The sequence below is a fragment of the Bordetella sp. 15P40C-2 genome (assembly GCF_009763235.1).
Lineage (GTDB): Bacteria > Pseudomonadota > Gammaproteobacteria > Burkholderiales > Burkholderiaceae_B > Bordetella_A.
In genome coordinates this window covers 56389-114059 of record NZ_WSJA01000025.1, presented here as the reverse complement: position 1 = coordinate 114059, position 57671 = coordinate 56389, and the positions used below count along the sequence as shown (strand labels likewise).

At 59.9% G+C, this 57671-nt stretch carries 39 protein-coding genes and 1 pseudogene (2 of these 40 only partly in view); 20 read left to right on the top strand and 20 right to left on the bottom strand.

The features are described 5' to 3' along the window. Both GOQ25_RS11270 and GOQ25_RS11265 read left to right on the top strand, forming a co-directional pair. Window positions 1-932, top strand: the end of a protein-coding gene (locus GOQ25_RS11270) for a filamentous hemagglutinin N-terminal domain-containing protein (RefSeq protein ID WP_160350560.1). 2716 nt of this gene lie to the left of the window's left edge; only the last 932 of its 3648 coding nucleotides appear in the window; its start codon lies off the left edge, out of view; the stop codon is at window positions 930-932. A gap of 217 nt (window positions 933-1149) precedes the next feature. Further along, entirely contained in the window at window positions 1150-7554 is a 6405-nt protein-coding gene (locus GOQ25_RS11265) for a hemagglutinin repeat-containing protein (protein WP_160350559.1), read from the top strand. Between the two features lie 608 nt (window positions 7555-8162). Here the strand turns inward: GOQ25_RS11265 and GOQ25_RS11260 are convergent. Beyond that, window positions 8163-9002, bottom strand: coding sequence for an SAM-dependent methyltransferase (locus GOQ25_RS11260; RefSeq protein WP_160350558.1), 840 nt, complete (start codon window positions 9000-9002; stop codon window positions 8163-8165). A gap of 925 nt (window positions 9003-9927) precedes the next feature. Here GOQ25_RS11260 and GOQ25_RS11255 point away from each other — a divergent pair. After that, a complete protein-coding gene (locus tag GOQ25_RS11255; RefSeq protein WP_160350557.1) occupies window positions 9928-19320 on the top strand; it encodes an autotransporter-associated beta strand repeat-containing protein in 9393 nt (3130 codons plus the stop codon). Between the two features lie 152 nt (window positions 19321-19472). Here the strand turns inward: GOQ25_RS11255 and GOQ25_RS11250 are convergent, their stop codons facing one another. After that, on the bottom strand, window positions 19473-20102 hold the full coding sequence (locus GOQ25_RS11250; protein WP_160350556.1) for a DUF2239 family protein: 630 nt from the start codon (window positions 20100-20102) through the stop codon (window positions 19473-19475). Between the two features lie 168 nt (window positions 20103-20270). Here GOQ25_RS11250 and guaB point away from each other — a divergent pair, with 168 nt between their 5' ends. From guaB to GOQ25_RS11230, 4 genes are all read left to right on the top strand, one after another. Then, window positions 20271-21731 (top strand): IMP dehydrogenase, encoded by a 1461-nt coding sequence (gene guaB / locus GOQ25_RS11245; protein ID WP_160350555.1) that lies wholly within the window; start codon window positions 20271-20273, stop codon window positions 21729-21731. 89 nt (window positions 21732-21820) lie between these two features. Beyond that, window positions 21821-23413: a glutamine-hydrolyzing GMP synthase gene (guaA, locus tag GOQ25_RS11240; RefSeq protein ID WP_160350554.1), complete on the top strand. Its 1593-nt coding sequence runs from the start codon at window positions 21821-21823 to the stop codon at window positions 23411-23413. A gap of 258 nt (window positions 23414-23671) precedes the next feature. Further along, window positions 23672-23950, top strand: coding sequence for a CopG family ribbon-helix-helix protein (locus GOQ25_RS11235; RefSeq protein WP_160350553.1), 279 nt, complete (start codon window positions 23672-23674; stop codon window positions 23948-23950). Then, the gene (locus GOQ25_RS11230; protein ID WP_160350552.1) at window positions 23938-24228 is read left to right on the top strand and encodes a type II toxin-antitoxin system RelE/ParE family toxin; all 291 of its coding nucleotides are present in this window, start codon (window positions 23938-23940) and stop codon (window positions 24226-24228) included. Before GOQ25_RS11235 ends, GOQ25_RS11230 begins: the two co-directional genes overlap by 13 nt. Window positions 24229-24281: 53 nt before the next feature. On the opposite strand, the pseudogene GOQ25_RS11225 reads toward GOQ25_RS11230, so the two are convergent. The 5 genes and pseudogenes from GOQ25_RS11225 to GOQ25_RS11205 form a co-directional block, all read right to left on the bottom strand. Beyond that, window positions 24282-24903: pseudogene (locus GOQ25_RS11225) on the bottom strand (Bug family tripartite tricarboxylate transporter substrate binding protein). Between the two features lie 149 nt (window positions 24904-25052). Further along, complete coding sequence (locus GOQ25_RS11220; RefSeq protein WP_160350551.1) at window positions 25053-25841, bottom strand: crotonase/enoyl-CoA hydratase family protein; 789 nt, start codon at window positions 25839-25841, stop codon at window positions 25053-25055. Window positions 25842-25887: 46 nt separating this feature from the next. Further along, window positions 25888-26922 (bottom strand): acyl-CoA dehydrogenase family protein, encoded by a 1035-nt coding sequence (locus tag GOQ25_RS11215; protein ID WP_160350550.1) that lies wholly within the window; start codon window positions 26920-26922, stop codon window positions 25888-25890. 17 nt (window positions 26923-26939) lie between these two features. Beyond that, the gene (locus tag GOQ25_RS11210) at window positions 26940-28097 is read right to left on the bottom strand and encodes an acyl-CoA dehydrogenase family protein (protein ID WP_160350549.1); all 1158 of its coding nucleotides are present in this window, start codon (window positions 28095-28097) and stop codon (window positions 26940-26942) included. A gap of 63 nt (window positions 28098-28160) precedes the next feature. Then, window positions 28161-29141, bottom strand: a complete 981-nt coding sequence (locus GOQ25_RS11205) for a tripartite tricarboxylate transporter substrate binding protein (RefSeq protein ID WP_160350548.1) — start codon at window positions 29139-29141, stop codon at window positions 28161-28163. A 126-nt stretch (window positions 29142-29267) separates the two neighbouring features. Between GOQ25_RS11205 and GOQ25_RS11200 the strand changes: the two genes are divergently transcribed. Then, window positions 29268-30215: a LysR family transcriptional regulator gene (locus GOQ25_RS11200; RefSeq protein ID WP_160350547.1), complete on the top strand. Its 948-nt coding sequence runs from the start codon at window positions 29268-29270 to the stop codon at window positions 30213-30215. Between the two features lie 100 nt (window positions 30216-30315). Here the strand turns inward: GOQ25_RS11200 and GOQ25_RS11195 are convergent, their stop codons facing one another. The 3 genes from GOQ25_RS11195 to GOQ25_RS11185 form a co-directional block, all read right to left on the bottom strand. Continuing rightward, the gene (locus GOQ25_RS11195) at window positions 30316-31608 is read right to left on the bottom strand and encodes a M20/M25/M40 family metallo-hydrolase (protein WP_160350546.1); all 1293 of its coding nucleotides are present in this window, start codon (window positions 31606-31608) and stop codon (window positions 30316-30318) included. Between the two features lie 136 nt (window positions 31609-31744). Continuing rightward, a complete protein-coding gene (locus tag GOQ25_RS11190) occupies window positions 31745-33706 on the bottom strand; it encodes an FUSC family protein (RefSeq protein WP_160350545.1) in 1962 nt (653 codons plus the stop codon). 80 nt (window positions 33707-33786) lie between these two features. Further along, window positions 33787-34824, bottom strand: a complete 1038-nt coding sequence (locus tag GOQ25_RS11185; RefSeq protein WP_236844559.1) for a linear amide C-N hydrolase — start codon at window positions 34822-34824, stop codon at window positions 33787-33789. A 198-nt stretch (window positions 34825-35022) separates the two neighbouring features. Between GOQ25_RS11185 and GOQ25_RS11180 the strand changes: the two genes are divergently transcribed. Further along, the gene (locus GOQ25_RS11180; RefSeq protein WP_160350543.1) at window positions 35023-35778 is read left to right on the top strand and encodes an outer membrane protein; all 756 of its coding nucleotides are present in this window, start codon (window positions 35023-35025) and stop codon (window positions 35776-35778) included. 28 nt (window positions 35779-35806) lie between these two features. Here the strand turns inward: GOQ25_RS11180 and GOQ25_RS11175 are convergent, their stop codons facing one another. Beyond that, complete coding sequence (locus tag GOQ25_RS11175; RefSeq protein WP_160350542.1) at window positions 35807-37039, bottom strand: SLC13 family permease; 1233 nt, start codon at window positions 37037-37039, stop codon at window positions 35807-35809. A 258-nt stretch (window positions 37040-37297) separates the two neighbouring features. Between GOQ25_RS11175 and GOQ25_RS11170 the strand changes: the two genes are divergently transcribed. Together GOQ25_RS11170 and GOQ25_RS11165 are read left to right on the top strand one after the other, a co-directional pair. After that, window positions 37298-38512, top strand: coding sequence for a CaiB/BaiF CoA-transferase family protein (locus GOQ25_RS11170; RefSeq protein WP_160350541.1), 1215 nt, complete (start codon window positions 37298-37300; stop codon window positions 38510-38512). Between the two features lie 17 nt (window positions 38513-38529). Further along, window positions 38530-39483 (top strand): hydroxymethylglutaryl-CoA lyase, encoded by a 954-nt coding sequence (locus GOQ25_RS11165; protein ID WP_160350540.1) that lies wholly within the window; start codon window positions 38530-38532, stop codon window positions 39481-39483. A 3-nt stretch (window positions 39484-39486) separates the two neighbouring features. Here GOQ25_RS11165 and GOQ25_RS11160 read toward each other — a convergent pair whose 3' ends face one another. Continuing rightward, window positions 39487-40272 (bottom strand): GntR family transcriptional regulator, encoded by a 786-nt coding sequence (locus GOQ25_RS11160; RefSeq protein WP_160350539.1) that lies wholly within the window; start codon window positions 40270-40272, stop codon window positions 39487-39489. Window positions 40273-40750: 478 nt separating this feature from the next. Between GOQ25_RS11160 and GOQ25_RS11155 the strand changes: the two genes are divergently transcribed. From GOQ25_RS11155 to GOQ25_RS11120, 8 genes are read left to right on the top strand one after another with little or no spacing between them, the layout of a single operon-like run. Next, on the top strand, window positions 40751-41614 hold the full coding sequence (locus tag GOQ25_RS11155) for a branched-chain amino acid ABC transporter permease (protein WP_160350538.1): 864 nt from the start codon (window positions 40751-40753) through the stop codon (window positions 41612-41614). Next, a complete protein-coding gene (locus GOQ25_RS11150; RefSeq protein ID WP_160350537.1) occupies window positions 41611-42573 on the top strand; it encodes a branched-chain amino acid ABC transporter permease in 963 nt (320 codons plus the stop codon). The genes GOQ25_RS11155 and GOQ25_RS11150 overlap by 4 nt, the downstream gene beginning before the upstream one ends. Next, window positions 42570-43283: an ABC transporter ATP-binding protein gene (locus GOQ25_RS11145; protein WP_160350825.1), complete on the top strand. Its 714-nt coding sequence runs from the start codon at window positions 42570-42572 to the stop codon at window positions 43281-43283. The genes GOQ25_RS11150 and GOQ25_RS11145 overlap by 4 nt, the downstream gene beginning before the upstream one ends. Window positions 43284-43338: 55 nt before the next feature. Next, window positions 43339-44520, top strand: coding sequence for an amino acid ABC transporter substrate-binding protein (locus GOQ25_RS11140; protein WP_160350536.1), 1182 nt, complete (start codon window positions 43339-43341; stop codon window positions 44518-44520). 19 nt (window positions 44521-44539) lie between these two features. Further along, window positions 44540-45334 carry an ABC transporter ATP-binding protein gene (locus GOQ25_RS11135; RefSeq protein ID WP_160350535.1) on the top strand — a complete coding sequence of 265 codons (795 nt, stop codon included), beginning with the start codon at window positions 44540-44542 and terminating at the stop codon, window positions 45332-45334. Continuing rightward, window positions 45327-46202, top strand: a complete 876-nt coding sequence (locus GOQ25_RS11130) for a CoA ester lyase (RefSeq protein ID WP_160350534.1) — start codon at window positions 45327-45329, stop codon at window positions 46200-46202. The genes GOQ25_RS11135 and GOQ25_RS11130 overlap by 8 nt, the downstream gene beginning before the upstream one ends. A gap of 38 nt (window positions 46203-46240) precedes the next feature. Beyond that, window positions 46241-47215 (top strand): CoA ester lyase, encoded by a 975-nt coding sequence (locus GOQ25_RS11125; protein WP_160350533.1) that lies wholly within the window; start codon window positions 46241-46243, stop codon window positions 47213-47215. Beyond that, on the top strand, window positions 47215-48081 hold the full coding sequence (locus GOQ25_RS11120) for a hypothetical protein (RefSeq protein ID WP_160350532.1): 867 nt from the start codon (window positions 47215-47217) through the stop codon (window positions 48079-48081). Before GOQ25_RS11125 ends, GOQ25_RS11120 begins: the two co-directional genes overlap by 1 nt. A gap of 23 nt (window positions 48082-48104) precedes the next feature. On the opposite strand, the gene GOQ25_RS11115 is transcribed toward GOQ25_RS11120, so the two are convergent. Continuing rightward, window positions 48105-48497, bottom strand: a complete 393-nt coding sequence (locus GOQ25_RS11115; RefSeq protein WP_160350531.1) for a RidA family protein — start codon at window positions 48495-48497, stop codon at window positions 48105-48107. Window positions 48498-48608: 111 nt separating this feature from the next. Here GOQ25_RS11115 and GOQ25_RS11110 point away from each other — a divergent pair, with 111 nt between their 5' ends. Continuing rightward, window positions 48609-49217 (top strand): TetR/AcrR family transcriptional regulator, encoded by a 609-nt coding sequence (locus GOQ25_RS11110; RefSeq protein ID WP_160350530.1) that lies wholly within the window; start codon window positions 48609-48611, stop codon window positions 49215-49217. Between the two features lie 99 nt (window positions 49218-49316). Here GOQ25_RS11110 and GOQ25_RS11105 read toward each other — a convergent pair whose 3' ends face one another. From GOQ25_RS11105 to GOQ25_RS11075, 7 genes are all read right to left on the bottom strand, one after another. After that, window positions 49317-49637, bottom strand: a complete 321-nt coding sequence (locus GOQ25_RS11105) for a cupin domain-containing protein (protein WP_160350824.1) — start codon at window positions 49635-49637, stop codon at window positions 49317-49319. Between the two features lie 240 nt (window positions 49638-49877). Next, window positions 49878-50963 (bottom strand): nitronate monooxygenase family protein, encoded by a 1086-nt coding sequence (locus GOQ25_RS11100; RefSeq protein WP_160350529.1) that lies wholly within the window; start codon window positions 50961-50963, stop codon window positions 49878-49880. Between the two features lie 110 nt (window positions 50964-51073). Further along, a complete protein-coding gene (locus GOQ25_RS11095) occupies window positions 51074-52069 on the bottom strand; it encodes an NAD(P)H-quinone oxidoreductase (RefSeq protein WP_160350528.1) in 996 nt (331 codons plus the stop codon). Window positions 52070-52130: 61 nt separating this feature from the next. After that, window positions 52131-53615, bottom strand: coding sequence for a SulP family inorganic anion transporter (locus GOQ25_RS11090; protein ID WP_160350527.1), 1485 nt, complete (start codon window positions 53613-53615; stop codon window positions 52131-52133). Window positions 53616-53837: 222 nt separating this feature from the next. Further along, on the bottom strand, window positions 53838-56330 hold the full coding sequence (locus tag GOQ25_RS11085) for a TonB-dependent receptor (protein ID WP_236844552.1): 2493 nt from the start codon (window positions 56328-56330) through the stop codon (window positions 53838-53840). Between the two features lie 148 nt (window positions 56331-56478). After that, window positions 56479-57465 carry a FecR domain-containing protein gene (locus GOQ25_RS11080; protein ID WP_160350526.1) on the bottom strand — a complete coding sequence of 329 codons (987 nt, stop codon included), beginning with the start codon at window positions 57463-57465 and terminating at the stop codon, window positions 56479-56481. Between the two features lie 8 nt (window positions 57466-57473). Further along, window positions 57474-57671, bottom strand: the 3' end of a protein-coding gene (locus tag GOQ25_RS11075) for a sigma-70 family RNA polymerase sigma factor (protein WP_202109413.1). Its footprint extends 327 nt past the window's final position; the window shows 198 of its 525 coding nt (coding positions 328-525); its start codon lies beyond the right edge, outside the window; it ends in the stop codon at window positions 57474-57476.

The window sequence follows — 57671 nt, the reverse complement described above, 5'->3', positions numbered from 1 at the left end:
GCGATGTGATCCAGGCACGCGTGCAGACTGGCGCAAGGCTGTCCGCGTCGGCGTCATCGCACATGACACTGCAGGGCGCTGATGTGACCGCGTGGCATGCGACGGCGAACGTCGGCGGCGATCTCAATATGGAGAGTCTGGGCAGCGGCAGTCAGCTGGTCAGCGAGGCCAAACGCATGAGTGCGGGTGGCGTGATTGGAGTCAGTCTGACCGGCACTATTAGTCTCGCGGACAACGCATTCCATGGTTCATATGCGAGCGTCAAGGAAACGACCGGCGTACACGCCGGGTCCGAAGGCTTCGATATCTCGGTCAGTGGAGGCACCTCGTTAAAAGGTGCCTCCATTACCAGCGCGGCGTCGGACACTGCGCGCAATCGTTTCAAGACGCGAACCTTGCGTGCAGAGAACATCATCGACCATGCAGACCATGAAGCGGTCGCGCGAACCCTGGGTGCCGTCAAGTACACCCTGGCCGGCGGCGGTGTTGCACCTTCGTTCGGTTGGGCGAATCGCGCGGATAAGGTCCAGACCGTGACGCCTAGCATCATCACCGGGTTCGCGTCGACTTTGCCGCAGACGCCATCGCAAACCGTACCGCTCGCAAGCGCGGCTTCCTCGCAGGGCGCGCATGCCGACGATGACTTCAAAACTGGGTTGCCGACCGTTCACTTGATGCGTCCATGGGACGCGGAGCGACTCAGCGCGCAGGTCGACTTCGAAGCAGGCGTCATGTCTACCTTTATGCAGCAAGCGGGGCAGACGTATCGGGTATATACACACGACGCGTTCAAACCAGGCGGCCTCTTTTCAGGGCAGCCCCACGTTGCGCTTGACGATCCGACGCCCCATGAAGCCACCGACATGGCCCCAGCGTGGGTTCCGGTGCGGGTTTCCGATGCCGAAGTCAGCATACTCGCTGGTGCGCGATAACGGGTAGCGGTGGCGATCAGCCACGTTCTCGGGCACTAAGAAGGGTCCGGTTTTCAAAATTGATCGACTGAGGGATCAGCGATGCGAGTTGCGTCGATGCTCCCTGCGCAAAGCGGGGCTGCGGGGCGCGTATCGCGGCTATCTCCGTGGCGGCCGCTGCGTTGCGTGATCGTGGACTATGGGTAGTCTTGCGGCTCGTTCGTTCCTGATCACAACCATGGCCCCGAGCAAGACCTATACCCGTCGAATTGTCGTGGTGCTGCTAGCGTCGCATGGCTGGATATCAGCCGCCGCGCAGCCGTTGCCTATCACCGCAGATCACAGCGTGGAAGCCTCGGCCCCGGTCGTGGGACAGCAGCATGGCGTGCCCGTCATTCAGATCGTGGCGCCTTCGGCGGGCGGCGTTTCGCACAACCGGTACGAGCAGTTCAATGTCGGGCCAGCTGGTGTCATATTGAACAATAGCGGCAGATCGAGCCAGACACAGTTGGCCGGCCAGATCGCGGGCAACCCGATGTTGAAAAAGGCACACGCGAGCGCGATTCTGAACGAAGTGACGGCGGCGAATCCATCACAACTGCGAGGGATGCTCGAAGTCGCAGGACCTCGCGCCCACGTCATTCTCGCCAATCCCGCAGGGATCACTTGCGATCAGTGTGGCTTTCTAAACGCTTCGCGCGCGACGCTCACCACGGGCCGTCCGGAAATCGGCCCACGCGGAGACCTGGCGTTCCGGATGTCCTCGGGTACCTTACGGATAGAGGGTGAAGGACTCAACGGCACGCAAACCGATCAGGTCGATCTGCTGGCGCGCGCCCTGGTGCTTAATGCCGGGGTGTGGGCGGACAAACTGAACGTCGTTGTCGGGCCCGCAAGAGTTCAGGCGTCCTCGGGCAAGGTACAGCCGCTGGAGGCCACGGGCGAGAAACCCGCATTGGCCCTGGATGCCACGGTGCTCGGTGGCATGTACGCCAATAGCATCCGGCTTGTGGGCACCGAGGCCGGGGTGGGGGTGAATATTGGCGGCAATCTCGTGGCGCTCACGGGCGACCTGACGTTGTCGCCGGCGGGTGATGTTCAAGTATCTCCGAAAGTCGCGCTCACCGCGAAGCATAAGCTTGCCGTACATACGCCAGGACAGGTGACCACGCGCGAGGCGACCTTACATGGTGCCCGGGTCGAGCTTTCCGCTGGCCGCTTGGACAATCAGCAAGGCAGCATCACATCTGGCTCGGGTATCACGTTGAAAGTGCAGGGCGACTTGCAAAACCGCGACGGCCTGCTTGCCGCCTCCGGCGTTCATTCGATCCGTGCTGCGAATGTGCTGAACCGTGGGGGCACCATAGCGGGCGGCCAGTTGAACGTCACTGCCCAAAACACAGTAGACAACCGCGGGGGCGCAATGTTGGCCGACATGGCATTAAGCGTGTCCAGCCGGAAGCTGAATAATAGTGGCACCTTATCGACCAGCGAGGCGAAGACGGTCGTGCCGGCCTCGCCACCCGGGACACCCGGCACGATATCCGCCTCGAGCGCAACCGGTCTGTCGGGACACACCGTCAGTCTTCAGATCCCGCAGCTCGACAACAACAAGGGTTCCATACGGGCGATTGCGGATCTGAAGATTGACTCGGATAACCTCCAGAACGCCAACGGATTGATGACAGCGCAAGGCAACGTCCAAATCACGACGCGCCGGCTCGCCAACCGCGATGGCAATGTTACGGCGCAGCAGCGACTGAAGCTGAATGCGCGCGAGTCCCACTATCTGGGATGGTTGCATGCGGGTACCGACATCGACTTTACGTATGCAGGGTCACTGACTCCCGGCAAAAATATCATCGCTGGCAGGGATATCAAGCTGACGCTCGGTGGCGACCTCGTCAATAAGCGGCAATTTGGCGCGGTGCGCGACTTGCGTATCCAGGCGCAGAACGTACGTAATGAAAAATCCGGTGCATTGCTAGGCGGCAATCATGTTCGGATAGACGCTGCGCATTTGTTCGACAATGCCGGGCTGATCGATGGTAAGTCTCCCCGTGTCGAGGCCGCACAGTTGAAAAACACCGGGCGCATCTATGGCGATTGGATCAACATCGTAGCCGGCGAACTCGCCAATGAGAAAAATGGCAAGAGTCCGGCGCATATTGCGTCACGCGGCAATCTGAACATCGCCGTCGGTTCAGCGACCAATCGTAATAACGCGGTGCTCTATGCCAAGAATAAGCTGCGCATTGGCCGCCATTTAGACAAGGCTTTGGGCGTTACGGGCGAGGCCGACAATGTGCTGAACCATGCGGCGACCATTGAGGCAGGTGGCGGGATTCTCATCGCCGCGCGGCAAACACGAAACGAAAATGCCGATTTTGCTTCAGAACCGGTACGGGTGTCATCTCGCCGCAAAGTGTATTTCAGCCCCGCGGGCAGCACGGATATGTACGATGCCGCAACGACCTGGTTGTGCGATAAGGTCACGCGGGCGTGTAGCCATGATCCTCACTGGCTCAATGATGACCCTGAGCGGAGGTTGTTGTTGCCCTCCAAAAAGTATCCGTCCTCGCGCTATGGCCCGCCGTTTGGCTACACCCCCAAACGACACGGTGTGGGCGGCGTTACCAGTCCTATCGCGCTCTCGTACACAGCAGGATCCCCTGGGCGCGATGGAAATCGCGGTAGAGCCGATCAGTTCCTATACCCTCCCGATTCGCCTATCTGGGCCATATTTGGTCTTGAGCCTCCGTCGGCACTGCCCTCGCGCGCCGAGTACGAGCGACGGCCTCGCAAACGGCGGGGCGACATCGCACGCTATGAGGATCTGCCTGAATACATCGCCTTCAAACAGCGACATCAGCAGCTGGATGGACGGATTCGTGCGTTTAACAGGGATTTCCTGACTCGTCTGGTCAAAGATTTCACCTTTTATGAAGTCGAGGAAGTCGTCACGCAGAGCAAGACGATACGCAGCCATCCTGGCCGCATCGTTTCACCGGGGCCTATCACGCTAAAAGGCACCGTGACCAACGATAAGAGCCAGATCGCCTCGGGCGGCAAACTGCGCGTAGAGGGTCCGGCCATTCAAAATATCGGAGCCACGGGCTGGCGCACCGTCACGCGCGAGGGGCAAGCGACGTATACCCAGGCGCGACGCAGTGATCGCAAAGCGCACCGCTACCACTACGCCGTGACGGCGGAGAATACGCCATTCGATATGCCTGTCGGCCCGCTGCGGTCGGCGATGTCGCAGACGGTGAACGTGCCCGCTCGGCTTGATACAAACCAGCTGTTTGGGACCCTGATGGCGGGGCGCAACACGCATCTGATTAGTCAAGGCGACATCCACAATAGCGGCACCATCGGTGCGTCCCAGGACACCGTGATGAACGCACGCAATATCGTGAATCACTCTGGCGGTCTGATTCAAGCGCAGCGGATTGACCTCATCGCGCGGGAGAACCTGAGCAATCTCGCCGCGCGCATCCAAGGCGGCAAGGTATTGCTGACGGCCGGACAAGACGTGAACCTCATTTCCGCCAAGGGTGCGCATGAATCCACCACGACCCGAGGCACGCATCTGGCGGGGGCATCCAGTGTCAGTGCCAACGAACTCACGGTGCGTGCCGGAAACGACATCCATATGTTGGCCGCCAAGGTGGCCGTCGAGCGCGACGCGCAGTTGCAGGCCGGCAGGGATATCCGCCTCGATCCCGCGACACTCGAGCACCACGAAATCATGGCAAACGGCAAACGCCATCGTCACGAACTCAGCATCGAGAAAGCACATGGATCCGCAGCTCAGGCAAAGGGCAACCTCGCCCTCGCGGCAGGCCAAGATGTCGCCACTCAGGCTGCCGAGGTTCATGCGCAAGGCAAACTCAGCATACAGGCTGGCCGTGACGTTGTAATCGGCACCGCGACAGACCGTGGCAGCGCGAAGGATCAGCACCAGGAAAAAAGAAAAGGCCTGATATCGCGAAAGACTCAGGAATCCGTCGCGTCCAGCGACTGGGAGCGCGCGCAAGCTTCGACGCTGACAGGGCACGAGGTCGAAATCACCGCCGGACGCGATGTGACCGTTGCCGGTTCAAACGTGGGTGCCGGCCACGATCTCGCGGTGTCCGCTGGGCGCAATATCACTATCGCTCCCGGTAAGAACCGATATGATGCGCAGCGCATCGAAAAGGTGCGCAAATCGGGCGTCGGCGCGACTGGCGGGCTGAGCATTGGACGTAGCACGCAGACACACACGCTCGAGCGCGCAAACGAGGAACATGTGCCTAGCGTGCTGGGAAGTTTGACGGGTAACGCCAGCTTGCACAGTAATCAAACGATTGACATGACTGCTGGTCGACTCCTGGCGCCTAAGGGGAACCTCACGCTCGATTCGAAATACATCGAGATCGGCACAGCGCGGGACACCCATTTCACCAAGGAGTCCTTCGAACGTAAGCAAAGCGGCGTCTCCATGCAGATCAGCACCCCATTCTTTGATGCGATGCAGAGGGTAGAGCAGCTGTCGGACACCGCGGATCGCGCTGCCCATCCATTGATGCAAGGTTTGGCTGCGGCTACTGCGGGTTTGACGATTGCCGATATGGTGCGCGATATCCGAGATCGGGGCAGCGACCCCAAGGCGAATGCTATTGATAAGATCGGGAACGTCCGGGTCAGCATAGAGGTCGGTAAAAGCAAACAGTCCACGACAACTGTCACTGAAATGAGCCGTGCTGTGGGCTCTGTTCTTGCCGCAGGGGAAAATGTGGTGATACGTGCGGGGGATCCCGATACGGCAGGCAGCGTCCATCTCCATGGCTCCACCGTTTCGGCCGACGGCGATGTGACCATTGTCACTGAAGGCGATATCCGCTTGCAGGGCGAGCGCAACACCTTGGACAGGAAACAGATTAGCCGAGCATCTGGCGCGGGCGTGGGCTTTGGTGCTTCATTAGGCGGTAGTGATACCTCGATGGGTGTACATACGCACGCTCACCGAGCCGCGCATGCGGCGGCTGGCGCTGAAACTGAGGTCGTCGCAACACGGCTGACTGCGGGAGGCACCGTTACATTAAAGTCTGGATCCGACGCAGTCTTGAGCGGCGCCAGGGTCAACGCACACCAGGTCACCGCAGAAGTCGGCGGGAATCTGCTGATTGAGAGTTTGCAGGACACCAGCAATTATGAGGGTGGGGGCACGCAGGTTGGCGTCAATGTCGCGGTAGGTGCGGGCAGCGTTTTCGGCGGTGCAAGCTTGTCGAATACGCACGTGCAGGGCAACTTCGCCAGCGTGCGCGACCAAAGCGGCATAGAGGCGGGCGACGGCGGTTTCGATATAAAGGTCCAGGGCAACACCCACCTCAAGGGCGGAAAAATCGTCAGCAATGCCGCTGCGGCGGACGAAGGACGAAATCAATTCAGCACCGGTTCGCTGACGAGCGAAGACATAGAGAACCACAGCCACGCCAAGGCGGTGGGCGTAGCAATCAATACGGCAGGCCAGTCCGGTACGTTAGGCCTTGCGGTGGCGCCGGGCGCCAGTCAAAAGCACGACAAGGCGACCAGCACCACATACAGCGGTATCAGCCCGGCCACGATCAAAATCCAAGATCAGGAAGCCCAGCGACGCCTGACCGGCGAGACCGCGCAGCGCGTGCTCGACGCTTTGAAGCGGGGTGTCGTGACCGGCGCCGATGCAGCCGCATTGGAGCAGACCTGGGATGCCGAAAAACTTGGCGCACAAGTCGCCGCGCAGGCGGAGATCATCGCAGCGTTCACCGACCAAGCGACTCAATCCGTCAAACTCTATACACAGTCCAAGCGCGCTGCGTTGCGCGAGCGAATCGGGCAGTCCACCGACAAAGCGGAAATCGAGCAACTGCGACGCCAAATCAGCGATTTGAACACGCAAGAGCGCGTGGTGAATGTCGTGATCGGCGCATTAACGGGCTCCACCGGCATCTCTGCCTCCCATGCCGTGCTTTCCGAAGCAGCCGATCGGATGCGTGAATACACCATCGCTGATTCCAAGAAGTTCAAGGGGATAACGGATGGCGAAACGACCCTGGACAACATCAGCGGCAAAAGTGCAGGGATCAGAGGCGATGGATTCAATACCGCAGGTGTGCGGGTCGATCTGGACAATCTTTGCGGCGTGGCAAATGAGCGCTGCAAGGTGCAGTTCGATGTACATGGGCGGCCCATATTGGGCGCCAACGGTTTGCCGGTGCTAGCGTTAAATCCTCAGGGCATGGTCCAGTTCGATACTGAAAAAGCGAAATTAAGCTTGGCCGAATATTTACAAACAGATCACGGCAAGAAAATGTCTGGGTTTACCGGTGGAATCCAGGGTGCGGAAAGTACGCTCGGAGGTATGCCGTATAGCCCAGGTAGTATCTTGGACATCCTACATGAAGGCTTTGGTGGTACGCACGATTTCATCGGCGGAACGTTGAGTGGCCTTTACGATGCGCAGGGCAACGCCCGGCGCGGACGGAGCGTCACGGAGAAGGTGGTCCATGAGGTATGGAGCGGGGCCGCACTCGTTCCGGCGGCACCTTTTGCGCTGGCAGAAGTCTTACCCCCCGAAGCATGGCGGCTGCTCGATCTCATGATGGAACTAAAGAAGTGACCGCGCGACCTATACAGGTCCGCTCCGGCAGTGACAGCGCTGCGTTCCAGCATTGCGACTTCCACTACGCCGTCATCGGCCTCTTCTGTTGCACGTCAGAGCAATCTTCAAAATGAGCCGATTGTCATACTGCTTCATTGCTGCTTTTTTCACCCTCGCAGTGTCGGGTTGCTATATGAGCACCAACGGCTACCTTTGTGCTCTAAACGAGCCGGAGATTTATTGCGATAAAAAAATTCGCGCCGTGCTACTTACACCTGTCAAACTCATCGACGACTGGGCCTTTAGCGGAAGGAGCGAACAGAGCCGCTTGGAAGACTGGGTGCAATGCGGGGGAATGTGGAACGGCGAATACGGAGGGATACGCGAGCTACCCAACGGAGAGAAACGCACTACACAGCAAGTGCGAGCTGAGTCTCGTACGCTGTTCTACGCGATACAGCGCTGCATGCTCAAGAAAGGGTACGAGTATGTCGGCCTTTGCTACGACAGTGAAATTTCGCGTGCTCACCCAGCGTGTCGACACCGAGCCGGCGAGCCGTGGGAATAAGCTGCGCCGGTGGGGGCACGAATAATTGGTGTGCGTTCCCAGCACCAAACGCGGCGCGCTACTGAGTCAAAGCTTCTTCCGTAAAAAACCTCTCCCGTAGCGCCGGCAGCCCCACACGATCCAAAATCTCGTGCAGGCGTTCCGCTGGCTTACGACGAGGCAGATCCTTGTACTGCGCGATGATGAGTTCGTTCTTCATCGAATGCTCCCATCCGACCAGCTCTGTAACGTTGACTTGATATCCATGCGCCTCGAGCTGCAAGCAGCGCAGCACGTTCGTCAACTGGCTGCCGAACTCGCGCGTATGCAGCGGCCGACGCCACAGCTCAGACATCGGGTCTGCCAAGGCGCGGCTCTTGTTTTGCCGTAATGCGGCCGCTACCTCTGCCTGGCAGCAAGGCACCAGGACAATAAATTTCGCTTGCTTGGCCAAAGCGAAACGGATCGCATCGTCTGTCGCCGTATTGCACGCGTGCAGTGCCGTGACCACATCCACCCGCGCCGGCAAGGCGTCCGAAGTGATCGAATCCGCCACCGACAAATTCAAAAATGACATTCCGCTAAAGCCAAGTCGGCTAGCCAGCGCTTGAGACGACGTCACTAAATCGGCGCGCGTCTCGATTCCATAGACATGCGATTGGTCATGCAGCGCCTTGAAGAACAAGTCGTACAGAATGAATCCCAAATACGACTTACCGGCGCCATGATCCACCAGCGTCACCGCATCCCGCTCCTGCTTGACCTCCTGTAGCAATGGCTCGATGAACTGGAACAGGTGATAGACCTGTTTGAGCTTGCGTCGGCTGTCTTGGTTCAGTTTGCCGTCGCGCGTGAGGATATGGAGTTCCTTGAGCAGTTCGATCGACTGATCGGGACGGATTTCGGGCGTGGGGGACATCGAAGAATACAAACGAAAGAGGCGCGTGAAGTGTCCAGTGTACTGAATTTGACTCTGTCGAGGAGGCGGCGGGGGGCGTGCCCTCCTGGTTGGGTGTCCCATGTACGGCCCCGCGGCACACGGCCATCGAAGGACTGGTGCGGCCAAGCGGTGAGGCCGATTCGCCGCCATGCGTCAAAACGGCAGTATCTCCAGGGCAACCATGTTTCGGGAGAACCGGCGGACTTTGTGGGGTCCATGGCGGCCGCTGTGGCAGTTCCAAGATCTCCGCGCTCGGTCAGCGCGCTCACCAGGGTATACCCTATTGACACTAGAAATATACACCTTCAAACTGAAATTCAATGAAATAATTGGACATCGAAACATTCTATGTGTCGATGTTTGCCGTGATTGGAAGGGGGCTGGATTGCTCGGCCATACGGGTTCCAGTCAATGTCACTTCGACGTAGCACACCCGCACGGTCAGTTCTCCTATTCGGACCTACAAATGACGAACGTGAAGCAATCCAAAGCATTTCGCCTCAATACGTTGAGTGCGATGATCGGCTTAGCAGTAGTGAGCGGGGCCTACGTTCGAACGGCGGCCGCCGAATGTATTTCCGATGAATGGCAGATCGGTTGTGAAGGAAATACGGTGCTGTCCGAGACTCTGGGCGACGGACCCGAGACACCGTCTGAAATGACGATGCTTCTCGGGGATGCGACAGTGTCGATCGGGAATGATACGGCGGTCAGCTTGGGGTCAAAGGCCACAATTCTGATGTGGGCCAGCGCAATACAAAACGACGCGAACGAGACCAGCGGTGGCGGCTATGGGCAAGGCCGTAACACAGTTGAAGTGGGAGAGGGCAGCACGATAAGTCTTTCTTTCGAATCATCTATCAAAGCTCTCGGCTCTGCGCGCGATGCAAGCGCCATCGGCATAATGGGCAACAGCGTCGCGGTCCGCGTGACGGACTCCATCGTCTCGGCCGCTAACGCTGCCGCAATCAAAGTATTGGGAGGTGGGACGACCATTAACTCCGAGGGGGTGATCAGCACCGGTAAAACGGTGGACACCCACGGAGACGATATCGTGATCGACGCCAGCGCGGCGTCTGGGGCGTTGACCCTCGTTAACGCGGGAAGGATAGAAGGGAGTCTGAAGCTCAGCGCGTACAACGACACCATCTCGATGGAGGCCGGCGCGATCACAGGCAATATTGACGGCGGCGGCGGGACTAACCTACTCGAATTAAAGGGGTTTGGGGAGCACACACTAACTAGCAACATCGAAAACATCCAACGGATCGTCAAGGACGAAACGGCCGCATGGACGCTATCAGGCGACATCACCGGTCCTAGTGATACTCCACTCAGTATCGACGCTGAGCAAGGAACGATTGCGTTTTCAGGCACCGTGCACGGAGACGTCTCGATATCAGGCGCAGGTACGGTGCAGATCGGTGCCGGCGGAGATACCGGTACGATCACCGGAAACGTGGACAATAGCGGTACGCTGGCGTTCAATCGCGGAGATACCGCCACGTACGCTGGCACGATAGACGGCACAGGCAAAGTCCGGCAGACGGGAGCGGGCACGACGGTTCTGACCGGAACGAATACTTATGCCGGCGGGACGACCATTACGCGGGGAACGTTGCAGATAGGCGATGGCGGCACTACAGGCAGCATTACAAATGACGTCACCAACAACGGAACGCTCGCAATCAACCGCAGCGACTATATTTCCATCGGCGGCAAAATCGATGGTAGTGGCAGTGTTGAACAGCTCGGTACCGGCACGCTCGAACTAGCCGATGGCAATACCTACCGGGGCGGAACGGTCATCAAGGCGGGCGTGATCGCCGTCAACGCCGACAGTGCTTTGGGGGAGAGAACTGGAAGCGTTACCCTCGCCGGCGGTGCCCTGCAGTTGACCAATGACGTGACGTCGGAACGTGACGTCGTTATCACCGCGGCATCCGGCACTATTACTGCCGATCGCCGCATGACCACCACGCTCAATGGAACGATTTCCGGCGATGGTGCCTTGATCAGTGACGGCTGGGGCACACTGGTGCTCAACGGCGATAACTCCTATAAGGGAGGAACTACGATTCGTAACGGCACGGTCTCTATCAATGCTGATAGTGCGCTGGGCGACGCCACCGGTGCGTTGACCTTCGATGGCGGCACGCTCGCCTTAAGGGACGCTGTGACCTCGAAAAGAGCGATCGAGTTGTCGATCAACACCGGCACAATCGCCGCGACCACGGATGCTACAAGCGTATTCCATGGAAGGATTTCCGGCGTTGGCCAGTTGGAGATAGAGGGCCCCGGCACGGTGGTGCTCACCGCTGACAACGAGTACCAAGGCAACACGTTGATCGAGACCGGCAGTACGTTGCAGCTGGGCGATGGCGGGGTTACCGGCAACATTGTAGGTAACGTGGACAATGATGGACGGCTGATCGTTAATCGCCAGGGAAACATTGGATTGAATGGCGACATCATAGGCACTGGCAGCCTGATTAAAACCGGCAGTGGCACGCTGACTTTGGGCGGCGCGAATGAGTATGCTGGCGGAACGCGGATCAACGAGGGAACGATTGCCATTAGTGACGGTGAAGCCCTGGGGGATGTCTCAGGGGCGCTCACGCTGGCCGGAGGGGCACTGCAGTTGACCGATAACGTGACGGTGGGTCATCAAATCGTTATCACGGCGGCATCAGGGACTCTCATTGCCGATGCCGGCACGACCAGCACAATCAATGGGACGATCTCCGGCAGTGGCGGCCTGACTAGCAGCGGCCAAGGCACACTAGTGCTCACCAGCGATAACGTCTATACGGGAGGCACTACGATTGGCAGCGGTACCACCGTGCGGGTCGGCAATGGCGGCACGACCGGCAGTATCCAGGGCAACGTGAAAAACGACGGACAGCTGATCTTTGATCGCCAGGATGACATAGCGCAGCCCGGGACGATAAGTGGTGCGGGCAATGTGGTCCAGATGGGCAGCGGCACACTTACATTGAGCAGCGGCAACAGCTATGTCGGCGGCACCGTCATCAGCTTGGGCACAATCGCCATTGATAACGACGATGCGCTAGGGGATGTCAGTGGGGCACTCACGTTCCAAGGTGGCACGCTGCGATTGACCGATGACGTGACGTCGAACCGGGAGATCAAGGTCACCCAGGGCTACGGCACCATCACCACCGATGCCGGCAAGAATAGCGAGCTGAATGGGACGATATCCGGTGAAGGCGGCTTGACTTTCAGTGGCCGGGGTACGCTGGCGCTAAATGGCGTTAACTCGTATAGCGGAGGAACGACCTTCGACTCAGGCACGGTGGCTATCCGGGATGATCGTGCGCTGGGCGGTCTCGACGGCAATTTAACTTTTAATGGCGGCACTCTGGCGTTGATGGAGGCGGTGACTTCGGCGAGAGAGATCCAGCTTGGGGAGTTCGGGGGCGCAGTCTCATCGAGTACGGAAGCGACGAGCGTGTTCAGTGGGGTGATTTCCGGCGAGGGCGGGTTGTCAATCGAAGGCCCCGGCACGATCGTGTTCACCGCGGACAATAGCTATCAAGGCAGCACGCGGATCGACACCGATGCCAAACTACAGCTTGGCGATGGCGGCAATACGGGCAGCATCAAGGGCGCCGTGAGCAATGATGGGCAGCTGATTGTTAATCGCGCGAATGCGATAACGCTGGACGGCAAGATTGACGGCTCGGGCAGCCTGCTCAAGACCGGCGGCGGCACACTCAACTTAAGCGGTGCGAATGACTATGGCGGCGGAACGCGAATCAGCGGGGGAACGATCGCCATCAGCAACGATCAAGCCTTAGGCACGGTCTCTGGTGCACTAACACTTGACGGCGGCGTTCTGCAGTTAACCGCGAACGTGACGTCGGACCGCTCGGTCATCATCACGAACGAGTCAGGCGAGATTCGTTCCGACGCAGGGACCACCAATCAATTCAATAGCCAGATCACCGGCAATGGCGGTCTGACCGTGAGCGGCGGGGGCACGCTCGTGCTCACGGCAGATAACGATTACGGGGGCGTCACGCACATTCGCGATGGCAGGCTGCAACTGGGCAATGGCTCGGACACTGGCAGCGTGAAGGGGGACGTGATTAGCGACGGAACGCTGGTCTTCGGTCGCGGCGGTAATTTTTCCTTTGACAAAGAAATCAGCGGCTCCGGAAATGTCGAGCACGTCGGTGGCGGCACGCTGACCCTGACCGGCGAGAACTCCTACACCGGCGGCACGTTGATCCAATCCGGTACGGTTGCTATTAGTCAGGACGGCGCATTGGGGAAAGACGGCGATCTCACGCTCGATGGCGGAAGTGTTGAACTTTTGGCCGGCCTGACATCGACGCGCGACATCATTCTGACGCAAGAGTCGGGCTCGATCGCCGCCGCCGCAGGGACGACCAGCACGATGAGCGGTGAAATCTCAGGGCAGGGCGAGCTCACTAGCAGTGGCCCAGGCACATTAATACTAACGGGCAATAATTCCTATCAGGGCGGCACGACAATACAAGACGGGACAGTTTCCATCAGCAACGATTCCGCGTTGGGAGCAGGAGGAAGGGTTGCCTTGAACGGCGGCACTCTTGCACTCGCGGGAGATGTCACATTAGATCGAGCGTTCACGTTAAGTGATCGGTCTGGGACCATCACGACCGGCGCTGCCACCACCAGCACGATTAACGGTGTAATCGGAGGTTCGGGAGGACTGAGCGTTCGTGGCCCGGGTACGCTGGTACTGACGGGCACTAACCTTTATCAGGGCGGGACGAGCGTTCGCGAGGGAACGCTCTCTATCGACAATGACCAGGCGCTCGGCAATGCCAACGGTGCTGTGACCCTCGATGGAGGAAAGCTGGCGTTATCTGGCAACGTGGCATCGGCGCGCGACATAGCGATAACCTCGGCGCACGGAACCATCTCTACCAGTGCAGGCGTGACGAGCTCCTGGCAAGGCACCATCACGGGCACCGGCGCGCTAATCAGCGAGGGCGCTGGCACGCTGGTACTTGCAGGCAACAATGCGTATCGCGGCGGCACCATCATTCGTCAGGGCTCGACCGTTTCGATTGACCGGGACAGCGCGCTTGGCGACGAGGGCGCAGGCGTGACTATCGAGGGCGGTACATTGGCGCTGACGGACGATGTCGATTCCCGCCGGGCGATCACCCTGATTGATGCGCCCAGCAGGTTGTCGACGATCAGCATGCAGGCGGGCACGGAAAGCACCTGGAGGGGGCAGATTTCCGGTGAAGGAGGGTTGATCGCGAGTGGCCCCGGGAAACTGGTCCTGACTGCGGAGAATAACTACACGGGCGGCACCTGGATCGATGAGGGCACGCTGCAACTCGGCAATGGGACAGGCTCGGGCAGCATCACGGGCGATGTTCGTAACGATGGCAGCCTGATTTTTAACATCGGGGAGAACACGCAGTTTGCCGGCAACATCACTGGTACCGGGTCTGTCGTGCAGACGGGGCCGGGCATCACGAGGCTAACGGGTGATAACGCCTATTTCGGCGGCACAAGAATCGAAAGCGGCACCTTGCAAGTCGGTGATGGAGGAACCCAGGGCAGCATCACCGGTAATGTCGCCAATGAAGGTACGCTGGCCTTCAACCGCAATGACCTCCTTGCTTTCGATGGCAAGATCAGCGGGGCCGGCAAGGTGGAGCTTACAGGTCCTGGCAAGGTGGTGATGCTCGGAGACAATGACTACGCAGGCGGAACCGACATCAAGGCGGGTACGTTGCGGTTGGGCAATAACGATGAGCGGGGAAGCATCACAGGCAATGTCAACAACGAGGGCACCTTGGAATTTGCCCGCAGCGACGATATCTCCTTCGGCGGTGAGATCCGTGGCTCCGGCAGCGTCATTCAAGCTGGTGATGGCAAGCTGACGCTGACGGGCGAGAATAGTTATAAAGGCGGCACGCGGCTGGCGTTTGGCACGGTGGCGATCGGTAACGACCGCGCGCTGGGCGATGCCGAGGGCGGCGTGGTGTTTGAAGGCGGCGCACTGCAGCTGACGGGGGATGTGAACTCGGCCCGCGCGATGGTGCTGAATAGCGCAGTCGGAAAAATCATCACCAATGCTGACACGACCAGCACGTTTGGCGGTGTGATCTCAGGTCAAGGGATCTTGCGCACGGAAGGTCCCGGCACCTTGATATTGACCGCCAATAACGCCTACACGGGCGGCACTTTGATCGCAGGCGGCACCTTGCAATTGGGCGATGGCGGGGACTCGGGCAGCATCTTGGGGGATGTGTCTAACGCCGGCAGGCTGGTGTTCAATCGCAACGATCAAATGACGTTCGCGGGGCGCATCGACGGCAGCGGGTCTGTCGTGCAGGCGGGTCCGGGCATCACGACGCTGACGGGTGCTAGCACCTATACGGGCGGCACAAGAATCGAAGGCGGCACCTTGCAAGTCGGTGATGGAGGAAACCAAGGAAGCATCACCGGTAATGTCGCCAACGAAGGTACGCTGGACTTCAACCGCAATGACCTCCTTGCATTCGATGGCAAGATCAGTGGGACCGGCAAGGTGGAGCTTACAGGTCCTGGCAAGGTGGTGATGCTTGGAGACAATGACTACGCAGGCGGAACCGACATCAAGGCGGGTACGTTGCGGTTGGGCAATAACGATGCGCGGGGAAGCATCACAGGCAATGTCAACAATGAGGGCACCTTGGAATTTGCCCGCAGCGACGATATCTCCTTCGGCGGTGAGATCCGTGGCACCGGTAGCGTCATTCAGGCTGGTGGCGGCAAGCTGACGCTGACTGCAGCCAATAGTTATAAGGGCGGCACGCGGCTGGCATTTGGCACGGTGGCGATCGGTACTGACCGCGCGCTGGGCGATGCCGAGGGCGGCGTGGTGTTTGACGGCGGCGCACTGCAGTTGACGGGGGATGTGACCTCGGCCCGCGCGATGGTGCTGAATAGCGCAGTCGGAAAAATCATCACCAATGCCGACACGACCAGCACGTTTGGCGGTGTGATCTCAGGTCAAGGGATCTTGCGCATGGAAGGTCCCGGCACCTTGATATTGACCGCCAATAACGCCTACACGGGCGGCACTTTGATCGCAGGCGGCACCTTGCAATTGGGCGATGGCGGGGACTCTGGCAGCATCTTGGGTGATGTTTCGAATCAAGGCAGACTCCTCATCAATCGTTCTAACGATATGGAGTTCGGCGGACAAATCTTCGGTAGCGGCTCCTTAGCCCACACCGGCCCGGGCACCCTCACCCTGACGGCGACCAACGTCTATACCGGTGGCACGACGATTGAACAAGGCACGTTGGAACTTGGTAACGGCGCCACGTCAGGCAGTATCCAAGGCAACGTGACGAACGATGGGACTCTTTCCTTTAATCGCCGCGACGACATGATCTTGGCCGGTGACATCAGCGGGTCGGGTTCGGTCGTGCAGAAAGGTAGCGGTACTACGATTCTGACCGGGGCGAACAGCCATCGCGGCGGCACGGTGATTCAAGCGGGGACATTGACCATCCTCAGAGACGGCGCCTTGGGCGACAGCACCGCTGGCGTTGAACTCGCCGGCGGCACTCTGGAGCTGGCGGGTAACGTGGAATCGAATCGGCGAATCGACATCACCGCCGAATCAGGAAAGATCGTCGCAAGTGCGGGCACCACTAGCGTTTTACGTGGGGTCATCAGCGGCACTGGCGGTTTGATCAGCGCCGGCCCAGGTACATTGGTGTTGACCGGCAATAACACCTATCTCGGAGGTACCACGATTACCGCCGGCCGGGTACAGCCGGGCGCCGTAGATATTCCTCTGGCCACCGGCACGCTGCAGCTCGGCGACGGCGGCACCTCGGGAAGTATCCAAGGCGACGTGGTCAACGATGGTGCGCTTGCGTTTAATCGCAGCGATAACGTGACCTTCGATGGGCATATCAATGGCTCGGGTTTTGTCGTTCATCAGGGCACGGGCACGACGACCTTTACCCAAGACCACTCATACACGGGCGGTACGCTGATTCAACGCGGTACGTTGCGCTTGGGCGACGGCGGCGATACCGGCAGTATTCGCGGCACCGTTGTGAACTTCGGTTCGTTGGTGGTCGACCGCAGCGATACCTTCGAGCTCGATGGAGTGGTCGCGGGCACCGGCTCATTCGTCCAGCAGGGCAGCGGCACCACCGTGCTCACCCGCGACAACGCTTTTGAAGGCGGCACCTCTATCGCAGGTGGCACATTGCAATTAGGCAATGGCGGCACCACCGGCAGTATCCGAGGTGACGTCGCGAATAACGGGGTATTGGCCTTCAATCGCAGCGATGCCCTCATGTTTACCGGCAAGGTGAGCGGCAGTGGCGCTCTGGTTCAACAGGGCCCGGGTACCACCGTACTGACCGCCGATCACTCCTATACCGGGGGCACACGCATCACGAACGGCACGTTGCAACTCGGCGATGGAGGCAAGACGGGTAGCATCGTCGGCGACGTGGCCAACGACGGCAAGTTTGTCTTCAACCGCAGTGACATGTTGAACTTTGGTGGCCAGATCAGTGGCACGGGGCAGGTGGTACAGGCCGGCGATGGCACAACGTTCTTGAACGCCGTCAATACTTATCAAGGTTTGACGACAGTCGCCGCAGGCACGCTGATTGTGGGCGATTCCCCTCAAAGCAGCGCCGCGCTATCGGGCGGCGGAGGCGTGCAGGTCAATCCGGGCGCCACACTCGGCGGTTACGGGGCGGTGAGCGGCAACGTGATCAATGGTGGGACTATTGCCGTTGCCGATGCCTTACCGGGATTCAGCAACAGTGGCGCCTTTACCGTGGTTGGCAAGCTCGACAACAGTGGGCTGATTCAGCTGGGCGGGCATGCCGTTGGCAACCGCTTGAACATCGTCGGCGACTACAACGGCAACAACGGCATGATCGCGCTGAATAGCGTGCTCAACGGCGACAGCGGAACTTCGGATCAAATCGTGATCCAACAGGGATCGGCGGGTGGCTCCACTGCCTTGCGCGTAAGCAATATGGGCGGGGAAGGCGGTTATACCCAGGGCAACGGAATCGCTGTGATTCGGGCCGAAGACGGCGCGCGGACTTCTGGTGGAAGTTTCGCGCTGGCAGGCCCCGTCGTGGCCGGGCCTTATGAGTACACGCTGTACCGTGGCAGCGTCGATGCCAGTGCGCCGGATGACTGGTATCTGCGTTCCAGCCAACCTGGCTCGGGCGGCGACCCGGATTCTGGAGGCCAGCCTGGTTCTGGTGGCCAACCGGGGTCTGGTGGCGAACCTGCTTCCGGCGGCCAACCCGATTACCGGCGCGAAGTCTCTGTCTACGGCACGCTTGCACCGACTGTGCTGATGTATGGTCGTTCTCTGCTAGACAGTCTGTCCGAGCGTTCGGGGTCATTGGAACAGGCTCAACGCGGCCCGGCACTTAGTGGCAACCGCGTCTGGGGCCGCTATATCGGTTCGCAGGGCACCCGAGCGGGATCCGATGACGGTATCTACGGCAACGAGGGCGCGCGGCATGATTACCGGTTTAACGGCATGCAACTGGGCGCCGACCTCTTGCGGCGGCAGCGTAGCGATGGCAGTCGCGATATGGTGGGGATCACCGCAGCGATGGGTGAAGCGACCACCACGGTGGAGCACTACAACGGTGACGATGCGGGCAATGGCCAGGTCAAGGCGTACTCGCTCGGGGCTTACTGGACCCACTACGGTCCGCAGGACTGGTATCTCGATACGGGCCTGATGGTCAGCAAATACCGCTTGGAGGGCGATTCGCACCGCGGCCTGCCCAAAATGCGCACCGATGGCTGGGGCGTGACAGCCAATGTGGAAGGCGGCTATCCCTTTAATTTGAACAATCAATGGGTGCTCGAGCCGCAGGCGCAACTGACCTATCAATGGGTCGATATCGACAGCGCCCATGACGGTGCCGCCAACATCCGTTTCAAGAACGTCGAGTCGCTGGTTGGCCGGGTAGGTGTCGAGATGGGCCGCCATTGGAAAGGCAGTGCCAAGGACGAGGCCTACTCCATCTTCGCGCGGCTCAGCGTGTTGCATGAGGCCCTGGGCAAGCCGAAGACCGAGTTTTCGTCGGAGACGGGCTATGTGCCATTCAATAGCGATATTGGTGGCAGCTGGATGCAAGTCATGCTGGGCGTGTCAGCCACGGCGACGGAGAAAATGAGTATCTACGCTTCCGGCGCCTATCAGGAAACCTTCGCGGGCGCCAAAGCCGATGGTTGGAATGGCAAAGTGGGCGTGAATTGGCGGTGGTAATCGCAGTGGCCACGAGCCCGGGCAGCGGCCAGACAAGCCGCCATCCGGCTCACTGCTCCATACCGCTATACGTTTTGCGTTGCGTGCCGGGTAAAGATCCCGCCGCGACGCGGCTGGGCCTGGCATAGGGGACGTACGTTGCCCCAGTGAACTTATGCCGGCTCGTCGAACGTTATCCGTAGTGCATGCTCGCGGATATCGCTCGGCCATGTCGAGGTATGGCCCAGAAACTGTGCGCGATCAAGCGACAGCACCGCCCGCAACGCTTCGGTAAAGCCAGGCAGGTCGCTGGCGAGCGCGCTGAGGAACCGATGGCCTGCCTCTTTGCGACGTCGTCCATGCGCGGCGGCGCTTTCGGTCACCAGTACACGGTCGATGATGGTCCGCAGCGTTACCGATGTCCCGCCAGGCTGTTGCGCCAGCCATTCCCAGTGCTTGGGCAGCAGGGTAACTTCCCGCGAAACCACGCCCAGCTTGGGCCGCCCACGGCCGCGTGGCGGCTGCGGCGTTTGTTGGGAAACGGGCTCGGCGTCCTGCACCAGTTTGCCGCCGTGGGTAGTGTTCAGTCGGCGCCGGATTTCCTCGTCCGTGCCGCGCCAGTCCAGCAAGACTTCGCCCGTTACATCGCTAAAGACAACGATCCGGTCCGCGCCGGGGGAGTTTCGCGCCCCGCGCACCGCCAACGCGACTTCCGCCAGCGGCCCGCTCGCCAAGCGGCGCGTGCCAGCAAAAGCCGTGCAAGCCGTGGTTGCATCCCGCCCTTGTCCCGTGCTGCTGTTCATCGATCACACCCCTCCGTGAACTGAACTTACTATCCCGCCCGGTGAGCTTGCCGTCAACGCGACGGCGGTGAAACATTGCAACGAGAAGTTGGATCACGCCGATAAGGGAAACCCCCTAGTAAAAATTGCCAGTGCGCGTATAATTTTGCTTTGCGCCCGGAGTCCCACATGCGTCTCGTTCAAAAAGCGCTCACCTTCGACGATGTGTTGTTGGTGCCAGCGTATTCCGAGGTGTTGCCGCGCGATACGTCGCTCGCCACCCGTCTCACCCGCAATATCACCCTGAATATCCCGCTCGTGTCCGCTGCCATGGACACCGTGACCGAATCGCGCCTGGCGATCGCCATGGCCCAGGAGGGCGGCATCGGGATCATTCACAAAAACCTCACCGCTGACCAGCAGGCCAAGGAAGTCGCCCGCGTCAAACGCCACGAGTTCGGGATCGTGATCGATCCTGTTACCGTGACGCCCGACATGAAGGTTCGCGACGCCATTACGCTACAGCGTCAGCACGGTATCTCCGGCCTGCCGGTGGTGGAGGGCAAAAAACTCGTCGGTATCGTCACCAACCGTGACCTGCGCTTCGAGGATCGTCTGGACCAGCCGCTGCGTAACATCATGACGCCTCAAGAGCGTCTGGTTACGATGCAAGAAGGCGCGACGCTGGACGAAGCCCAGGCCTTGATGCACAAGCACCGCCTGGAGCGCGTTCTGATCGTCAACGACGCATTCGAGCTGCGCGGCCTGGCGACCGTCAAGGACATCGTCAAGAATACCGAGCACCCGGTTGCCAACAAGGACGCTCAAGGCCAGCTGCGCGTGGGCGCTGCCGTGGGCGTGGGCGATGGCACGGAAGAGCGTGTCGCCAAGCTCGTTGCCGCGGGTGTTGACGTCATCATCGTCGATACCGCGCACGGCCATTCGCGTGGCGTGCTGGAACGCGTGCGTTGGGTCAAACAGAATTTCCCCAAAGTCGACGTGATCGGCGGCAATATCGCGACGGCGGATGCCGCGCGTGCGTTGGTCGAACACGGCGCGGATGGCGTCAAGGTCGGTATCGGCCCGGGTTCGATCTGCACGACCCGTATCGTGGCGGGTGTGGGCGTGCCTCAGATCACCGCGATTGCCGATGTGGCCAAGGCCCTGGAAGGCACCGGTGTTCCGCTCATCGCTGACGGTGGTATTCGCTACTCCGGCGACATCGCCAAGGCCCTGTCCGCCGGCGCGTTTGCCTGCATGATGGGCGGCATGTTCGCCGGCACCGAAGAAGCCCCCGGCGAAGTCGTGCTGTTCCAAGGCCGTTCGTACAAGTCGTACCGCGGCATGGGTAGCCTGGGCGCCATGTCCGACGGCTCGGCCGACCGCTATTTCCAAGACCCGGCCAACAACGCCGACAAGCTGGTTCCCGAAGGCATCGAAGGCCGCGTCCCCTACAAGGGCAGTGTCCTGGCCATCATTTACCAGTTGGTGGGCGGCATCCGGGCCTCGATGGGTTACTGCGGTTGCGCGACCATCGACGACATGCGTACCAAGACGCAGTTCGTCGAGATCACCTCGGCTGGTGTGCGTGAATCCCACGTCCATGACGTGCAGATCACCAAAGAGGCGCCTAACTACCGCGCCGACTGATCCAGTCAGTACAATGCAATGTATCGCGCACCGGCAGAACTCACGCGGTTCTGGCCGGTGCGCTTTTATTTCCAACCGGCAGAGTCTCCATGCATCAGCGCATTCTCATTCTTGACTACGGTTCGCAAGTCACCCAGTTAATCGCCCGCCGCGTACGCGAAGCCGGCGTGTATTCCGAAATCCATCCTGGCGATGTCGATGACGCGTTCGTGCGCGAGCAGGCAAGCCAGGGCCTCAAAGGCATCATCCTGTCGGGCAGCCACGCCTCGGCCTACGCCGAAGGCGCGCTGCGTGTACCGGCCGCCGTGTTTGAACTCGGGGTGCCCGTGCTGGGCATCTGCTACGGCATGCAGTCGATGGCGATGCAGCTGGGCGGCACGGTGAGCTTTTCCGATCACCGCGAGTTTGGCTACGCCGAAGTACGCGCCCACGGCCACACGAAGTTGCTGAACGGCTTAGCCGATTTCACCACGGCCGAAGGCCATGGCATGCTCAAGGTCTGGATGAGCCACGGTGACAAAGTCACCGCGCTGCCGCCGGGCTTCAAGCTCATGGCGTCCACGCCTTCGTGCCCGATCGCCGGCATGGCCGACGAAGAGCGCAAGTTCTACGCCGTGCAGTTCCATCCCGAAGTCACGCACACCTTGCAGGGCAAGGCCATGATCGCGCGCTTCGTCAACGAGATCTGCGGCTGCCAGGGCGATTGGAACATGCCCGACTACGTCGCCGAAGCCGTGCAACGCATCCGCGAACAGGTCGGTGACGATGAAGTCATTCTCGGTCTGTCGGGTGGCGTGGATTCGTCGGTGGCCGCCGCGTTGATTCATAAGGCGATTGGCGATCAGCTGACCTGCGTGTTCGTGGATCACGGTCTGTTGCGTCTGGACGAAGGCAAACAGGTCATGCAGACCTTTGCCGAGAACATGGGCGTGAAGATCATCCATATCGACGCGACTGAGCAGTTCATGGGCAAGCTCGCGGGCGTGGCTGATCCCGAAGCCAAACGCAAGATCATCGGCCGCGAGTTCGTGGAAGTCTTCCAGACCGAAGCAGGGAAGCTCAAGAATGCGAAGTGGCTCGCCCAGGGCACGATCTATCCCGACGTGATCGAGTCGGCCGGCGCCAAGACCGGCAAGGCGACTTCGATCAAGTCGCACCACAACGTAGGCGGCTTACCGGATACGTTGAACCTCAAGCTGCTCGAACCGTTGCGCGAACTGTTCAAGGACGAAGTCCGCGAACTCGGTGTGGCCCTGGGCCTGCCGCCGCAGATGGTTTACCGCCATCCTTTCCCGGGTCCGGGTCTGGGCGTGCGTATTCTGGGTGAGGTAAAGAAAGAGTACGCCGACCTGCTGCGTCGCGCGGATGCGATCTTTATTCAGGAATTGCGCAACACCATCGATGAAGCGACAGGCAAGAGCTGGTACGACCTGACCTCGCAAGCGTTCGCGGTATTCCTGCCGGTGAAATCAGTGGGCGTGATGGGCGATGGCCGTACGTATGAATACGTGGTCGCACTGCGCGCGGTTCAGACCTTCGACTTCATGACCGCCGACTGGGCGCCGCTGCCGCATGCGTTGCTCGCGAAGGTGTCGTCGCGGATCATTAATGAGGTCCGCGGATTGAATCGGGTGGTGTACGACGTGTCGAGCAAGCCGCCTGCGACGATTGAGTGGGAATGAAGGCTGTTTAAGTTGCTGATTTAAGCGATAAGTAATAATGCCGTTGAGGGTGTGAAACAACATCGTCAGCGGCATTTTTCATGCTCGATGCCAGGCATATCTGGCCACCCCACGTGGCATTGGACGATGCTAGCGATCCCGTTCTGTCACTTCCGAGGCGTTTGGAAGGAAGTTACAGTGCGGCCTTCGCGGGCTGGACGGAAAGGGTAAGAGGGCACTATAGTAGCTAGAGGTATTACTTGTCGCTACGGAGGCCACATGGCAACGCCAACATCCATCAAGCTCGATGACGAGTTGAAAGGACGCGTCCAGCACTTGGCGGAAGCCCGTCGACGCACATCCCACTGGATTATGCGAGAAGCGATTGCGCAGTACGTCGAGCGCGAGGAAAAACGCGAGGCGTTCAAACAGGATGCGCTCCGCGCCTGGGCAGAGTATCAACGCGACGACCTGCATCTGACCCTCGAGGAAGCCGACGCTTGGCTGGCGAAACTCGAAGCTGGCGAGGATGCGGAGCCGCCTAAGTGCCACGTCTGATCTGGACGCCGCCGGCGCTGGCCGATGTACAGCGACTCTATCGCTTCCTCGCGGCCCAGGATGCCGAGGCGGCGCAACGCGCGGTGAGGGCGATCCGGGCCGGCGTCAAGATTCTGGCTCATCAGCCACGCATCGGCCGCCCTCTCGATGACCTGGAACCCGAGTTTCGGGAATGGCTGATTGACTTCGGCAACAGTGGCTACGTCGCCCTCTATCGCTTCGATAGCGAGAACATCGTCGTTCTTGCCGTTCGACACCAGATAGAAGCGGGGTATTGAGGGCACGCCTTTCGGTGACGGGGGATGACGACTTGAAGCGAGAACCTTCAGTATCAATCCAAGGTCAACCCCGTGGCGGCAACCACTTCCTGCCAACGCTTCAGCTCCTTTCGCAGGTAAGCACCATATTCCTCTGGCGTGGATCCTAGGGCTTCAGTTCCTTGCTGCGCCAGTTTTTCCAACACCTGTGGATCTTGAAGAGCTGTATTCACAGCAGCGTTAAGTTTGAGCACGATTTCAGTTGGAGTGCCTGCTGGGAGCATCATTCCCTGCCACGCACCCGCTTCAAAACCAGGAATACCTGATTTCGCCAATGTACTCGTGCGTCACCAGTGCCAATGGCACGACGGCCGTGAGGGCGACTGGTGTCAAATCCTTGATTGGGTCATAAGAAAGCTTTTTATAAAGTGCTGGACTGAGTGCAATGGATGAGGTGTTGTAGAGCACCGTGTAGCCATCTGCCGGGGCTCTGGCAACTAGAGCATTGCCGATATTTCCGTTCGCACCTGGCCTGTTGTCGATCACGATGCTCTGATCCAGCTGCTGAGATATGTGCTGGGCTAGCAGGCGCGCAACGGTGTCAGTGGCTCCGCCAGGAGGGAAGGGCACGACGAAGGTAATCGGTTTAGCAGTGGGCCATTCCTGGGCCGTCGCATGTGGATCATTAATGAGTATGTTCGCGGAGGCGAGGGAGACAGTCGGTCTGGAGCATCACCATGTCCATAAAGGTGTTCTGTTGCGTATGGGCGGTGATAGGCAGCCATAACTTGCAAATAGCCAGTCGGGGAGCGTGCCGGCGGATCTAGGCACTAACGTCTTGTGCGTCAGGCGAAGTCAGGCTTACGTTTTTCTACAAAGGCCATGACGGCCTCTCGGTGGTCGGCGGTCTTGTGCGCGATTGCCTGGTAGCCCGCCGATAATTCCAACAGCGAAGAGAGCGAACTGTTTTGCCCTTCACGCAGCAGGCGTTTGGTCATGCGCATCACGGCTCCGGGATTCGCGGCAATTTTTTGCGCTAGTGCCTTGGCTGTAGGCAAAAGTTCATCTGCGGTGACGACGCGGCTGACCAGGCCCCAGGCCAGTGCTTCTTGCGCGTCGATAGCCTCACCCGTGAAGGCCATTTCCGATGCCTTGGCCATGCCTACGGCACGAGGTAACAGCCATGCACCTCCATCTCCTGGCACGATGCCCACGCGCACAAAGCTCTCGGCAAAGGTGGCGTTTTCGCTCGCAATGCGGATGTCGCACATGCACGTCAGATCCAAGCCGGCACCGATAGCAGGACCATTGACGGCGCAGATCACGGGCACATCCAATTGGTACAAGGCATTGGGAATACGCTGAATGCCATTGCGGTACTCCTCCCTGATCAACTCGGGCGTGAGCGCGTCATCGAAAAATCGCTGCATGTCCTTGACGTTGCCGCCCGAGCTGAAGATGGGGCCCGCGCCAGTAAGGATAAGCACCTTAATCCGGGTGTCCTTGCGGACCTCGTCACACAGCTGCACGAACTCGCTCACAGCGGTGTTGCCGGTCAGGGCATTACGTGTTTCAGGCTGGTTCATCGTGACGGTCAGAATACCGCCGTCCCTCTCAATGTTCAGAAATGCCATGCGGTAAGTCTCCAAAATCGGATCGTTGTTCAGATCGGTATCTGGCTCAATGGACTGCGGCTACATCGGTAATGCGGCGCACCATGTCCAGCGTCATACCTTCATGCGCCAGCAGCGCTTCGCCGGCCACTGCATGCCAATAAGCCTCGCTGCCTGCGGTTTGTCGCCATGCATGCAGACGCCGCGTGAACAGCTGGAGGTCGTATTCCTCGGTAAAGCCGATAGCGCCATGGATGGCATGTGCCAGTTCTGCGACTATCAGGGCTGCCTCGCTGCAGCGCGCCTTGGCTGTCGCCACACGCAGGCGGTCAGGCTTGACGCCGTCGCCACTGCATCCCAACTGTGCTGCCATGCGTGCCGCAACTACGTGTTCACTCATCACCGCCAGCTGGTGCTGGATGGCCTGGAACTTGCCAATGGAACGACCAAACTGCTGGCGCTCATTGGCGTACTGCAGCGTGCGCTGGAACACCTGGAGCAGGGCACCTGCCATCTGCGCAGCCGTCACTGCCGCCTGTAGGGTACGCACCTGCAAGTCTGCATCGACGACAATCACAGGCACGGCATGCACCTGTGCGGATGACCATGTCAGCGCCGCATCGCCTGCGTCGGCGTGATCTGCGCGGTGCGCCTGATCGACCTTCAGCAAGCGCCAGGCGATTGGCGTCTGCACCAACACGGCCTCGGCAAGCGCACCTTGGCGCACCAGTGGACAATGCCAGCCGCCATCGGGCAGCTCCTGTCCCTGAGCCAAAGCGATGCTACCGGCCCCGCATGCTGTACCGCTTTTGGCCAGCAAGGCTCGGGCGACCATGGTGTCGGCCAGTGGCAGCGGCAGAGCGTGAGCCCCGCACTGCTCCAGAATGCCAAACACTTGCCCCAAACCCAGGCCCGAACCGCCTTCGTTTTCGTTGAGCAAGGCCTTGGGCAATCCCATGGCTTCCAGTTGCTCCCACAGGGACTGCGTAGCAGAGGCATCACGCCCACCTGCCTCAATGGCTCGCACCACGGCTGGGGTGCATTGCCCCTTCAGGACCTCGCGGGTGGCATCGGCAAAGAGATCGTTTTCATTCGTGTTCATTGCTCAGCTCCCCGTGTTCAACGCAAGCCCAGTCCGCGCGCGATCATTCCGCGCAGGATGTCGCGCGTACCACCTCGCAGCGAAAACGAAGGGGAAGCTTGGGTTATGTACTTGAGCGTCATCAGCAGTTCAACCGGTATCTCCTCGGTGTCCCGCGCGAACAGGTCTTCGGCGATGGCTGCGGGAATCATCTGTTCAAGCGTGGTGCCGAGCTCCTTGACCAGAGCGGCTTCCACGATGGGGCTGGCGCCTTGCACAAGCTTTTGCTGCACCGCCACCGACATCGCGCGTAAAGGTGCAAGCTGTGTGAGCACCTTGCCCGCCAGGCGTTGGGCCGACTCCGTGCGCCCCTGTGGGGTGCGAACGTACTGCAGCCATTGTTCAAACAACACAATGGAAGAAAACAGACGCTCCGGCCCACTGCGCTCGAAGGCCAGCTCGGCAGTCACTTGTTCCCAGCCCTGGCCCTCCACACCTATCAGAGCGTCATGGCCCAGTTGCACATTGTCGAAAAAGACTTCGCAGAAATGGCTGTCGCCCGACAGGTCGCGGATAGGGCGCACCGTCACACCGGGTAGCGACAGATCCACGATCACCTGCGACAGGCCCTTGTGGCGATCCTCCGAAGTGCCTGAAGTGCGGACCAATGCAATCATGTACTGGCAGTGGTGAGCATAGGTGGTCCAGATCTTCTGCCCATTGAGAAGCCAGCCCTGTGCGTTCGGTATGGCACGGCTCTTGACGCTGGCCAGGTCCGAACCGGAGTTGGGCTCGCTCATGCCGATGCAAAAAAAGGCCTCACCGCGGCAGACCTTGGGGATATAAAACTGCTTCTGGTCCTCGGTCCCGTACTTGAGAATGAGTGGGGCACTCTGGCGGTCGGCGATCCAATGTGCGCCCACGGGCGCGCCAAAATTCAGAAACTCCTCGACCAGCACATAACGGGTAAAGGCACTGCGGCCGGCTCCGCCATACGCCGTGGGCAAGGTCACACCAATCCAGCCCTTGGCGCCCAGCTGACGACTGAACTCGGCGTTGTAGCCCATCCATGAACGGGCACGAATGTGCGCGGGCATGGCTCGCGTAGCTTCTATCAGGAATGCACGCACTTCGGCGCGCAAGGCCTCGTCTTCAGCGGGAATACCGGTAAGTGCCAGTGACTCCAACGTGCTCATTGCACTACTCCGTGTGTTGCAAAGCGCGCGACAGCGCACCAAAGACTGAAACGGCTGCTGTGTTCATCGCTGAGGCACCTTGGCCTGGGCAACGATGCGCTTCCACAGGGCAATTTCATTCTCCTGAAACGTACGCATCTGTGAGGGGCCCCCGGTCATTGGAATGGCTCCGATGCGCTCATAAAACTGGCGGGTTTCGTCAGTTTTGGAGATCTCCGTCAATAGCGCCGCCAGCTTCTCGGTTTCAGCAGCGGGTGTCTTGGCGCTGACCATGGCCCCGACCCACGTGTAGGCTTCGAAACCTTTCAAGCCCGCCTCATCGGCCGTAGGCACGTCTGGCAAGTTAGGTACTCGCCGATCCGAGGCCACTGCTAGCACCTTCACCCGGCCCGCCTTGGCGAGCTCTTGTACGGCCGTCACTTCGGCAAATGCGTAATCGACTACGCCTCCCGCGACGGCGGTCATGGTTTCCCCGGCGCCCTTGAAGGGGACATGAACGGTGCGTACCTTCGCTGCATCGTTGAGCAGTTCTCCCATCAATTGATAGCCCGCCGATCCCGCACCAAAATTCACTTTCCCAGGATTTGCAGCAGCATGATCTAACAGGCCTTGTAGATCGTTGTACGACACAGTGGGAGCCGCAGCGATCATGGCAGGCGATCGCATCATCATGGTCAAGGGCGCAAAATCGGCGACCGGGTCATAGGGCAGGTCTTTGAAGAGCGCTGCATTGACCGCCAGGGTGGAATTGCTGCCGATAAACACGGTATAGCCGTCCGCGGGTGCAGTCAGCACCTGATTGACGGCGATGAACCCGTTTGCGCCGGGCTTGTTTTCTACGACGACAGGCTGTCCCGTCAGGTCCTGCAGCTTTTTAGCGAAGTAGCGTGCAGAGGTGTCGGTACCGCTTCCAGGACCAAACGGCACAACGAATTTGATGGGTTTGGATGGGAAATCCTGGGCCGAGGACGTGCCCCCTGCAACGAAAAACAGGCAAGCGCTGGCCGCTAGCCAAGTCAACAACGGTCGGCGGTTGAAGATCATTTTTTGTCTCCTATCTTTTGTGCACCCCGTTCTCTAGGAGCCGGGGTTAGAAGACAAATGTAGAAGTGACGTTTACGATGGGTCCAATATTAAAAAATGTGCTTTTGATACCTATTCGATATCGCCATGGATCTGCGCCAGCTACAGCGATTTGTGACTCTGATGGAAACGCGTAACTTCCACCGTGCTGCCGCGTTGTTGCACATGGCACAGCCGCCGTTGTCGGTGTCTATCCGACGCTTGGAAGATACATTGGGGGGCAAACTATTCGAACGTCACCCTAGCGGGTTAATCCCTACTCCGATGGCTCATGCCATTCTGCGCGATGCTCGTATCGCGCTGTTCCATGCCGAGCAATGCAGGCTCAAAGCACAAGAGACCTTGCACGGCTTGCAAGGACAGCTGCGGATGGGCTTCATCGGCAGCGCCACATACAAGCTGCTGCCGCAGCTGATTCCTGCTCTGCGGCATACCTTTCCCAAATTGGAGCTGGATCTGCTGGAGATGACATCGCTGGAGATTCTGGAAGGTATTCGGTCCCAGCATGTCGACATGGGTTTTCTACGCTTTCCGGTGGGGGATGTACCTGAAGTCGAGGTAATTCCGCTGGAACGGGACGACTTTGTGTTGGCGGTACCCAGCAAAAGTCCTTTAACGGAGGGTGGACGTACCCAGCTGGCATTGTCAGAGGTTGCCCAGCAGCCTTTCATCCTGTATCCCAAGTCCCGAGTGCCCGGCTTAGCGGCGTTGGCCGCTACACGCTGCCAGCTATCGGGCTTTGCTCCAAGAGTCGTACAGGAGGCCATGCAGGTGCATACCATCCTCAGTCTGGTGGCATCAGGCGTGGGCGTAGCCTTGGTAGCCGGCGTGGCTCAGCACGTGCAGTTTCCTGGTGTCACGTATCTGACGCTCACGGACACACCGGCAGAGTTCTGTGTCGGTATGGCGCTGGCGGTACCTCACTCCCGCCGTAGTGCGATCGTGAACAATGTGCTGGAGTACGTCCAGCTGCATCACCAGGTGCCGGAAATGCAGCAATATGCGCTTAGAACGGCGAACAGCTCCTCTGTGTGAATGCTTCGGATATCAGTTGGGACTGTGGAAAATCACCCGATCTGTGACGCCCGCAGAAGTTGGGACGCTCGCTAAACAACAGTTCAGCGAGCTCCAAGTCTTACTTCAAAGGCGCCTTTCCTTCTGAGACGTCCATAATCATGCGAGCCGCGAGGTATAGCCTGGGTACGATGCTGTCGATGATGATGTATTCCGCATCGTTGGAGTGAGCGCCAAAGCCGGACAACCCCATTCCTTCGATGACCGGCCCGCGGGCTTTCAGTGCCGCAAAGGCGGCATCGGTGCCGCCGCCAGTCGGGCGATCCACTACCGCCAAGGGCAGGTCCAGCTCTTCATAGATCTGCACGCCATGGCGAGCCAGGGCGCGAGAGGCGTCCGTGGCCTCAAGCGGGGGGCGGCGTACTTCGAATTTCACACTGACTTTTGAATCGGGCAGAAGTTTGTTCTGTACGCGTTCGTCGATGGTCTTGGCCAGTGCATCGAAATCCGAGACGCGTAGCGCGCGCGCATCCGCCTGTGCGGAGGCATTGCCGGGGATGACGTTGCGGTTGGTGCCGGCTTGCGCCACAGTCCAATTGAGTTTCAGACCGTCTTCGGGTTTGGACAGGTCGTCCATTTGCAGGATCTGGTGGGCGAGTTCGTAGAGCGCGTTGACGCCGCCTTCTGGCCGTGCGCCCGCGTGGGAGGTCTTTCCTTGCACGTTCAGGTAAACCGCTCCAATGCCGCTGGTGGCCAGGGTCAGTCTGGGCTTCATGCCGCCGCCTTCGAATGAGAAGACCGCATCCTGGTCGGCACCCAGTCGCGTGATGGTGCTGCGCGAGCCCGGCGAACTGATTTCCTCGTCACCATTGATCAGAACGGTAAGCGTGCCGTAGTCCTTAAATCCCAGCTTTTGCAGTAGGTCTATGGTGTGGATCACGCTAGCTACGCCGTGTTTATCATCGGCGATACCCAGGCCATAGGCACGCTCGCCATCGATGCGAAACGGCTGGTCTTTCAGCATGCCTCGACGGTAAACCGTGTCCATATGCGCAATCAGCATGATTTTGCTGTCGCCCGTCCCTTTGAATTCGGCGTGAACCATGGGGCCGACTTTCTCCGGGGTATCGTCAAGACGCGTCACGTCGGTAGCCGGTACGATTTTGACCGTGCCACCTAAATCGCTGAGCCGCTTGCTGACCAGCTCGGCAATGCGCTCGACGTCTTCGACGTCCTTGCTTCCCGACTCGATCTCCACGAGCGCTTTCATGGTGTCGAGCATGCCCTGTTTTTGCGCTGTCGCGGCCTCGTACACGGCAGTCACCGGCGCTGCCGCCGCCAGTTGTCCGCTACAGATAAAAACCAGTGCAAGGCCAGCGCGATAAATCGAAGAGCGAAATGGAAGCCGTGACATAGGAATATCCTCGGAGTTTAGATGGGAGGCGTGCGAAACCTCCCAAGGGTTGGCGCCATTTTTGTAGAGTAATAGTATTGGCGCGCGATGGATGTAACGAAGCGCACCGCACGAGGTATAGATGGCTGCGGGGTCACTAGGCCGGAGCCAGCTGTTTTTCCGGCATTTGCCCGACCCTTTCGTACAGCTGTTCCCGCACACCGGTTTCCTTATAGATACTGGCAATCAGGCGAGCCTCGGGCGTATCTCGGTCCAGTACATCGTCGGGCAGTGCCGGTAGGTCTTTCACCCCTTCGATCGCATCAGGCATCTGTTCGAGCCATGCCGCTTCCTGGGGATCAGGGTTGTGGCTTGCACTCGCGGAATAAACGGTGATGGCATCGCACAGCCGCGCAGCGCAGGCAACCAAGGGGAACCAAGCCGCGGCCTCGTAACCGGCGGGCGGCGGCTCGGCCAGCGAGCGTTGTAGCGCGGCTCGCATGTCGACCAGCTTGCTATAGGCCGCGCGACGCGCGTCGCTTAGCTCGGCGACCTCAGGCTGCGAGCGGTTAGCGAGCGCCTGGCTCAGATATTGCGCGATGGCTTTACGTGCGTCCGTCAGGGCTTGGTCGAGTTCGCTGAAATGTCTGCGCGGCCAGAGCAAGTAGCCAAAGACCAACACAATGGCGCACCCCGCAAGGGTATCGATAAGCCGCAGCATGGCGTAGTCTATGCCCTGACGTTCAGGGGCTAGGAAATCGATCAGCACCAACACCAATGGCGTTACGGCGAACGAGGTCAGCGCATAGCTGCGTTGCGTGAGCCATGGCAAGGTGAAGGTGATCGCGCCAATGAGCAGAATGAACAGGGGACCGACCGGCACATAGGCCAGCAGCAGCCCGCCGGCCACCACGCCGACCGCCGTGCCGAGCATACGCTGCACGGCGCGTACAAAGATCGAACCCAATTCCGGCTTCATCACGATCGCCACGGTCATGGGCACCCAGTACCAATGCGAGATATTGTCGAAATAGTGAACCGAATATCCCAGCGCCGTGCATAGCATTAACTTTATCGCCGCCTGTACGGTGCTGCGCCCTGGGGTGAGCTTTTGCAGCAGCAAGCGCAGTTGCAGCGACTGTTGTGAGGTCGCGCGCGCTCTTGCGCCCGTCGCGTCGGGCACGGCTTTAGCGTCCCATAGGGCCTCGATCAGGTCATCAAGTTCACGCGCGAATTCGCAGCCTTCCGTATGATGGCCGGTGTAGCGCCGCTCATGCAGCACTGCGTCGGTGATGTCGTGGAGGATGGGTTGCAGCCGCTCGAGATGATCGACACTCTGACGCGCCATCAAGGCGGCGAAAAGCCGGTCCAGGCTTTGGACGATCGCGGCGGTTTGATCCACGACCTGGTTGCGGCCCACGGCGCGATAGCGCGCTTGCAGCATGAAGGTATAGAGCGCTTCGTACTTGATGTTGTATTGCAAGCGCGCGGCTTCGATATCCCCATGGGCGAGCTTTTGCTTGCAGATAGCGCTTAACGCCTGCAGCACCTGCACAATGGCATCGCGGCGCGGATGATGCGGCCGAAACCATTTCTCCAGCAGCAGCAAGAACATCGCAAATAGCGCACCGCTTATGACCAGCAAGCTCGACATCCAGAAGTGCTGGATCTCCGGATTGCCCAGTGCCACCGCTGCCATGATCATGAACTGCAGCGAGCCAATCGAAATGGCGGCGCTATAACTGCTGGCGATGGACAGTAGAAAGCCGATCACGCTCATGATCAGCACGATCCCGGTCCACGGCAACCCCATCGTCTGCAAATAGCCGGCCATGAAGCCCGCCGCGCCAATGGGTGCGGCGGTAAGGATCTTGCGAAAGGTCGCGCTATACGGCGCGTCGCGCTCGCCTATCGCAGGAAAAAGAGAGCCGAGCGAGATCCACAGCGTATACATCAGCGTGTCGGTGTAATGACCCACTGCCATGGGAAGGCAGACGGCCAGCGCGGCCCGGCTGCAACGACTGATGTTCCAGCTCGCCGGATTCAATCGTGCGACCTCTCTAAGCCATGAACTCGGGCTTAGGGAAACTTCGTCTTTCTGGGTGTCGGGCTTATCCATGCTAGTCCAAGCGGTCCCGCGACCGCGCTTTGCAACGTATAAAGGTACTATCGGCGAGCGATGGCTCGCCGCGTCTATATTCAGACAGGGCTCGCACTATTGACGCCTAAGAACTGAAACGGCTTGGACGGTTGGAAGTCGCGCGTCGCGTTGCCGGAGTAGGTATGCGTCTGATCGTCACCCAGGTCCAGTTTCATGACCTTGCCGGTTTTGTCGCTGAAGTCGATCGCCTTCAGATCGACCCAGAACGTGTTGGGCGTGAGCGCCGATTCAAAGAAGTACAGCTTGCGTTGATGATCGAACACCGTGCGCCAGCGGGTGGAGGAAATGTTGGGTTGGTCTGGCGTGCTGATGCCATACGGGACGGATACGTTGCGGATCACGCTGAACACGCTGGCCAGCGATTTATTGGGGTCCTGATCTTTTGGGATCGTGTTCACATAGAACGAGGCGCGGGCGAATCGATCCGACGCGCGATTGGTGCCGGGCAGCATGACCGTGCCGTTGATCTGTTGCCAATAGGTGTTTAGCGCCAGTTGCTCTTCGAAGATCGGCGAATTGGTCATCACCTGATATTCGCGGCTGTGGTGGATGATTTGTTTGCCGCCGATATATTCGACGATGGCGCTGTCGCCGCTGGCGTCCGACATGGAAAGATGCAGCGTCGCGAGGCGGCTTTCGCCGGGGATGTTATCGGTGACGATGGTGAATGGCTCGTCTTTTAGTGCGTCCACCGCTTCTTTAACGGTGGCGAAATTGTCCAGCACATATTGCGCCCAGGCCGCGATCGACAGGCCCGGCTTGCTGCTGGGCTCAAAAGGTGGATACTCCGATTCCACCAGCCAAAGCAAGTTGGCGTTCAATCCCGCCTCGTTCACGCCATCGGTGGTGGAAATGTCGTAGCCGGAGGTGATGACGCTGCCATACTTGGAGGTCCAGTGCACGGTGTTCTCGCCCGTCTGTCCATCGCGTTCCATACCGCGCGGCAAAATCCAAAGATTGCTGACGATATTGCTTTTCCAATCCATTGAGCGCGCCGTCATGACCTGACCGTTATCACCCAGGAACACCAAACGGGTGCAGGCCCATGCGCTTGGCGCGGTAGCGAGCGTCGTCATGCTCAGGACGAGCGCTGCCAGTTTCGAGATAGTGCTGCGCTGATTCATGTTGATCAAGGTTCTTATCGATAGAGAGACAATGGCGACACCGGCTACCGCCCGAATCGGTCGATGGCGATAAAGCAGCTTGGCAGGGAGGGCCGGTTCATCAATAATAGGGCCGCAACATCATACCTTCTCTGGACGCTGGCCATACCCATGCAGACCCCTTTATATAAGCTATCGAGTTTCCTCGTGTGTGGCGCAATTTTTAGCACACCCGGGGTCGCGGCCCAACCTCAATCGCCTGATGACGACGCCTGGAGATTTCAGGTCACGCCATACGTATGGATGACCGGCCTGGATGGCACCGTGCGCCCGTTCCAGGGCGCGCCCACGGCGCACGTGGATAAGTCGTTCTCAGAAATTCTGGATAGCCTGGATGCAGCGTTTTTCCTGGCCGGAACGGCGCGTAAAGACCGTTGGGTGGTGCAGGGCGATCTGACCTACGCGGCGACTTCTGATTCCGCCGCCTTGCCATATGGGCTATCGGCGCGGGCGAAGGTGCGACAAACCTCGGCGACCTTGCTCGGCGGCTACAGCTGGGAAGTCGGGCATCAATCAAATCTGGACGTGATGGCGGGGGCCCGGTATTGGGATATCAATGCGAAGGTAAAGGTCGGCAATCTGCTATCGGCAACGTCCGACACCTCTTTTATTGACCCGATCGTCGCGCTGCGCTGGCGCAATGACTTCGCGCCGCGGTGGTCATCTCTGGTCTATGTGGATACGGGCGGCTTTGGAGCGGGGTCGGACTATACCTGGCAGGTGATGGGATCTATCAACTACCAGGTGCATGACCATGTCCATTTGTCGGTGGGCTACCGTCACCTGGATGTGAACTATCGTGATGGCGGCAAGCGTCTGGATTTCTCGCAAAGCGGGCCGCTCGTGGGGCTCACGTTCAGGTTTTAGGCTCGAACATCACCATGCCCGCCTGCGATCAAAGCCAATAAATCCAGAAGGCCGACAGCACGATGCATAGCGTGGCCACGGGCAGGCCTGCCTTGGCGAAGTCCATGAACGAGATGTTCACGCCGCAGGCCTTGGATTGTTCCACCACGACGATGCCGGCGAGACTGCCAAATATCACCATATTGCTGGAAAAGCCCGTGCCCAACGCCAGCGCGGCGCACAATGCATCGGAATTCGCACCCGGCTGCAGGTAGGGCGCCAGCAGCATCACTGTGGGGTTATTGCCCACGATATTGCTCAAGGCCGCGCTCGTCAGATAGAGGGCGAGTGGCTCATTGAGGTCGACACCCAGATGTTTCAAATCGGCAAGCAGCGTCTGGGGCAGCCCGGTCGCGGCCATCGCCGCATTCACGATAAACAAGCCCATGACGAGCAGAAGCAAGTTGCCATCGACTTCCTTGAGCACATCGTTCGAGGCAATGCTGCGGTTGATCAGGAGTATGCTGGCGGCGGTCAGGGCGACAATTTCCTGTGGCCAGATGTCCATGACGAACACCACCACCGTTGCCAGCATCACCACCGATGCCTTGATCGTATCCATCAAATCCAGGCGAGCCGGCGCGGTGTGCGCTGCTGGCGTGGGGCTGGTTTGTTGCCCCAGCGTCCATTTGCCGCGAAACATATAAGCAATGACGCCCCACACAATGGGCAATGACAGCAGGGCGGGCAGACCGGCGACCTTTAACAGCTCGAGAAACGACACATCCAACGCCTGCGCCGCGATCATATTTTGCGGACTACCGATCAGCGTACCGACCGAGCCCGCATTCGCCGCGAAGCAAAAGGCGAGCAGGAAAGGAATGGGATTCAACCCTCTGGCCAGCGTGATGGACACCAACAAGGGCGTCATGGCCACCACCACGACGTCGTTGGTCAGCAGGGAAGACAGCACGCCACTGACTGCGATAAAGACCGCTAGCAGCACAGTGGGACTCGCCCGTAGCGTGGCGACCTTCTGTGCCGCCCACGCATAAAAGCCCGACACCGCGAACGCGCCCGAAATCACCATCAGGCCGAATAGCAGACCGACCGTTTTGTAGTCGATTGCGTTCCACGCCGCCTGTGCACTGAGGCTGCCTACGGCCAGCATGGCGACCGCGCCGATCAACGCGGCGCCCGTGCGATCGACTTTAAACCCTGGGATTTTGCCGAATCCCATGGCGATGTAGACCACGAGGAAGATTAGCAATGTGAGATGCATAAGCGGTGTTCGTTCGATCTGCGAAATAGGAATCGCGTCAGGTCATTGATACGCCTGTAACGCGAGCGGGCGCCATTGTAGTAGTTGAATTAAGGCCTGCCCGCAGCGTGGCCGCGAAAGGAACATCCAAGGTCCGTAGGGCGACGTGCCCCAACCGGCCAGAGTCCGCAGACGCTTTAAACATTCCAAACTCTGTTCTTGACGGGCGGATATTGCTCGCTTAATGTACGTACAAACGTACATAACAGAGGAGACAACATGACCGCTGCAAATTCGGTTGGGCAGGACGCCTTGGCTGGCGTCAAGGTGCTGGATCTGTCGAATTTTCTGGCCGCGCCCATGAGCGCGATGTTTCTCGCCGATTTCGGCGCCGACGTGATCAAGGTCGAACGTCCAGGCAGCGGCGACGAGGTGCGCTATTGGGGCGAGAACAAGGATGGCGTGGGTCTCTACTACAAGGTGCTGAACCGCGGCAAGCGCGCCATAACCTTGGATCTGCGTACGCCGTTCGGGCAAGAGGCTGTAAAACGACTCGTGGCCGACATGGACATCGTGGTCGAAAACTATCGTAGTGGCACGCTCGAAAAATGGGGACTGGGTTACGAGGCCTTAAAGGAGATCAACCCTGGGCTGATCATGATGCGCGTGACTGGCTTTGGCCAAACCGGCCCCTATCGGGAGCGTCCTGGCTTTGGCACCCTGGCCGAAGCCTACGCCGGCTACGCACAGATTTCGGGCTATCCGGATCAGCCGCCGCTACTTCCCGGATTTGGCTTGGCCGACTCCTCGACCGGCCTGATGGCGGCATTTCTGGCCATGGTGGCGCTACGCCACAAAGAACGCACGGGGCAGGGGCAGTATGTGGACCTTGCCATCTATGAAACGCTACTGACCTTGATTGGCCCGCACGTCATCAACTACGACCAGCTGGGGCTCATACAAGAGCGCAGCGGCAGCCGGCTTCCCTTTACCGCGCCGCGCAACACGTTTCAAACCCGCGATGGCAAGTGGCTGGCGATCGCGGGCAGTGCCCAGTCGACCTTTGTACGGATATGTCAGGTGCTGGAAATTCCCGAGCTCGTGGATGACCCGCGTTTTGCCGACAACCGCCAACGTCTCAAGCATGTCAAAGAACTGGACGAGGCCTTGCAGCGCGCCGTGTCCCGCTTTGATCTGGACGATCTGCTTGCGCGTTCCGCCGATTTGCAGTCGACCATGGCGCCCGTCAATAACGTGGCGCAAATCATGGCGGATCCTCAGATTCAGGCTCGGGAGAACATCGCCACGTTGCAAGACGATGAGCTGGGCGCGCCGCTACGCATGCAGAATGTCGTGGGCAAACTGTCCGCCTCGCCCGGGCGTATCCGCACGCCCGGACCAGCTTTGGGTCAGCACAATAGAGAGATTCTCATCGATCGGTTGGGCTATACCGAAGCACAGCTGCAACAGGCCGGCATTACGTTGGCGGATTGAGGGAGGATGCCATGGCGATGAGTTTTCCATCCAGCGTCGAGGTAGTCGAAGTCGGCCCGCGCGACGGTCTGCAAAGCTTTCCCTCCTGGGTCGATACCGATACGAAGGTCCGCATCATTGACCGATTATCGGCAGCGGGCTTGCCCGTGATCGAGGTGACGGGATTTGCGCATCCACGAGTCATTCCCAATCTAAAAGATGCCGAGGAAGTTTGCGCGCGCATCCATCGACGGCCAGGAACGATATATCGTGGTCTGGCGCCGAATGCCCGCGGTGCGCAGCGCGCGGTGGACGCAAAGGTCGACGAAATCGTGGGCCTGACCATCGGCAGTGCATCGTATCTGAAGAAAAATCAGAACATGGACCCGGAACGCGCCAACGCGCAGGCGATCGAGGCGTTTCGCATTGCCGATGCGGCTGGCCTGCGCTATGTGCTGGCTTTGGGAATGTCGTTCTGGTGCCCCTATGAGGGCGTCATTCCCGAAGAGCGCATCACGTCCATGGTGGGCGAGTTTCGCAATGCGGGGATTCGCCGCCTGTACTTGGCGGGGTCGGTGGGGATGGAGGATCCCCGGCATGTGAACAGACTGTTTGGTCGATTGCGTGACCGTTATCCTGATGTCGAGCTGGGCTTTCATATCCACAACTTGTCTGGCATGGCGACGGCGAACATCGCGGCGGCATTAGACGGCGGGGCGGCCTGGTTGGAAGGCGCCATCTGCGGCATCGGCGGTGGCATCGCCATGCCGCAGACGCTGGGCGCGGTGGGTAATTTCCCAACCGAAGATCTGGTGCGGATGCTGGGGTTGATGGACATAGACACCGGCCTGGACGCGGACGAAGTTCTGGCGGCGGCCCGCGAGGTGGGGCAGTGGTTGAATATCGAACCGCGCAGCCACGCCACGCACGGCGCGACCCGCGAGGCCGTGACCCAATGGGGTCGCGACCATCCGCACGAGTACCCCGGATGATGCTTATTCGTCGTCAGCGGCGTGCGCGCGAAAGCGTGAGCTTTGCGTGTAGGTGCCGCTGGGATAGTGTCCTAGCCCCACCTGCACCAGCTGACCCGCTCGGTCCAGATAGTAGCGAGTGATTCTCAGAGCAGCTTGGCCCTCTTTGGCGTGCAATGCGCGCGCCATGGGCTCATCAAGATTAGCGGCGGTGATTTCTTGCTGAACCTCGACAATGCGTATGCCGTAGCGGGCTTCAACCAAGGTATAGATCGGCTTTCTGAGCACCTTGATGCCATGCAGTACATCAGCGAACTCAGGACGCAGGTAAACCTGCAGGTAGCTCATCGGCGTGCGGCTGTCGACGAAGGTACGGACGATATTGGCTTCAGTCCATGCCTGGCCGGGCTGGCAGTGCAGCTGGGCGGCCCAGGCCTCGTCGGCCACGATTTCGCGTTGCGATTGCACGTGCATCTCCGTCGCGTCGACGAATTGCAAGAGCTCGGAAACGGAGTTGATGCCGCTGAAAAATCGCAGCGATTGTGGGCGTGCGCGAACCCGGGTGCCGACACCGGGGCGGGCAGAAATAATGCCTTCATCTTTCAGTTCACGCAGTGCCTGTCTGACCGTATGGCGGCTCACGCTGTAGCGCAGCGCCAATTCCCCTTCGGTGGGCAGGGTGCTGCCTACCGGGTAACGGTCGGTTTCGATGTCGTGCTTCAACGTGCGCGCCAGCGTTGCATAAAGCGGTTGGCGTCCACCCGAGTACGCATCAAAGGCAACAGGCGAAGACGGTGGGGTAGTTGCCATGCGAAGACCAACGATTGGAGGTGGAGCGATTGTAATAGACGTGTCTGGCGCCGAGTCCGGAAAGCCATGTATGCGTGATTGCGACTATTGACATCCGCAGAATCACTCCATATTGTACGTACATACGAACAAATGAAGAAATAGAAACCCGAGACAGCTTGTTGGCACCGCAAACGTGACACTAGTGGGCGCCATCGAATCTGGCAGCAGTAGACGACAAGCATCACCGAGGAGACAAGCATGCAGCACTTTGCAGCAAAGGTGAGACCGTTAGACCGACCGAAGCCTGGGTCGCCCAACCGATGTGGAATATCCGAAGGCGTTCACCCAGTACCAATAAGACCTAAGCCGCGGCAACGCCACAACGAGTGTTTCTGATCGCGCCCAGACGCGGCCGAGAACCGCGTCGTCACGCTCACTCTTGCCGGCGTCATCTGATTCCGGAACCTTTATTGCCACTCACGGAGGCAATTTCATCGTGCCTGTGTTCGAACTTTTAGTCGCCGGGATTCTGCTGGGCGGGCTCTATGCCTTGATGGCATGCGGGCTTAATCTGATCTTCGGTGTGATGCGCGTGATCAACTTCGCCCACGGCGATTTGCTTGCCGTGGGCGCATTGACCGCGGTGTCCTTGGTGGCGGGGTTGCACCTGCCGTATTTCGCCGCGCTGATTCTGGTGCCGTTGCTGACCGCGGCGATCGGGCTCGCCATGCAGTATCTGGTGATTCGCCACATCATCGATGGCCCGCCCATTATGTCGCTGCTGGCGACGTTCGCAATATCCACGATCTTGATCAATATATCGCTCATGATCTGGGGCGGCGGCTTTCACGGTCTGCCTACCGTTTTGAGCGGCTCCATTCCCTTGCTGGGCATGGATATTCCTTTGGCCCGCTTGGTGTCGTTCCTGGTCGCGATGACAGCCACGCTGGGCGTATGGTGGTTCTTGCAATCGACACGCTTCGGCAAGGCAATCCGATCGGTCTCGCAGGCGTCGGAACTGGCGGTGATCTCAGGCATATCGATCAATCAGGTGCGTAACGTGACTTTTGCGTTGGGCGCCGCCATGGCCGGGTTGGCGGGCGTGTTGCTGGCGCCGACTTTCGCGGCCGACGCGCAGTTAGGCGCGCGCTTTGGCATCAAAGCGTTTGCGGTGATTATCGTCGGTGGGATGGGGAGCTATCCCGGCGCGATGGCGGCCGCGTTATTGATGGGCGTGCTCGAAGTGTTCGCCGGGTATCTCTACGGGCAGGTGCTGGGTAGCGCCACCGTGTTCCTCGCGATGTTGATCGTCTTGGTTGTCCGGCCGCGAGGCTTGTTCGGGATAGGAGCACGCGCATGAAATCCCTGTTTGTTTCTGTCGTGATTGTCGCGGCGCTGGCGGCGTTGCCGTGGGTGGCTGGATCGTACGGTATGTCGTTCATGATCCAGACTTTTATCTTCATCGCGTTGGCGTATTCGTGGAATCTCATCGGCGGCTATGCGGGTTATACCCATTTCGGCCAGGTGGCATTCTTCGGCCTTGGGGCGTATGTGGGATCGCTGGCGATTCTGGATGGCACGCATTGGATCGTGGCGTCGCTGTATGCGGGCGTAGCGGCCTGCTTGCTGGCCACGGTGTTGGGCAGCGTGATGCTGCGCTTGAAGGGGCCATATTTCGCCATCGGTATGTTTGGGATCGCGCGCGTATGCGAGTCTCTCGCGCTGGGCATGGACGACATCACGCAAGGCGGCACGGGCCTTTATCTGGTTGTTGTTGAGCAGTCGCACTTGTATTACGCAGTGGGTGCTATTGCGTTGTTCATGGTGATGGCCACGTGGCGGCTGGATAGTTCTCGGCTGGGTTTGCAGCTGCTGTCGATCCGCGAGGACGAGACTGCCGCCAACGCGCTAGGCGTACGCACGACGCGCCTGAAAATTGGGACCTTCGTCGCATCGGCATTCATGCCTGGTGTTTGCGGGTGCTTGTATGCCTGCTATTTGGGCTACATCGACCCCGCGACCGCGTTTGCGCCCATGACGGAGCTGACGGTGATCGCCATGGTGCTGCTGGGAGGCATGGGCACGGTCTTCGGCCCATTGGTGGGCGCGGCCCTGATGTCCGTGGTCAACGAAGTTTTGTGGGCCCGTCTACCCGAGATTTATCTCGCCTTGGTGGGCTTCATTATTCTGATCGCCGTGCTCTATATGCCGCGCGGTATCGTCAATCACGCACAGCGGCGTGCCTGGTTTTGGGTGCCTTTGGCACGTGGACACCTGCGCCGCATGGCCTCACGTCGCAAGGAGCCCGTCCAATCATGAGCGCAACCTCGCAACCCATGCTGTCGGTCGAAAACGTCAGTAAACGCTTTGCAGGCCGGGTGGCGCTCGAAGGCGCCAGCCTGGAGATTGCGTCCGGGTCCATCACCGGCGTGATCGGGCCAAATGGTTCGGGTAAATCGACACTGTTCAACATCATTGCCGGCGCGCTGGCTGCCGATGGTGGGCGCATTGTGTTGCAAGGCCAGGACGTGACGCGCGCGACGCCCGCGGACATTTGTCGGCGCGGCGTTGGGCGCACGTTCCAGATATCACGGCTATTCAACGAACTGACTGTGCTGGAAAACCTGGTTGCCATCGCGCACGGCATGACAGATAGCGCGGCGGTCGAGCGGGCGCTGGCGTTATTGGACTTTCTGGAAATAACCTCCCTACGGGACAAGTGGGGCGCCGAACTGTCGTACGGCCAGCGCAAACTGGTCGAGATCGCCCGGGCGCTGATGCTACAGCCGACGATGCTGTTATTGGACGAGCCCTTTGCCGGCATCAATCCGCGCTTGCAGAATCGCATCGTCGAGCATTTGCAGGCGTTGCGTGCGCAAGGCATGACGCTGTTTTTCATCGACCATGAAATGCGCATCGTGCTGGAGATCTGCGATGACTTATACGTACTGGCCGAGGGCCGCGTGATTGCGCATGGCGATGCCGATACGATCCGCCATGACCAGCGTGTCAAGGATGCGTACTTTTAGGGTTCCAAATCATACGTCCCGAGGGGGACACATAACCGGAGACAAGGAGCAGCCCATGAAGCGACATTTTGCGAAGGTGCTTTTTAGCATCGCCACCGTGGCGGCTGCCCTGGGCACCGCCCAGGCCGCCGACGAGAAACCCATCCGTGTCGGGGTCGCGCTATCGCAATCCGGCAACCTGGCCGATAGCGCCAAACATTATTACCAAGGGGTCGAGCTGTGGCGTGACGAGGTCAACGCGAGTGGCGGCCTGTTGGGGCGCAAGGTGGAACTGGTGGTTTACGACGACCGCAGTGACCCTGCGACGGCTGCCCGTCTTTACGAGAAACTGATCAGCGACGACAACGTTGACTTGTTGTTCGGGCCGTGGGGTTCTGCTTCGGCAGCGACGGCAGCGGCGGTTGCCAATAAGCACAAGCGGGTGTTTCTGAACTCGGGCGGTGCATCGGAGCAGATCCAGGAGCGTGGGTTCAAGTATGTGTTCCAGACGGCCGCGCCGATTAGCGCCTATGTAGCAAGCATTGGCCCGCTGGCAGACCAGCATGGTTTGAAGAGCATCGCTTTCTTCGGCCGTGATTATGCGGCGGCACGCGATATGGCCAAGGGGATCAAGAAAATCGCCGAGGATCGCAAACTGGACTTAAAGACCTCGGAGTTCTTCCCCGCGGGCACCACCGATTTCTCCTCCATGATCGCGCAGGCGCGCCAGATGCAGCCGGACATCTGGGTCTCTGTCGGTTATCCGAACGAAGCCATCGAGATGGTGCGTCAGATGAAAGCGTCTAACTATCTGCCCAAAGTGTTCATCCACAACGGCGCATCGATCGAGGACTTTTTAAAGAGCGCGGGCAAGGACGCGGAGTATGTGTTTGCCATGTCCTTGTATGAGCCGTCGCTCAAGACGAAAGGCAACCCGGAGTTCGTCAAGGCGTATACGGACCGCTACAAGACGGAGCCCGGCTACTACTCGGCGTTTTCCTACGCTGGCGCGACGGTATTAGAGGAGGCAGTCAAAAAGGCCGGTTCGGTCGATCAGGACAAGCTGCGCGACACATTGACCACGCTTGAACTGGATACCGTGATGGGCCATCACAAGGTGGATCCCAACACCGGCAAACAGATCGGTGTGACGGGATTGCTCGCACAAGTGCGCGATGGCAAGCGCGAGATCGTGATGCCGTTGGATGTGAAGACCACCGACGCCGTGATCCCCATGCCGGCCTGGAACAAGCGCTAAGTCGCGCGAGGAGAACGCCATGCAACAGCAATCGGACGACGCGCGCTTTCTGGAGCTGCGGTCGGTGACTACCGGCTACGGTGACGTGCCCGTTGTGCGCAATGCCAACATGGCGTTCGCCCGTGGCGCGATCACGGCGGTGATCGGCTCTAATGGGGCGGGGAAATCCACGGCCATCAAGGCGGCCGCGGGCTTGTTGCCTATCTGGAAAGGGCAGGTGAAGGTCAATGGGGTGGACGTGACACACGAGGCTCCACACAAGCGTTTGGCGCGCGGCGTGGCCTTTGTCCCGCAAGGCCGCATTGTGCTGCCGGAGATGACGGTACGCGAGAATCTCGATGTGGGCGCCTATATATTGGGAAATGACCGCGCCCGTTTCGATGCCGCCCTCGCACGCATGGTCCGCATCTTTCCGGTGATAGGCAAGCGCATGAATCAACTGGCCGGCACCATGAGCGGTGGCGAGCAGCAAATGCTGGCGATCGCGCGTGCATTGATGACCGATCCCACTGCCATCATTTTGGACGAGCCCTCGCTCGGTTTGTCGCCAAAGTTGGTGGATCAGGTATTCGAGAAACTGACCATGCTGGCCGCCGAGGGGCTGACCGTCATCATGGTCGAACAAAAGGCGTCGCGCGCCTTGGCGATCGCCCATAGTGGTTATGTGATGCACACGGGGCAAGTGGTGTATTCGGGGCCGGCGCAAGAACTGCTCGACAATCCTAACGTGCAGCGCTTGTTCCTGGGTGAGGTCCCCGAAGAGATCGACCGCCTGCTCGCGACCCTGGAGAACGAGGAGCCCGCCCATGCCTGAGCTGCGCTTGCGGCGCACACTGTTGATGACGCCAGGCAATCGCCCCGATCGTTTGGCCAAAGCGCCAAGCTATGGCGCCGACGCGGTGGTGTTCGATCTGGAAGACAGCGTGCCTGCGGATCGTAAAGCGCAGGCGCGCGATGACGTCGCCTCGGCCCTTAGAGAGTTACCGCGCGGGCACACGGAGCGCTGCGTGCGCATCAATGGTTTGGACACGCCAGAATCCCGCCTCGATCTGCAGGCATTGCCGCTGGCGCAGGTGGATTCCATTATGGTGCCCAAGGTGGAATCAGCCGACGCGCTGCGCGCATTGGACGCACAGTTGCGAGAGCTGGAGGCCAAGCAAGGCCAGCAGGCAGCCATCGAACTGATCGTCATGCTCGAGACGCCACGCGGTATTTTGCAGGCTTTGCCCATCGCGGATGCCTGCGCGCGCAGCACAGCATTATTCTTTGGCTCCGGCGACTACACCTCTGCGTTGGGGGCCGCCGTCGATGACCTTGTCCTGCACTATCCGCGCTCGGTGGTCACGGCCGCGGCGGCCGCGGCCGGGCTGGCGGCGATTGATGCAGCCTACTTTCAGGACGTAAAAAATGCCGAGGCCACGCGTCGCGATGCGGAAACCGCGCGACGCATGGGATTCGATGGCAAAGTGGTCTTCCATCCAAGCCAGGTCGAGCCGGTGAATGCCGTATTCACGCCAACGGAAGATGAACTCGAACGTGCCCGACGCATTGTCGGCGCATACGAAGCCGGCTTACGCCAAGGGCACGGCACGGGGGTGATCGACGGTGTTTTCGTGGCCGTGGATCTGGTTCTCCCCGCCCAGCGCCTGATAGCGCGTGCCGCGGCCATCGCGGCGCGTTAGCGCGCGACCTTATCACTGTCTTGCTACGGAGCCAGTACATGACTCGTTCTCTCCCTGCTCGCTTGCATCGATCCGAATTGGCCGTGCCCGCGAGTCGTCCCGCTTTCTTCGCCAAAGCGGCCGCCAGCGCGGCGGATGTGGTGTTCTTGGACCTGGAAGACGCCGTCGCCCCTCAGATGAAGGATCAGGCGCGCGCCGAGGCGATTACCGCGCTTAACCAGATAGATTGGGGAGCCAAGACTCTCGCGGTGCGCGTGAACGGATTGGACACCCCATGGGCATTGCAGGACATCGTCGATGTGGTGCGCCAAGCCCCTCGGCTGGATCTGGTGTTGTTACCCAAGGCCGGATCGGCCTTTGATGTGCAGTTCGTGGAACAGATCCTGAACCTGATCGAACGCGAGACGGGTCGAACCAAGCGTGCGGGTATCGAGGTGCTGATCGAAACCGCGCGCGGCGTGGCCAATGTCGAAGAGATCGCGGCCAGCTCGGACCGGCTGGAGGCGATGATTTTTGGCGTAGGCGATTACACCGTCGAGATGCGTACGTTTGATCCCGTCTTCGGCACACCGAGTCCGCGATACGCGGTGCTGACTCATGGAGAGGGCACGGTGCGTGAGCGTCATTGGAATGATCAATGGCATTTTGCCATGGCCCGCATTGCCAACGCTTGCCGCGCGAACGGCTTGCGCCCGATCGATGGGCCATTCACGGATTATGGCGATGCGGACGGCTATAGAGCATGCGCCCAGCGCGCCGCGGCCCTGGGTTTCGAAGGCAAGTGGGCCATTCATCCGACTCAGATCTCGTTGGCCAACGAGGTGTTCTCGCCCACGCCCGAACAGTTGTCATGGGCATTGCGTATCCGCGAGATGATCGATGCCTCGAATCGTCAGGGCAACGGGGCGGTCGGCGACGGTGGCGTGCTGGTGGATATGGCGCATCTAAAGCAAGCGAATGCCATCGCGGATCGGCAGGCGTTGATCGAGCAACAATCGCAAGGAGCCGCATAATGCGCGCCGCCGATCCCGTACCTGCCATTGCCGAAGCCGATGCGACGGGCGAACTGGCCGATCTGTACGAAGACATTCGCCAGACTCTGAATGTGCCTTTCGTGAATCTGGTATGGCGTCATCTGGCCACGATTCCGGGCGTATTGCCCTGGACGTGGGCCGCGGTCAAACCCCTGTATGCGATGCTTGCATTCGACCGGGCGGCAGATGCCCTCGCACGGGTGCCTGCATTGGATACTTTGATTGAGCCATGCTTGCCCGAGGCGCTGACGTTGATTAATTTGGGGGAAAGTGAGCGTCAGGCCATCACGGCCATGCTGGCCGATTACGGGCATGCTAACGCGCGCGCGCTGCTAGCGTTGCTGGCTGCCGGCGCGCGGCTGGATGGCGGTGATATCGATGACGCCGCCTATGCCGCTGAAACGGCTGGGTCGGAAGCGGGCGCGGCTGGGGAAACCACGCCAGCAACCGCAAGGACCCCCGGCGCAGCGCTGCCACTGCCGGGCCTGGATACCTTGTCGCCAGCCACGTTGAAAGTCATCGACGTGCTCAACAGCTACGGGCAGATTGCCGATACCGCGATTGTGGCAAGTCTGTATCGGCATCTCGCGCACTGGCCGGGGTTTCTCGCGCTGGCTTGTACGGTGCTAGCCCGACCGCAGCGTGACGGCGTGCTGGCGGCCGAAGTGCGAAGCACCTTGGAGCAAGCGCGCTCGATTGCCGCTCGTTTGCCCCGGTTTGGCGAAGCGCCAGACCGCTTGGCGGCCGAGGCACGCGAGGCCGCGGCCGCTTCGCTAAACGCGTTCACCGGCCAAGCCATCAGCCGTATGGTGGTGATGGGCGCGGCGATGCAGCGTTTGCTATAGCTCTTAGCGACGGACACGCGCGTTCAAGAGGGAATTCGCGCGACCACCTTGATCTCGAAATCAAAGCCCGCCAGCCAGTTCACCCCCACCGCTGTCCAGTTGGGGTAGGGCGCGGCGGGAAAGATCTCGTCCTTTACCTTCAATACCGTTTCGAACTGATGCTCCGGGTCGGTGTGATACGTCGTCAGATCGACGATATCGGCCAATGTGCACTCCGCCGCCGCGAGCGTGGCCTGCAAATTATCAAATGCGAGTCGGATTTGGGCCTCCAGGTCCGGCTCGGGCTCGCCGTCGGCGCGCGAGCCTACCTGACCCGAGACGAACAACAAATCACCAGAACGAGTCGCGGCCGAGTATCTGTATTTCTCATAGAGCGCTTGGCGTCGAGCGGGGAAGATGGGGGAATTTGTAGACATTGAAAGGCTCCTGGATTTGCGCATGTGCACAATTTCACATACGCTATGTATGTCAATTTAGTTGAGATACACTGCGTATGTCAAATTCAAATACGCAGCGTATGCGAAATCATGGCTACGAATAAGCGCTTAGAGAAAATGGCTGAAACCCGGGCCAAGCTGATCGCCGCTGCAAGGCACGCGTTCGCCCAAAACGGGTTCGCAGCGACCTCCATGGACGAGCTAACGGCCGAGGTCGGCTTGACGCGCGGCGCGCTCTATCACAACTTTGTCGATAAAAAGGGTCTGCTGGCGGCCGTGGTCGCGCAGGTCGACAGCGAGATGGCGGCGCGAGCGCAGATGGCGGTGGCAAAGCTCAAGCTGGGAAGCGCTTGGGACAAGTTAGTCGCCGAAGGCGTCTGCTATATGGAACTGGCGCTCGATCCGGAGATACAGCGGATTGTGTTGCTGGACGGGCCAGCGTTTCTGGGAGACCCCAGTCAATGGCCAAGTCAGAACAGCTGTCTTCAAGCCACGGTGGCAACGCTCGTTGACTTGAGAGAGCAGGGCGTGATCAAGGACGTGGATGTCGAAGCGGCCGCGCGGCTGATGAACGGCGCCGCCTTGAACGCGGCATTGTGGGTCGCGGCCAGCGACGACCCGGCAGCTGTACTGCCCAAGGCAATTACGGCGTTCAAACATTTGATGAGCGGGTTTCTTCGCGAGAAGGACACCGCCTGATGCGAATCGCGCGTTGCGGCTTTCATCCCACAACGCGCGCCTGCCGATAGGCTTCCCGAAGGAAAGAGCGCGCGAGCCCGGCGACCCGCGCTGCGATCCTTAGTTGGTCTCGGAGATAAACCAGACTTTCTTCGCATACTCGTCGACTTCCCAGTGACCTTTAAAGCCTTCGGGCATGACGAACGCGTCACCGACATTCAGATTGTGCACGGTGCCATCGGGATCGACGATGCGGCAGGATCCTTCGAGGATGTAGCCGAACTCGATATAGCCCGTGGTGTCCGAGCGGAACTTGCCGGCAGTGCTTTCCCAGATGCCGGAGGAGGCGCGCCCCTGGTTGCCTTCGAAAGCGGTCACGGTGCGATGAACCGTGTCGCCTTCCATGGGGCGACGAGGCTTGCCCACCGTAGGGTTGACCATGGCGCCGGTGCTAATGCGTACGAGTTTGGGTTGCTTGTCAGTCACTTGGTATGTCAACTAAGGGAGTCAATAAAGGGTGATGTTGCCGTGGCAACGATCTGTGGAATCAGAGGTAGTAAACCGCCACCGGACATTAAATGAAAGTGCTGATGGGGCGCGCCGCTCGATCCGGGCGCCAATTCTCAGCGTGGTCATTATCCCAGGGTATTAGAGCTTTCACCTAGTTACGAGGGTTAGCCATTACGGGCGCGCGAGGTTGCTGCCCTCGGTGCCGAGTTCTTGCACGAGCGTGGACACCAGCTCGGCGGCCGGCATTTCGCGCGCCAATGGTGCGCCTTGGCCCGCCCATTCCGCAGCGAACTCCATATTCTTTAGCCGACTGGCGGCCGCGTGGAGTTGTTTGGCGGCGTCGTAAGCGTACGGGTATGCCGAGGGGGGCGGGCTACCCGCGGATTCCCCATGTTCGATCAGCCGGTTCACCATCCCTCTGGCGGGTCGTCCCGAAATGGTGGCGGTTAAACGCGTATGGGCAGCACGCGGACTCTTGAGGTGCGCGCGATAGCTGGCGCTGGCGGCAGATTCGGGACATAAGATGAACGCCGTCCCCAGTTGCGCCGCTGCGGCGCCTGCGCTCAGCGCTGCCCGGATACTGTGGCCGTCCATGATGCCACCCGCAGCGATCACGGGCAGACGGGTGTGACCGACAAGAAGGCGTACCAGCACCAAGGTGCTCAGCCGTTCATCGGTGGCCTTGGGATCGAACATGCCACGGTGACCGCCGGCTTCGATGCCTTGCGCCACGATGGCATCCACACCGCGTTCTTCGATGATCGTTGCCTCTTGCAGATTAGTGGCGCTCGCCATCGTATAAATGCCGGCACGCCGCAGCGCCTCGACGCGCTCGGCAGCCGGCACGCCGAAATGAAAGCTCACGACGGCGGGTCGTTGTTCCAGCAACATGTCGAATACGGCATCATCCTGCAAAAAGCTTTTATAGATCTCATGAAGCTCCCCGGGCGGCGTGCTATTGAACTCCGTAAAGAGCGGCTCCAGATGCCGTAGCCACGCCGCGTCGCGCTCTGCGTCATAGGCCGCAGGTTGATGGCAAAACACATTGACGTTGAACGGGCCCGCCGTCAGCGCGCGGGTGGCTTCTATGCTTTTGCGCGCTTGCTCGGCCGTGTTCGCCCCGATTCCCAGCGAGCCTAGGCCGCCCGCGTTCGTGACGGCGGCGGCAAGCTCCGGCGTTGACGTCCCCGCCATGGGCGCCTGGATAATCGGATACCGGATGCCAAGAGTCTGTACGAAGGTCTGCGACGTGGACATGCTCGTTCCTTGCGAAGACGCGGCGCGCGGAAACCTTTGCGGGGCTGCGCTTGCGTTACCGCCCACCATGTCCGGCGCCGCGATCAAGCTGCGTGGCAGGCGGGGTAGATTCAGCCTTTGACCTTCAGCATGATCTTGCCGATATGCTTGCTGCTTTCCATCAGCGCATGCGCCGCGGCCGCATCCTTCAGATCGAAAACCTCGTGGATCAAGGGCAGGCACTGGCCTTTTTCCATCAAGGGGATGACCTGCGACACGAGCGCCTGCGCAATCTTGCCCTTGTCCTCGTCCGAGCGCGGACGCAGGGTCGATCCCGTAAAAGACAGGCGCTTGATCATGATGGGCAAGGCATCGATCTGCGACTTGCTGCCTTCCAGGAAAGCGATTTGCACCAAGCGGCCGTTGACCGCCAGGCTGCGCAGATTCTTGTTGATATAGTCGCCGCCCACCATATCGAGTATGACGTCGACGCCCTGGCGCTTGGTCGCCTCGCTGACGATCTGCTCGAAATCCTGCTCGCGATACAAAATCGTGTGGTCGGCGCCAGCTTGCTTGCAGGCCTGGGCCTTGTCGGTGTTACCCACGGTCGTCCACACGGTCGAGCCGAAGGCGTGCGCGAGCTGGATCGCGGTCAGACCAATGCCGCTCGATCCGCCGTGCACGAGAAAACGCTCGCCCGGTTTCAGGGCGGCGCGCTCGAACACATTGGTCCAGACGGTGAAATAGTTCTCGGGAATGGCCGCGGCTTGCAGCAGGTCCAGACCCTTGGGAATCGGCAGGCAATGGCGTTCATCGGCCAGGCAGTACTGCGCGTAGCCGCCACCGGGCGTCAGGGCGCATACGGTGTCACCCACCTTGCGGTCCTGCACTTCGGGACCGACGGCGATGATGTGTCCGGAAACCTCCAGCCCCAGATAGGGCGACGCGCCCGGAGGAGGCGGATAGGAGCCCGCGCGTTGCAATACATCCGGGCGGTTTACGCCGGCGTAAGCGACTTCGATCAACACCTGACGGCCTTGTGGGCTTTCCATGGGACGGGTCGCAATTTTCATGCAATCGGGCGAGCCGCCCTGGCCGTGGTCAATAAACGTGCAGTTCAGCGTCATGGCGCAATCCTTTGTTATCCAGCAGAAATATCAACGGCCGCGGCTATCGTGCCCGACCGAATCAATGAGAACCCGATGATGCGACATTAGCACCCGGTTTGTCATGCGTGGCGTATTTCTCGATCAGGGTCGCGCTGGCGCGGTTCAGGCCGGTGACCTCGACGGCAATCCCATTGCGGCGGAATTTATGAATGATGCGGTCCAGCGCCTCGATCGCGGTGATGTCCCAGAAATGCGCGTGCGACAGATCCAGCAGAACGGACGAGATGGCTTCCTTGAAGTCGAATTCCGATACCAGTGCCTCGGACGAGGCAAAAAAGACCTGGCCGCGCACCACGTAGTGACGCTGACCCGTCGCGGTGTCCAGCGTCGAGGATACGGCCAGTACGCGGCGGGCTTTCTCGGTGAAGAAGATCGCGCTCAGCAATACCCCGATGCCCACGCCTATGGCGAGGTTGCCAGTGGCCACCACCGCGGCGACCGTGGCCAGCATGACGGTCGAGGAGCTTTTCGGATTGGTTTTCAAGCGCGCCATTGAGCGCCAGTCGAACGTGCTGATCGACACCATGACCATCACGGCGACCAGCGCCGCCATCGGGATCTGACGCACCCACGGTGCGAGAAAGACCACCAGAATCAGCAACAGTACGCCAGCAACGAACGTAGACAGCCGCCCGCGTCCGCCAGACTTCAGGTTGATCACGGTCTGGCCGATCATGGCGCAACCCGGCATGCCGCCCAGCAGCCCAGCCACGATATTGGCGCAGCCCTGGCCGCGGCATTCGCGGTTCTTATTGCTAGGGGTGTCGGTGTAGTCGTCGACGATGCTTGCCGTCATCAGCGATTCAAGCAGACCGACCAGCGCGATACTCACGGAATACGGAAAAATGATGCTCAGCGTTTCCCACGAGAATGGCACCGCGGGCAGCGCGAAGAAGGGGAGTTCATCGGGGAACGCGCCCATATCGCCCACGTTGGGCAGATCCCATTGCATGCCCATCGTGATGGCCGTCAGCACGACGATACAGACGAGCGGCGACGGTACGGCGCGGGTAAACCTCGGCAGGATATAGATAATCGCCAAGCCACCCGCCACCATCGCATACACCGCCGGCTGCGCATCGACCAGGTGAGGCAACTGGGCCAGAAAGATCAATATCGCCAGCGCATTGACAAAGCCCGTGATCACCGAGCGCGAGACGAACCGCATCAGCGAACCCAGCTTGAGATAGCCCGCGCCGATCTGCAGCAACCCGGCCAGGATGCCGGCGGCCAGCACATATTCCACGCCGTGATTCTTGACGAGCGAACCAATCAGAAGCGCCACGGCGCCAGTAGCCGCGGAGATCATCCCCGGCCGTCCGCCCGCAATCGCGGCGACGACCGCGATGCTGAAGGCCGCGTACAAGCCGACTTTCGGTTCAACCCCGGCAATGATGGAAAACGCCAGCGCCTCGGGGATAAGCGCGAGCGCGACTACGATACCCGCGAGGATATCGCCGCGAATATTGGAAAACCATTCTTCGCGTAAAGAGCGTGTGAGCATGAAACGGCCTAATGATTAGTGTGGAAACAGGCCAGCGCAGCACACAAGCAGGCACCCATTGAGGCAGTCGAAAGATTGTCTTAATGTCGCGGGGAGTCGGCGCGGGCCTGGAAACAGAAGCGTTTTAAAGCGCGCGCCATTTTAGTAGACCAGGGAAAAGGCGTCCAACGCGTGGCTGGGGCGGGATGCCGCCCCAGCTCGGAATCGGGCGCCGGCCAACCCTTACATCCGCGCGCTCAAGGTCAGCATAAAGTTGCGCGGATCGCCGTAGTAGTTACTAATGCCGGTCGCATCGACCTGGCGGTAGTACTTCTTGTCGAACACATTGTTGACGTTCAGCTGCAGGCGCAAGTTTTCGTTGAAGTCATAGCTGGCCATCAGGTTATAGATCGCGTGACCGCCTTGACGCGCCTCGATGCCACGGCTCGAGGCATAGGTGCTGCTCTGCGCTTGCACGCCGCCACCAATCGTCAGCCCGCGCCACTCGCCGGGCAGGCGATAGGTGGTGAACAAGCGGAACAATTGACGCGGATCCAGCGTGCGGATAGGTTGCCCGACATTCGCGTCTGACGCATCACGGATATATTTGGTCTGCGTATTCGTGTAGCCCGCCATGATGTGCCAGTTCGGCGTGATCTCGCCGGTCAGCTCCAGTTCCCAGCCTTGGCTGCGCGTCTTGCCACCAGCGACCTTGCAATAGCCGTTGGGATAATTGGGCAGGCAAGGAAAGGGGCCGCTCGAATCGTCCATCGCGCGGCCCGTGTTATTGATGCGAAATACCGAGGCGCTGAAATTCAAGCGGCCTTGAAAGAATTCGCCCTTTAAACCGGCCTCGTAGTCTTCGCCCCGGATCGGGTCCAGCAGCGCACCGCTTGCGCTATAGGCGTTTTGCGGAACGAAGATCTTGCTGTAGCTGCTGTAGAGGCTCCACGTGTCGTTCAAGTCGTAGATCAGGCCAACATAAGGCGTGATTTCGTTATCGACGCTGTAGTTGCTGGCCGAGTTGCCCGGCACCTTGTAATCCCACCACGTTGCGCGTCCGCCCAGCAGGAAAGTCAGAGGATCGGCCAGCGAGAATCGGCCGATGGCGTAGGCGGCCTGTTGCTTCGTGATGTTGTTGGTCGCCTCGTAGTAGGTGCCCGCGCTGTTATTCGATGGCTCCGGATAGGTCGTATAGGGATCCCAGTTCCGGATGTCGATATTCCGGACGACATCGACGTTGTAGTAGCCGCTGGAGCCCGTCGTGCGGTTGTAGTTGCTCTCCAGGCCCACGGTCAGGTAGTGCTCCCGTCCAAATGCACTGAATGGTCCATCGGCCACCAGGGCGAACGCATTTTGATCGCTCGCGGAGTCCGGATAGATGGAGGTCGATACGTCGAACAGATACGGGTTTGTGCGGCTCGAGCGCGAGATATAGCTTTGTTTAAAACCGCCGTCCATGTAGCGAAAGCGCGTGTTCGCCGCACTGGCCTTGACCTTCCATTCGTTATCGAAACGGTGTTCGAGTTCCAGCATGGCTTGCTGGTTGTAGCGGTTCCAATGATTCCAGTCCGTGCCCAGATACGTGTCGCGGGAGAAATGCAGCGAGCCGCCATCAAAGTCGCGTGGCAGCCCGCCCCAAGCACCAGTGGCCTTCAATTCTGTGTGCTGAAAACTTGCCGTCAAAGTGGTGTTGTCGGTGACATCCGCCTCAAGCACGCCATAGAAAACGCGCCGTTTTTCCTCGCGCGCTTCTTGGAAAAAGTCCTTGTTGTCCATCACCGCGACCAAGCGTCCGCGCACGGTGCCCGCCTCATTCAACGGGCTCGAGATATCGGCCTCGGCGCGGTAACGATCCCAAGAACCGGTGGTGAGTCTGGCGCTGGCCTGGAAATCCGCCGTCGGACGTTTTCGCACAAGATTCACCGTGGCCGACGGATTGCCCGCGCCGCGCAGAATACCCGCCGCGCCGCGCAGGATTTCGACTCGATCCAACACGGCCGTATCGGGCTGAATAAAAGTCGAGCCCGCTTGATAGACGTTCAGGCCATCGATCTGCAAAGAATCGATCTGAAAGCCGCGCGAATAGTAATTGACCCGTTCGCTATCGGTATATCCAACCGTCACCCCCGGCGTGTTCTGCATGACGTCGGTCAAGTCGGGCATCTCGCGGTCGTCAATGAATTGACGCGAGATGATGGTGACCGGCTGCGGGGTTTCGCGCACGGACATGTCGCCCTTGAACACCGAGGTGCCGCGCCCGCCATAGGTGCCGGAGTTCTCCGTGCGCGTCATGCCGCTGGCCGTCACGGTCACCGGCGCCAGCGTCACGCTGGAAGCGGTGGACGCGACCGGTTTCGCTTCAAGGACATAAGCGCCGTTGGCGCTGCGTCTAGCCTGCCAGTTCGAAGTTGCGAGCACCTGACGCAGGCCCGCGTCGACCGAGTATGACCCTTGCACGCCGGGCGAAGTCTCGCCTTTCAGCGCGTCGGCATTGAAGGTCAAGGCGATGCCCGCCTGCGCGGCAAACTGTTGCAGCGCAGGCAGCAGCGGGCCGGCCGCGATGTTGTACGTGCGTGCCGCCGCGCTTACGGCAGGCGGCGAGGTCTGTGCGGCAACGGGTAAAGCGCTGAACATCAACGCCGCTTGCAGCGCGAGCACCAACCGGTTACGCGCCAGGACGCGCGGCGAGGAAAACGAAGCAAAGGGCAACGATGGCGGGGTCTGTGTCGACATAGTGGTCAGAGAGTCGTAGCAACAAAGTGACTAATTCCTGTATGCCGAACGACAACGGAAAAACCGGAAACAAGAATCGTTTCTAAATGTAATCTCAGCCGGGACAACTGGCCGAGCCTGGCGCCCGCATGTCCGCCATGCGCGCCAGTCATGCCTCTCGCGGTTCGATCCACGTGAAGAACCGCGTCGCGTGCCGAATCCGAACCGGATAGATGTTCTCCAAGGCAGCGAGCGCGAGATCGGTGTTGCCTAAAGGGAAAACCCCCGACACCGGCAGATGCGCCAAGCTGCCGTCCAAAAATAAATAGCCGCGGTGATACGCGCGAAACCGTTCGACAAGGTGCGAGAGCGGCATATTGGTCGCGATCAACGAACCGTTGCGCCAAGAAGCGAATTCGCCCATTGCGAGGGTTTCGTCCGCCGCCCGCGCCTCGCTGTCGAAGCCGCCGGCGGCAAACGATACCCGCTGACCGGCGTTCAGGATCAGCGGCGTTGCCGACGGATTGCGTGGCGTAATGCGCACGGCGTCTTCATTGACCCAGACCTTGCTGTGCGCGTCCGTGACACGCACCATGAACTCGGTGCCGAGCGCCTCCACGTCGCCGTGCCGCGTGCGGACGATAAAGGGACGCGCGCGGGCCATCGTATCGGTGTGAGTCTTGGCATACAGCCTGCCGGCGCGCAGCACGATGCGCCTGACGGTAGGGCTGTACTCGACATCGGCGGCGCTGCGCGTGTCCAGGATCGCGACGGTGCCATCCGGCAGGGGCAGGGGGGTGATCTCGCCGACGGCGTTACGGTAGTCGGCCGTCCAGTGGGCGCGATTGGCATCCTTGGCAAACCAGCTGCCGATCGCAACCGCAGCCACCCCGGTTATCGCGCCGCCCATCAGTCTCCTGCGCGCGCGGTCCACCCCTTGCAAAGCTGGTACCGCGATCTGGGCCGGCACCGCGCCGAATTGCTGCTGCACCGCTTCGACTTTGGCCCACGCATTGCGATTGACCGCGTCACGCGCAAGCCATTGGCGCCAAGCCGTCCGCGTCGCCTCGTCTGCCTGGGGCGCCTGCAGCAGCGCGAACCATCGGGCGGCTTCTTGGATCGCCGTGCGTTGAGGGCAGGGAGGCGTAGCGGACACGGGTGGGCTTACTCCATCAACAGGCAGCAACGTTCCATCGCCTGGGCGAGGTAGTTGCCCACCGTGCGCTCCGAGACTTGCAAGCGTTGCGCGATGATGGGGTAGGTGGCGCCTTCCACCACCGACAGTAGAAAGGCCGCTTTGACCTTCGCGCCTAAGCCGTTGAGCAGACGATCTAGCTGTATCAACCGCTCCTGAATCAATGC

Bases quoted from the DNA above. Each gene is read 5' to 3' on its own strand.
- GOQ25_RS11265 (WP_160350559.1), top strand. From the start codon at position 1,150: ATGGCCCCGAGCAAGACCTATACCCGTCGAATTGTCGTGGTGCTGCTA.
- GOQ25_RS11260 (WP_160350558.1), bottom strand. From the start codon at position 9,002: ATGTCCCCCACGCCCGAAATCCGTCCCGATCAGTCGATCGAACTGCTC.
- GOQ25_RS11255 (WP_160350557.1), top strand. From the start codon at position 9,928: ATGGGCAACAGCGTCGCGGTCCGCGTGACGGACTCCATCGTCTCGGCC.
- GOQ25_RS11250 (WP_160350556.1), bottom strand. From the start codon at position 20,102: ATGAACAGCAGCACGGGACAAGGGCGGGATGCAACCACGGCTTGCACG.
- guaB (WP_160350555.1), top strand. From the start codon at position 20,271: ATGCGTCTCGTTCAAAAAGCGCTCACCTTCGACGATGTGTTGTTGGTG.
- guaA (WP_160350554.1), top strand. From the start codon at position 21,821: ATGCATCAGCGCATTCTCATTCTTGACTACGGTTCGCAAGTCACCCAG.
- GOQ25_RS11235 (WP_160350553.1), top strand. From the start codon at position 23,672: ATGGCAACGCCAACATCCATCAAGCTCGATGACGAGTTGAAAGGACGC.
- GOQ25_RS11220 (WP_160350551.1), bottom strand. From the start codon at position 25,841: ATGGCATTTCTGAACATTGAGAGGGACGGCGGTATTCTGACCGTCACG.
- GOQ25_RS11215 (WP_160350550.1), bottom strand. From the start codon at position 26,922: ATGAACACGAATGAAAACGATCTCTTTGCCGATGCCACCCGCGAGGTC.
- GOQ25_RS11210 (WP_160350549.1), bottom strand. From the start codon at position 28,097: ATGAGCACGTTGGAGTCACTGGCACTTACCGGTATTCCCGCTGAAGAC.
- GOQ25_RS11205 (WP_160350548.1), bottom strand. From the start codon at position 29,141: ATGATCTTCAACCGCCGACCGTTGTTGACTTGGCTAGCGGCCAGCGCT.
- GOQ25_RS11200 (WP_160350547.1), top strand. From the start codon at position 29,268: ATGGATCTGCGCCAGCTACAGCGATTTGTGACTCTGATGGAAACGCGT.
- GOQ25_RS11195 (WP_160350546.1), bottom strand. From the start codon at position 31,608: ATGTCACGGCTTCCATTTCGCTCTTCGATTTATCGCGCTGGCCTTGCA.
- GOQ25_RS11190 (WP_160350545.1), bottom strand. From the start codon at position 33,706: ATGGATAAGCCCGACACCCAGAAAGACGAAGTTTCCCTAAGCCCGAGT.
- GOQ25_RS11185 (WP_236844559.1), bottom strand. From the start codon at position 34,824: ATGACGACGCTCGCTACCGCGCCAAGCGCATGGGCCTGCACCCGTTTG.
- GOQ25_RS11180 (WP_160350543.1), top strand. From the start codon at position 35,023: ATGCAGACCCCTTTATATAAGCTATCGAGTTTCCTCGTGTGTGGCGCA.
- GOQ25_RS11175 (WP_160350542.1), bottom strand. From the start codon at position 37,039: ATGCATCTCACATTGCTAATCTTCCTCGTGGTCTACATCGCCATGGGA.
- GOQ25_RS11170 (WP_160350541.1), top strand. From the start codon at position 37,298: ATGACCGCTGCAAATTCGGTTGGGCAGGACGCCTTGGCTGGCGTCAAG.
- GOQ25_RS11165 (WP_160350540.1), top strand. From the start codon at position 38,530: ATGAGTTTTCCATCCAGCGTCGAGGTAGTCGAAGTCGGCCCGCGCGAC.
- GOQ25_RS11160 (WP_160350539.1), bottom strand. From the start codon at position 40,272: ATGGCAACTACCCCACCGTCTTCGCCTGTTGCCTTTGATGCGTACTCG.
- GOQ25_RS11150 (WP_160350537.1), top strand. From the start codon at position 41,611: ATGAAATCCCTGTTTGTTTCTGTCGTGATTGTCGCGGCGCTGGCGGCG.
- GOQ25_RS11145 (WP_160350825.1), top strand. From the start codon at position 42,570: ATGAGCGCAACCTCGCAACCCATGCTGTCGGTCGAAAACGTCAGTAAA.
- GOQ25_RS11140 (WP_160350536.1), top strand. From the start codon at position 43,339: ATGAAGCGACATTTTGCGAAGGTGCTTTTTAGCATCGCCACCGTGGCG.
- GOQ25_RS11135 (WP_160350535.1), top strand. From the start codon at position 44,540: ATGCAACAGCAATCGGACGACGCGCGCTTTCTGGAGCTGCGGTCGGTG.
- GOQ25_RS11130 (WP_160350534.1), top strand. From the start codon at position 45,327: ATGCCTGAGCTGCGCTTGCGGCGCACACTGTTGATGACGCCAGGCAAT.
- GOQ25_RS11125 (WP_160350533.1), top strand. From the start codon at position 46,241: ATGACTCGTTCTCTCCCTGCTCGCTTGCATCGATCCGAATTGGCCGTG.
- GOQ25_RS11120 (WP_160350532.1), top strand. From the start codon at position 47,215: ATGCGCGCCGCCGATCCCGTACCTGCCATTGCCGAAGCCGATGCGACG.
- GOQ25_RS11115 (WP_160350531.1), bottom strand. From the start codon at position 48,497: ATGTCTACAAATTCCCCCATCTTCCCCGCTCGACGCCAAGCGCTCTAT.
- GOQ25_RS11110 (WP_160350530.1), top strand. From the start codon at position 48,609: ATGGCTACGAATAAGCGCTTAGAGAAAATGGCTGAAACCCGGGCCAAG.
- GOQ25_RS11105 (WP_160350824.1), bottom strand. From the start codon at position 49,637: ATGGTCAACCCTACGGTGGGCAAGCCTCGTCGCCCCATGGAAGGCGAC.
- GOQ25_RS11100 (WP_160350529.1), bottom strand. From the start codon at position 50,963: ATGTCCACGTCGCAGACCTTCGTACAGACTCTTGGCATCCGGTATCCG.
- GOQ25_RS11095 (WP_160350528.1), bottom strand. From the start codon at position 52,069: ATGACGCTGAACTGCACGTTTATTGACCACGGCCAGGGCGGCTCGCCC.
- GOQ25_RS11090 (WP_160350527.1), bottom strand. From the start codon at position 53,615: ATGCTCACACGCTCTTTACGCGAAGAATGGTTTTCCAATATTCGCGGC.
- GOQ25_RS11085 (WP_236844552.1), bottom strand. From the start codon at position 56,330: ATGTCGACACAGACCCCGCCATCGTTGCCCTTTGCTTCGTTTTCCTCG.